Genomic DNA, 53,386 nt, shown 5'->3' with positions numbered 1-53,386 from the left:
AGCATCATCACGCCATCATCAACAAGGTGCCGGTTGGACTCGCAGGCACCCATAAGGTTCGAGGATGAACTACTTGGGTAGCCTGCGTATACTGGCGCCCATTACGTATTTGGGTTCGAATTCACGGAGCGTCCTGCATGTCCGGCAATACCTACGGCAAGCTGTTCACTGTCACCACCGCTGGCGAAAGCCATGGTCCGGCGTTGGTCGCCATTGTCGATGGCTGCCCGCCGGGGCTGGAGATTTCCCTGGAGGATCTGCAGCGCGACCTGGACCGGCGCAAGCCCGGCACCAGCCGCCACACCACGCAGCGCCAGGAGGCCGACGAAGTCGAAATCCTCTCCGGCGTGTTCGAAGGTCGCACCACCGGTTGCGCCATCGGCCTGCTGATCCGCAACACCGACCAGAAGTCCAAGGACTACTCGGCCATCAAGGACCTGTTCCGACCGGCCCACGCCGACTACACCTATCACCACAAATACGGCGAGCGCGATTACCGCGGCGGCGGTCGTAGCTCGGCCCGGGAAACCGCCATGCGTGTGGCGGCCGGCGCGATCGCCAAGAAATACCTGGCCAGCCAGGGCATCGTCATTCGCGGCTACATGAGCCAGCTTGGCCCGATCGAAATCCCGTTCAAGACCTGGGACTCGGTGGAGGAAAACGCCTTTTTCAGCCCCGATCCGGACAAAGTGCCAGAGCTGGAAGCCTACATGGACCAGTTGCGCCGCGACCAGGATTCGGTCGGCGCCAAGATCACCGTGGTTGCCGAAGGCGTGATGCCGGGCCTGGGCGAGCCGATCTTCGACCGCCTCGACGCCGAACTGGCCCATGCGCTGATGAGCATCAACGCGGTCAAGGGCGTGGAAATCGGCGCCGGTTTCGCCAGCGTCGCCCAGCGCGGCACCGAACACCGCGATGAGCTGACCCCGCAAGGTTTCCTCAGCAACAACGCCGGCGGCATTCTCGGTGGTATCTCGTCCGGCCAGCCGATCGTCGCGCACCTGGCGTTGAAGCCGACGTCCAGCATTACCACCCCGGGCCGCTCCATCGACATCCACGGCAACCCGGTCGACGTCATCACCAAGGGGCGTCACGACCCGTGCGTGGGCATCCGCGCCACGCCGATCGCCGAAGCGATGATGGCCATCGTGCTGATGGACCACCTGTTGCGTCACCGTGGGCAGAACGCCGATGTGCGCGTAAGCACGCCGGTGCTGGGTCAGCTTTAATGGCTGACTTCAAGGCCGCCGCAGTCTGATGGCTGCGGCGCTGCCGTACTGGCGGCTCTCCAGTTTCTATCTGTTCTATTTCGCCTTGCTCGGTTCGACGGCGCCGTTCCTGGCGCTGTATTTCGATCACTTGGGCTTTGCCCCCGCACGCATCGGCGAACTGGTGGCGATCCCGATGCTGATGCGCTGCGTGGCGCCGAACATCTGGGGCTGGCTCGGTGACTATACCGGGCGGCGCCTGGCCATCGTTCGCTTCGGCGCCGTGTGCACGCTGCTGACCTTCTCATTGATCTTCGTCAGCAAGACCTACGCCTGGCTGGCGATGGTCATGGCCTTGCATGCGTTCTTCTGGCACGCGGTGTTGCCGCAGTTCGAGGTCATCACCCTGGCGCATCTGCAGGGCCAGACCTCGCGCTACAGCCAGATTCGCCTGTGGGGCTCGATCGGTTTCATCATCACGGTGGTCGCCCTTGGGCGCTTGTTCGAATGGCTGAGCCTGGACATCTACCCGGCGGCGCTGGTGCTGATCATGGCCGGCATTGTCCTGAGCAGCCTGTGGGTGCCCAATGCCCAACCGGTGCAGGGCGCACGGTTGGCGGGGGAGGGTTTCCTGGCTCAATTGCGCGGCCCCGGTGTCCTGGCGTTCTACGGATGTGTGGCGCTGATGCAGATGAGCCACGGTCCGTACTACACCTTTCTGACCCTGCACCTCGAACGCCTGGGCTACAGCCGCGGGGTGATCGGCATGCTCTGGGCCGTCGGTGTGGTGGCCGAGGTGCTGATGTTCATGGCCATGAGCCGGATCCTCGCGCGGGTTTCATTGCGCCGGGTGTTGCTGGCCAGTTTTCTGCTGGCGGCGCTGCGTTGGGTGTTGCTCGGCTCGCTGGCGGAGTTTCTCTGGGTGCTGTTGTTCGCCCAGGTCCTGCATGCGGCGACCTTCGGCAGCTTTCACGCCGCTGCCATAGCCTTCGTGCAACGTAGTTTCGGTCCGCGCCAGCAAGGCCAGGGCCAGGCGCTGTACGCCGCGCTGGCCGGCACCGGTGGTGCGCTGGGCGCGCTGTATTCCGGCTACAGCTGGAATGCCCTCGGCCCGGCATGGACCTTTAGTATTGCCAGTCTCGCAGCCGTCGCGGCTGCCGTTATCATAGCCACACGCATGCAAGAGGACAGGCCATGAGCCTTACCCGTGAACACCTCGCCCAGGAAATCATCGACGCCGGGCGTTTTCTGTATGGTCGCGGCTGGTCGCCGGCCACCAGCAGCAACTATTCGACGCGACTGTCGCCCACCGAGGCCTTGCTGACCGTCTCGGGCAAGCACAAGGGCCAGTTGGGCCTGGACGATGTGCTCGCCACGGATCTGTCGGGCAACAGCCTGGATCCGGGCAAGAAACCGTCCGCCGAAACCCTGCTGCACACCCAGCTGTACAGCTGGCGTCCAGAGATCGGCGCGGTGCTGCACACCCATTCGGTGAACGCCACGGTGCTGTCGCGCCTGACCCCGGGGGACTTCATCGAGTTCGAAGACTACGAGTTGCAGAAAGCCTTCAGCGGTGTGTCGACCCACGAATCCAAGGTGCGGGTGCCGATTTTCGACAACGACCAGGACATTGCACGCCTGGCGGCCAAGGTGCAGCCTTGGCTCGAAGACCACCCCGATTGCGTCGGCTACCTGATCCGCGGCCACGGCCTCTATACCTGGGGCGCGCGCATGAGCGATGCGCTGCGGCAGATCGAGGCCTTTGAATTTTTGTTCGAGTGCGAGTTGAAAACCCGCTCGCTCTTTAACCGTTAAGGAGTTGCCCTGATGAGCAGCCTGTCCGTCTACCACGTCTCAAGCCCTGACATTCCGAACAAGGTGCTGACCCATCTCGAAGACATCCAGTCGACCCTGGCCGAGCAGGGCGTGCGCTTTGATCGCTGGCAGGCCGCCGCGAAGATCCAGCCCGGCGCCAGCCAGGAAGAAGTGATCGCCGCTTACCAAGAACAGATCGACAAGCTGATGACCGAACGCGGGTACGTCACCGTCGACGTGATCAGCCTCAACAGCGATCACCCGCAGAAAGCCGAATTGCGCGCCAAGTTCCTCGAAGAGCACCGCCATGGCGAAGACGAAGTGCGCTTTTTCGTCGCCGGTCGTGGCCTGTTCACCCTGCACATCGACGATTACGTCTACGCCGTGCTGTGCGAGAAGAACGACTTGATCTCGGTCCCGGCCGGTACCAAACACTGGTTCGACATGGGTGAGCACCCGCATTTCGTGGCGATCCGCCTGTTCAACAACCCGGAAGGCTGGGTGGCGAATTTCACCGGCGAGGACATCGCCAGCCAATTCCCGCGTCTTGAGGACTGAGTCTATGTCGATCAAAGCAATCCTCACCGACATCGAAGGCACCACCAGCGCGGTGAGTTTTGTGTTCGACGTGCTGTTTCCCTACGCCGCCAAACATCTGCCGGACTTTGTTCGCCAGCAGGCCGAGCGCGGGGACGTGGCTGAGCAATTGGCCGCCGTGCGTCGCGACAGCCACGAGCCGGACGCGGACGTCGAGCGGGTGATCGAGATCCTGCTGGGCTGGATCGCCGAAGACCGCAAGGCCACGCCACTCAAGGCATTGCAGGGAATGGTCTGGGAGCAGGGGTATCAGGCCGGGCAGCTCAAGGGCCACGTGTACCCGGATGCCGTTGAAGCGCTCAAGCGCTGGCACCAGGAAGGTTTTCAACTGTTCGTTTATTCGTCGGGTTCGATCCAGGCGCAGAAACTGATCTTCGGCTGTTCCGAGGCGGGGGATTTGACGCCGGTGTTCAGCGGCTATTTCGACACCACGTCCGGGCCCAAGCGCGAAGCGCAGTCCTACGTCAACATCGCTCAGGCGCTGAAGATCGAGGCTTCTCAGGTTTTGTTCCTGTCGGACATCGTCGAAGAGTTGGACGCGGCACGTGCGGCGGGCATGGTCACCTGCGGGCTGGCCCGTGAGGGCGGGGAATTGGCGGGGCATGTCACCGTGGACAGCTTTGCGCGGATCGATCCCTCCAGCTTCTGATAACTGCAGGGAAGGGTTCGGCGCAAAAAAAACAGGCCGCGACATCAAGGTGTCACGGCCTGTTTTTTTAAGCGTTACAGCGAATGATAAGTCGGCAATGCAAACCGCTGCTGACTCTGCAGCATGGAAATCTGCGGCAACTCGCTGGCCTGTTCGGCGAGGTCGCGGCGGATGGCGCTGATCACCCAGGACAGTTGGTCGCCATTGTGCAGTTGCTGATAGGAGATCGAGCGCTTGAAGACTTTGTCCTCACCGCCGCGCAGGGTCAGGAGAATGCCGCCGTCAGGGCGAGGCTGAGTCGCGACTTCAAAGTTGGAGAACAGGGATGCAAATTTTTCCTGGATCAGGCTCATGTCGTTCGGCTCCGTGATGGCTTAAGTGGCAAGCATGCACAGAGGGTTGCAGTGATTGTGCCAGCACCGGGAAAGAATTAATTTCCTTTAAAAACAACAACTTAATAATTTAGTTGATTTTTTCTTTCGTGCAATTTGCAAGAAGGGCCATCGTGCATCCTGCATTTTGCGGGTTTATCGCCGATCGGATTGAACCAATTGGCAGGTCGATACTCCCTCGCTTCGATCGTCAGATTGCGGATACAAAACATTTCAAAAACCGCGTGTACAGCTCAAGAACCGTTGACGTATTTTCGGGCTTCCATCAGCGCCGCCCGACAATAAAAAGATCGAACGGGAGCCACCATGAGCGACACGATTACCTGGGGCATGATGCTCCGCAAGCTGCCTTCCATTGCCATAACCCTGCCACGGGTGATCAAGGGCATGAAGGTCGCCAACGTCACGGATCCGACCCAGGCGTGCGGGCTGGCGTGGAGTTTCGAACAGGCCACCCTGCGCAATCCCAACGGCCCGGCACTGCTGCACGACGCGGTGTCGCTCAGTTATGCACAGGTCAACCAGTGGGCCAACCGCATCGCTCATCACCTGATCAGCCAGGGCATCGGCAAGGGGGATGTGATCGCGGTGTTCATCGAGAACCGCCCGGAACTGTTGGTGACGATATTGGCGGTGGCCAAGGTCGGTGCGGTCAGCGCCCTGCTCAATACCTCGCAGACCGGTGATGCACTGGTCCACAGCCTGAACCTGGTGACACCAACGGCCATCGTGGTCGGCGAAGAGCTGATACAGGCATTTCTGGCGGTTTGTGAACGGGTGAGCATCGCGATGTCGCGGCGCTGGTTCGTTGCCGATCAGGACACCTACGATCATCCAGGCCTGGCGCCCGAAGGCTTCATCAATCTGATGACCGCCAGCATCGATGCCGACAGCGACAACCCGGCCAGCAGCCAGCAGATTTTCTTCGACGACCCTTGCTTCTACATCTATACCTCCGGCACCACCGGACTGCCCAAGGCCGGGGTGTTCAAGCACGGCCGGTGGATGCGCAGTTGCGCCAGCTTCGGGATGATCGCGCTGGACATGCGCCCGACCGACATCGTCTATTGCCCCTTGCCGCTGTACCACGCCACCGGCCTCTGCGTGTGCTGGGGCTCGGCCGTCAGCGGCGCGGCGGGGTTCGCCATGCGCCGTAAATTCAGCGCGAGCCGGTTCTGGAGCGACGTACGCACCTACCGTGCAACCACACTGGGGTATGTCGGTGAACTGTGCCGTTACCTGGTCGATCAACCGCCCGCCGCCGACGACCGCCAGCACGCCGTGACCAGGATGATCGGCAACGGCCTGCGCCCCGGGGCGTGGCGAGCGTTCAAGACCCGCTTCGGCGTCCGGCACATTTGCGAGCTGTATGCCGCCAGTGACGGCAATATCGGCTTCACCAACATTCTGAATTTCGACAACACCGTCGGCTTTTCCCTGATGTCCTGGGAATTGGCGGCGTACGACCACGACAGCGGCGCACCGATCCGCGCGGCCAATGGTTTCATGCGCAAGGTCGGCAAGGGCGAGCAGGGATTGTTGCTGGCGAAGATCGACGACAAGGCGCCGCTGGATGGCTACACCGATCCGCAGAAAACCGAGAAGGTCGTGCTTCGAGATGTGTTCGTCAAAGGCGACCTTTACTTCAACACCGGCGACTTGCTGCGCAATATCGGTTTCGGTCACGCGCAGTTTGTCGATCGCCTAGGGGACACCTATCGCTGGAAGGGCGAAAACGTCTCGACCACCGAGGTCGAAAACATGCTGCTCAGACACCCGCAGGTATCTGAAGCCGTGGCGTACGGCGTGCAAATCCACAACACCAACGGCCGGGCCGGTATGGCCGCGATCACCCCGGCCGAATCCCTGGCGACCCTGGACTTCAGCGAATTACTGGCGTTCTTGCGGCAACAGTTGCCAGCCTATGCGGTACCGTTGTTTTTGCGGGTGAAGGTGAAAATGGAGACCACCGGGACCTTCAAGTACCAGAAGAATCGGCTCAAGGACGAAGCCTTCGACCCGGCAAAAACCGGTGATGATCCGATCTATGCCTGGTTGCCGGGTACTGACACCTACGTGCAGGTCACCGGGTCGTTGCTTGCCAATATTCAGGGCGGGCGATACCGCTATTGAAAGTCGCTATGGCGAGCGATCAGAAAAAAGAAGTGACAGTGCAGGGGCTGCTCGGGAAACTGTCGGCTTTTCGAATGACAGAATCAGGAGTGTCCAATGTCAGACCAAAGCCGCCAGATGACCCCCGAAGAAGCCGCCGAATTTGCCGAACAGGTATTCAACAAGGCACGGGAGGGCGATGCGGCCATGATGGCTGCGCTGCTGACCAAAGGCCTGCCGCCGAACCTGCGCAATCACAAGGGTGACACGTTGCTGATGTTGGCTGCGTACCACGGCCATGTCGAAACGGTAAAGGTGTTGCTCGAACACAAGGCCGACCCGGAAATCCGCAACGACAACGGCCAGAGCCCGATTGCCGGCGCTGCGTTCAAGGGCGACCTGGCGGTGGTCACGGCGTTGGTGGAGGGCGGCGCGCAAGTCGAAGGTTCGTCGTTCGACGGCCGCACCGCGCTGATGATGGCCGCGATGTTCAACCGCGTGGCCATCGTCGACTACCTGATCAGCAAAGGTGCCGATCCGAAAGCCAAGGATGCCAATGGCATTACGGCGCTGGATGCGGCCAAGACCATGGGTGCTACCGATACCGTTGCCCAGCTGGAAAAACTGTTGGGCTGACACCGTGATCCTGTGTGGTGACGGGATTTGTTGGCCGCCTGGCAACAGGGCAGGTCCGCAGCTGCCATGGAATGCGTTATCCTTCGCGCCCTCAAAAGTCCCCAGCTACAGGATCCGCCCCATGAAAGCCGCACTGGTCGAAATCATCAGCAAAATCAGCTCCGGGTGCATGAGCGATGACGAGATCCTCAAGGTCGCTGATGAAGCGGCCCAGGCTTACGCCGATCCAGAGGCTTTCCTGGCCGCCAACCCGGACGTCAACTACGACGACACTTTCCCGATCCCGCTGGGTGAATGGGTCGTGGTCGGCAGCCTGCCGGAGACCGTGCTGTTCCAGGCAGACACCTACCAGGACCTGTTCACCCGGATCGTCGCCTCGTTCGGCCCGGGCGTGGAGTTCAACCTCAAGCCCAAGCAACTGGCTAAAACCGAAGCCCTGACTGCGCTCAACCGCATCCAGGTGCAAATGAGCAGCCTGAACAAGGAAAACGGCGGCTACATGTTGATGAATTTCAGTCAGTTGCTCGACGACGAACTGCAGGTGGTGCTGGTCTACGGCAACGACGTGCCACGGGTGCTGGAACTGTGCGCGCAGGTCGGTATCGCCGCCGCGCCTGCCCTGGAAGCCTTGAAAGTGGCCATTCACGTCTGACAAGGCTGTCAATAAAACGGAACCCTGAGCATGCCCGGCTATCCTAAGGGGGCATATCACTCTTAGGGAGCATTACCATGGGTTCAACGTTCAACAGCCTGGTTGGCCTGATCATTCTTGCCCTGGACATCTGGGCAATCATCAATGTGCTCAAAAGTGGCGCCGAGACCGGGATGAAAATCCTCTGGGTGCTGTTGATCGTCCTGTTGCCGGTCCTGGGCCTGATCATCTGGGCAATTGCCGGGCCGCGGGGCAATGTGCGGATCTGATCCAGTCACCACTGACCCGGTGGGAGCGGGCTTGCTTGCGAACGCGGTGTGTCATTGAACACACAGTGCGCCGACACACCGCGTTCGCGAGCAAGCCCGCTCCCACAGGGAATGTCGCCAGCCGATCATCTGAGGTTCGACCTGTCATCGTCCGCGACGTAGAATGCGCGCCTTTCCCGGGCAATCGAGGCGTTCGATTGGCCTTCATGGGCGGGTAACCGTCCGTTGCCAGCGCATTCATCGGAGCACTTCCCATGAGCATCACCCCCACCAGCGACTACCTGGAAACCCTTTACGAAGGCTACGGCCAGCGTTTTCGGATGGACAAACTGCTGCACGAAGTGCGCACCGAGCACCAGCACCTGGTGATTTTCGAAAACCCGCGCATGGGCCGGGTCATGGCGCTGGACGGCGTGATCCAGACCACCGAAGCCGACGAATTCATTTACCACGAGATGCTCACCCACGTGCCGATCCTGGCCCATGGCAACGCCAGGCGCGTGCTGATCATCGGCGGCGGCGACGGCGGCATGCTGCGTGAAGTGACCAAGCATGCCAGCGTCGAGCACATCACCATGGTCGAGATCGACGGCACCGTGGTCGACATGTGCAAGCAGTTCCTGCCGAACCACTCCAACGGCGCCTATGACGACCCGCGCCTGAACCTGGTGATCGACGACGGCATGCGGTTCGTCGCCAACACCACGGAAAAATTCGATGTGATCATTTCCGACTCCACCGACCCCATCGGTCCGGGCGAAGTGCTGTTTTCGGAAAACTTCTACCAGGCCTGCCATCGCTGCCTGAACGAAGGCGGCATCCTGGTGACCCAGAACGGCACGCCGTTCATGCAGATCGAAGAAGTCAAAACCACCGCCGGTCGCCTGCGCAGCCTGTTCCCGGACTGGCACTTCTACCAGGCCGCCGTGCCGACCTACATCGGCGGCTCGATGACCTTCGCCTGGGGCGCGACCAACCCGGCCTGCCGCCAGCTCAGCCGTGAAACCCTGCAACAGCGTTTCGCCGGCAGCGGTATCGTCACGCGCTACTACAACCCCGAGATCCATATCGGGGCGTTCGCCTTGCCGCAGTACGTCTTGCAGGCTGTGAACAAGCCCAGTAACGACTGATCGTTGAGTTCACCTGTAGGAGCCGAGCTTGCTCGCGATGGCGGTGTATCAATCGATATTGCTGTCGGCTGGCACGCCGCCATCGCGAGCAAGCTCGGCTCCTACAGGTCCCGGTGCTGGTCCGGGTTTTGTGGTGTTCATCCCACCCGTGCCAATTCATTGGAACGATCAGAAACGGCACCAGTCCAGATAGGTGTAAGCCCACTTGCGGGTTTGTACGAGGAGGCACTGATGCAAAAGTGGATGATCACTTTCGTGGACGATCACGGCGAAACAGTCGACGAAGTCTTTGAGAGCGACGAATGCCCGGATAACGAGCAGGCTGCCCGACTCATCAAGGAACGGCTTCTTCCTGTTGCCGCGCAGCTGGATCTCAATGATTTCGAAGGGCGTACCGCGGACGCGAGCGTCAAAGACCTCAAAACCCAGAACAGCATTCAAATCCTCGGCATCACGCCAATCTGAACATCTCCTGTCTCATTCTCAACCAGGCCTTGGCAGCGCCTCTATCCTGAGGCTACTCTGCAATCGAGATCAGCGAATGGATCGCTAAGGTCTGGTCTTGTCAGCTCCATGCTTGTTTCCCGCCGGCACATCGGTGCCGAACCGCCCGCAACCACGGCTGCGCGCGCAGGGAGTACGGAAAGTCTATCCATCGTATTTGAGGAGGACGTTTCATGAGCACAGCCTATCAAGAAGACATCAGCAGCAGCGTGCTGCGCCGCATGAAAGAAGGCGGTTTCGATTTTTCAAGGTTCCACCCCATCGAGTTCTACGCCATTTTCCCGGACGAGGAGCGGGCACGCAGGGCGGCAGGTCATTTTCACCGCGGTGAATCGCTCAATGCGCAAGTCAGTGTGCGCGATGACGGTGCCTGGGCACTGGAGTTGAGCAAAGTCATGTACGCCACCTACGACGACATCGGCGACTTCGAGCAAGGTTTCGAAGCGGTGGTCGAGCCATTGGGCGGCATCATAGAGGGATGGGGCGTGAAACAGGAGGTACGAGGTCGACTCGCATAACATTATGAATTGCAGCAAACGACAGTGGCGGCTGACCTTCGGGTTGGCCGTTTTCGTTTTTGCGCTTGGGACCTTTTGATTTCATAACGTTTCAAAAAGCCAAAAAAAAGCCACCTGAGCGGGTGGCTAAAAGGGAAGACCGGAAAGGAGGTAAACCGGTCTGGACATCGATGACCGGGCCGCCAGGGCAGCCGAACTGCTGTGGATAAGTGGGTGCCGTCACCTTCGCTGCTTCAACGCTGGCGAAGTATTTTCAGCGGATGCGCGCATTATCCCCAGCGTTAACCGGGCAGTGAAATCAACTCTGACTATGCTGGTGATAGGCAACGACATTGCCTTGCAATGAAGCGGGGGCGATCAGGTTGGGGCATTTGCCGCACAGGAATGGTGCGGTGTCTGCGCACTGAATATCCAACCGATTGATATCAAAGCGTTTATGCCGATGGCACGGGCCTTGCGAAGGTCTGGATGTCCGGGTGACAAGGAGTACGGCATGATCCGCACCTTTTATGATGAGATGTACGATGCCGGCGGCCAGGTCCGCCCGCATTATCGGGAGTTTGCCCGTTGGCTGGCCGAGACGCCTGACGAGCTGTTGGCGCAACGGCGACGCGAGGCCGATCTGTTGTTTCATCGTGCCGGGATTACGTTCACGCTCTACGGTGACGAGCAGGGCACAGAGCGCCTGATTCCTTTCGACACCATTCCGCGCAGCATCCCTGCCAGCGAATGGCGGATTGTCGAGCGCGGTTGTATCCAGCGGGTCAAGGCGTTGAACATGTTCCTCGCCGACCTTTATCACGAGCAGCGGATCATCAAGGCCGGCATCATTCCGGCCGAGCAGGTGCTGGCCAACGAGCAGTATCAGTTGGCGATGCAAGGGCTGGATCTGCACCGCGACATCTATTCACACATCTCCGGCGTCGACCTGGTGCGTGATGGCGACGGCACCTACTACGTGCTCGAAGACAACCTGCGCACGCCCAGCGGCGTGAGCTACATGCTCGAAGACCGCAAGATGATGATGCGGCTGTTCCCCGAATTGTTCTCGGCCCAGCGCATCGCTCCCATCGACCACTACCCGAACCTGCTGCTCGACACCCTGAAAAGCTCAAGCCCCATCGACAACCCGAGCGTGGTGGTGCTGACGCCGGGGCGCTTCAACAGTGCGTTTTTCGAACACGCCTTCCTGGCGCGGGAGATGGGCGTGGAACTGGTGGAGGGCGCGGATCTGTTCGTACGCGACGACAAGGTGTTCATGCGCACCACCGACGGGCCGAAAGCCGTCGATGTGATCTACCGCCGTCTCGACGACGCGTTCCTCGATCCGCTGGCGTTCAACCCGGATTCGATGCTCGGGGTGCCGGGACTGCTGTCGTCTTATCGTTCCGGCAACGTGGTATTGGCGAACGCGATCGGCACCGGCGTGGCGGACGACAAGTCGGTCTACCCGTTCGTCACCGACATGATCCGCTTTTATCTGGATGAAGAACCGATCCTGAAGAACGTGCCGACCTGGCAATGCCGCAATCCGTCTGAACTTTCCCACGTGCTGGCCAATCTGCCAGAACTGGTGGTCAAGGAAACCCAGGGATCCGGCGGTTACGGAATGCTGGTGGGGCCGGCGGCGACCGCGGCGGAAATCGAAGCCTTCCGCGCGCGGATCATTGCCAAGCCCCATGCCTACATCGCGCAACCGACGCTGTCGCTGTCGACCTGTCCGACCTTTGTCGAAAACGGCATCGCGCCGCGGCATATCGATCTGCGTCCATTTGTATTGTCTGGCCGCGAAACCCGGGTCGTGCCCGGTGGCCTGACCCGTGTCGCCCTGCGCGAAGGCTCCCTGGTGGTGAACTCCTCCCAGGGCGGCGGAACCAAGGACACCTGGGTGGTCGAGGATTGAAGGAAGCCTGTCATGTTAAGTAGAACTGCCTCGGATCTGTATTGGATGTCGCGTTACCTGGAGCGGGCGGAAAACCTCGCACGGATGCTCGACATCAGTTATTCGCTGTCACTGATGCCACAGGATGGTCGTGGCAACGGTCTGCACGAACTGGCCATGCCGCTGTTGATCACCGGCACCCTGGACGATTACCTGGAACGCCACGGCGAACTGCACGCCGAGCGCCTGCTGCATTTTTTCGCCCTGGACGCGGCGAACCCGGCGAGCATCTACAGCTGCCTGGGCGCGGCGCGGGCCAGTGCCCACGCGGTGCGCGGGCGAATCACCGCCGACATGTGGGAAAACATCAACGCCACCTGGCTGGAAATTCGCGGGATTGCCGAGCAGGGCCTCAGCCGCTATGGCATGAGCCGATTCTGCGAGTGGATCAAGGAACGTTCCCACCTGTTTCGCGGCGCGTCCTACGGCACCATCATGCGTAACGACGCCTTCCGTTTCATTCGCCTGGGCACCTTCATCGAACGGGCCGACAACACCTTGCGTCTGCTCGATGCCCGTTACGAAATGGCGGGTGATCAGGCCGAAGCGGTCAGCGACGGCACGGCCCACGCCTATTACCAGTGGAGCGCCTTGCTGCGGGCGCTGTCGTCGTTCGAGGCCTACACCGAAATCTACCGCGACGCCCCGGGCGCCCGGCATGTGGCCGAGCTGCTGTTGCTGCGCGCGGACGTGCCGCGTTCGCTGCGCGCCTGCACTGAGGAAATCGACCAGATCCTTGCCCAGTTGCCGGGAGCCAACGGCCGACCGGCGCAACGCCTGGCGGCGGAGATGGACGCACGCCTGCGCTACACCGGCATCACCGAAATCCTCGACGAAGGCCTGCACGCCTGGCTCACCGAGTTCATCCCGCTGGTACGCCAGTTGGGCAACGCGATTCACAGTTCCTACCTGGAGGCTGCATGAGACTTTCCATTAGCCACGAGACCACCTATCACTACGAAGATCAGGTGCGGGCGAGCATCCAGTATTTGCGACTGACACCCCACGACAGCGAGCGTCAGCACGTCCTGAGCTGGCAGCTGGACCTGCCGCGCCCGGTGCGTGCGCAACTCGATCCGTTCGGCAACATCCTGCACGTGCTGACCATGGACGAGCCCCATGAGGCGATCATCATCGGCGCCCGGGGCCAGGTCGATATCGACGAATTGCGCGAAGCCGAGCACGAGAGCCAGTCGGCGCTGCCGTTTTTGCGCTTCACTCGGCTGACCGAGGCCGATGCGGCGTTGCGCGCGTTCGCCGAGAAGGAGTGCAAGAAGCGCCGCGACCGAACCGCGCTGATCGACCTGATGCATGGCCTGAACCAGCACATGACCTACACGCCGGGGGCCACGGAGGTGGACACCAGCGCGGCGAAGGCCTTTGCCGGTGGCTCAGGCGTGTGCCAGGACCACACCCATGCCTTCCTCGCCTGCGCCCGCAGCCTGGGGATTCCGGCGCGTTATGTGTCGGGTTACCTGTACAGCGAAAACAGCGAGCACCTGGCCAGTCACGCCTGGGCCGAAGCCTGGCTCGATGACGCCTGGTACAGCTTCGACGTGACCAACGAACTGGCCCGGCCGGAGCGCCACCTCAAACTGGCGGTGGGCCTGGACTACCTGGACGCCTGCCCGGTGCGCGGCATGCGCCGTGGCGGAGGTTGCGAGCAGATGCACGCCAAGGTGCTGGTGACCCCGACGCCGGCGCCGGTGATTTCCGTGCAGCAGCAATAAGCTGATGCCCCCCTGTAGGAGCGATGCTTGCTCGAGATAGCGGTAGTTCGGTCAATACTTTTGTAGCTGACCCACCGTGATCGCGAGCAAGCATCGCTCCTACAGGATGGGTGGTGTCAGGGCTGGGTTTTTCGGCCAGCCATGTGTTTCAGATAACTCACCAGCATCGCCAACTCCTCATCCGGCAATACCTCGGCAGAGAACCCGGGCATCTTCGCCTGGGGCCAGCGGCGCAAGCTCTGCGGATCACGGATATAGCGTTTGAGGAAGTCCGCACCGAAGTACTCGGTGGGGTTGTAGGGAATATTGAGGTCCGGCCCGAACTGCGAATCCCCGGCACCGTTCAGGCGGTGGCAGGCCAGGCAGTTTTTCTGGAACAGCGCGAAACCCCGGTTCACCGGGGCGTCAGCCTTCAACGCCGGATCTGGCAGCAGGGCAGGGAAGCGCTCTGCCACCGGTGCCATGCGCTTGATGCTGGCGACTTCGAACGGCCATTGTTCCGGGCTGATCTTGCCGGCCTGGGGATCGGTCCAGACCAGGTAAAACGGCCCGGCGCTGTGTTTGCCTTCGGACAGCGGCGGCCAGGGTTTCGCCGGGTCTTCAATCGCCAGCCAGGCCCGCGCGCCCTGTGTGTTGAGCAACGGCGCCGCCGACAATTCCGCAGCGAAACCATCGAGCGCCACCGCTTGCAGGTGATCTTCAGGCTTCACACCGGTCAGCAACACCGCCAGCGGCACTGCGCGGTAGCTCATGTCGCGTTTATAGGAAACATCATTGGGGATGGTGATGGTCTGGGCTTGAGGGTGCTCGAGCAATTGCTCGGTCTGCCAGGTACGACTGTTCTCGCCCAGCTCAAGGTTGAGCTGTGCGGCATACAGAGGCGTGCTGAGCAGCAGGGCCCCTAACGTAATGAGCGTTTTCAAGGGATCGCCGTCCGTGTCGTGGAAATGCCGCAAAGGTTGGCATAGCCACGCTGGCTCGGGTAGCGAGCCAGTCACATTTTTGTAGTGGCGATTTAAAAGTCTGGCACCGTGATTACCACAAACCGGCTAGCCGATGACCTTGGTCAGGTTCGGCAGAATCAACAACAGTGTCGTGGCGAAGAGAATGAGTCCTGCTTGACGAACTTTCGATTGTTTGAACATGGCTGACCGCCTTCTTTTTGTTATTTCCTGATGCCTGCCTGCATATCTCCATGACGGCAAACGGTGCACTTCCTGTAGGACGAGCGCCTCGGCAAAACCCGACGACAACTTCGTACATGTTCACCTTAGAGCCCGCGTCACTCGTGGTTTAGATCCTTTTAGTATGGAGAGCTCGTTCAACGCTATTAAAAAGGCATGAGGCCTATTGCCAGCTTCATTGGCGGCCTTTTGCTAGACACTCTCGTGTATCGAACCTGCGGATCGAGCTGAAGATGACCGTCCGTCTGAGCGTGTGCGTCAATACAGGTGAGCGTTGCGGTCATTGAATCCAGGGTGGCTGGGAATAAGGTGGAGGCTGCTTGAACGGACAAAGGATCGCCACCTTGCGCAGTTCCAATATCCAATAACAAGATCGAGGATGTCATGACCCAAGCGTTGATTTTCGATGCGTTACGCACGCCCCGTGGCAAGGGCAAGGCCGATGGCGCCTTGCACAGTGTCAAACCGGTGAACCTGGTGGCCGGGTTGCTCAGGGCGCTGCAGCAGCGCAGTGATCTGGACACCCGTCAGGTCGATGACGTTGTGCTCGGCTGCGTCACGCCCATTGGCGATCAAGGCGCCGATATTGCCAAGACCGCCGCCCAAGTGGCGGACTGGGACGTCAGCGTCGCCGGGATACAGATCAATCGTTTCTGCGCATCGGGCCTGGAAGCGGTGAACCTGGGGGCGATGAAAGTGCGCTCCGGCTTCGAAGACCTGGTGGTGGTCGGCGGCGTGGAATCCATGTCGCGGGTGCCCATGGGCAGCGATGGCGGGGCCTGGGCGCTGGACCCGCAAACCAATCTGCACAGCCATTTCACCCCACAGGGCGTGGGCGCCGACCTGATCGCCACCCTCGAAGGCTTCAGCCGGCAGGACGTCGATGCCTACGCGCTGCACTCGCAACACAAAGCCGCGCGGGCCCGGGCCGACGGCTCGTTCGCCCGGTCACTGGTGCCGGTGCAGGACCAGAACGGCATCATCCTGCTCGATCACGATGAATTCATCCGCGCCGATTCCACCCTGGAAGGCCTGGGCAAGCTCAAGCCCAGTTTCGAGCTGATGGGCCAAATGGGCTTCGACGCCACCGCGCTGCGGGTCTACAGCCAGGTCGAGCGCATCAACCATGTGCACACGCCGGGCAACAGTTCCGGCATCGTCGATGGCGCGGCGTTGATGCTGATCGGCTCCGAAGCCAAGGGACTGGCGCTGGGCTTGCGGCCGCGGGCGCGGATCGTCGCCACGGCAGTGACCAGCACCGACCCGACCATCATGCTCACCGGCCCCGCGCCGGCCACCCGCAAGGCGCTGGCCAAGGCCGGGCTGCGGGTGCAAGACATCGACTTGTTCGAGGTCAACGAGGCGTTTGCTTCGGTGGTGCTGAAGTTCATCAAGGACATGGCCGTCGACCCGGACAAGGTCAACGTCAACGGCGGTTCCATCGCCATGGGTCACCCCCTGGGCGCCACCGGCTGCGCGATTCTCGGCACCTTGCTCGACGAACTGGAGGCCCGGCACCTGCGTTATGGCCTGGCCACCCTGTGTGTCGGCGGCGGCATGGGCATCGCCACCATCATCGAACGCCTCTGACCCCGGATTTCAAGGAACCTGTTTATGAGCCAAGCCATTCGTTACGAAAAGGGCCAGGACCGGATCGTCGTCCTGACCATCGACATGCCGGGCCAGAGCGCCAACACCATGAATGCGCTGTACCGCGACGCCATGGCCGAGTGCGTTGAGCGCCTGGTGGCGGAAAAGGACAGCATTGCCGGCGTTGTCATTACCTCGGGCAAGAAAACCTTCTTCGCCGGCGGTGACCTCAACGAATTGATCAAGGTCGGCAAACCTCAAGCCAAAGCCTTTTACGACATGGTGCTGGGCCTCAAGGGGCAGCTGCGCACCCTGGAAACCCTCGGCAAACCGGTGGTCGCGGCAATCAATGGCGCGGCCCTGGGGGGCGGTTGGGAAATCTGCCTGGCCTGCCATCATCGCGTGGCGCTGGATGATTCGTCTGTGCAGCTAGGCCTGCCGGAAGTGACCCTTGGCCTGCTGCCGGGGGGCGGCGGGGTGGTACGGATGGTGCGCATGCTCGGGCTGGAAAAGGCTTTGCCGTACGTGCTCGAGGGCAAAAAAATCCGTCCGCAACAGGCGCTGCAAGCGGGGTTGATCGATGAGCTGGCCGCGGATCGCGATGAACTGCTGGCCAAGGCCCGCGCCTGGATCAATGCCAATCCCACGGCGGTTCAGCGTTGGGACGTGAAGGGCTATCAGATCCCGGGCGGCACGCCGTCGAACCCGAAAGTCGCGCAGATGCTGGCCATTGCCCCGTCGATCCTGCGCAGCAAAACCCAGGGCTGCATGCCGGCGCCGGAGAAAATCCTCTGTGCCGCCGTGGAAGGCGCTCAGGTGGATTTCGACACGGCGCACCTGATCGAAACCCGCTACTTCACCGAATTGACCACCGGCCAGGTGTCGAAAAACCTGATCGGCACCTTTTGGTTCCAGCTCAACGAAATCAATGCCGGTGGTTCGCGACCACAGGGGATGGTGCCTTACGTCACTCAAAAAGTGGGCGTACTGGGTGCCGGGATGATGGGCGCCGGGATCGCGTTTGTCAGCGCATCGGCCGGTATCCAAGTCGTACTCAAGGACATCACCCTTGCTGCTGCCGAGAAGGGCAAGTTGCACTCCGCAGCCCTGCTGGACAAGAAAGTGGCGCGCGGGCAAATGAGCGCCGAGCAGCGCGAAACCGTGCTGGCGCGCATCCACAGCACCGACAGCGATGCCGACCTGGCCGGTTGCGATCTGATCATCGAAGCGGTGTTCGAGGATCGGGAGCTCAAGGCCAGGGTTTCCCTGGCTGCGCAACAGGTTGTCGGCGCGGATGCGGTGATCGCTTCCAACACCTCGACCCTGCCGATCAGCGGCCTGGCCACCGCGGTGCCGGATCCGAGCAAGTTCATCGGCCTGCATTTCTTCAGCCCCGTGGACAAAATGCCGCTGGTGGAAATCATCAAGGGCACCCACACCAGCGACGAGACCCTGGCTCGCGGCTTCGATTTCGTCCTGCAAATCAAGAAGACGCCGATTGTGGTCAACGACAGTCGAGGGTTCTTTACCTCGCGGGTGTTCGGCACGTTCACCAACGAAGGTATTGCGATGCTGGGTGAAGGCGTCAGCGCGGCGATGATCGAGACCGAGGCGCGCAAGGCGGGCATGCCCATCGGGCCCTTGGCAATCTCGGACGAAGTGTCTCTGAGCCTGATGAGCCATATCCGTCAGCAGACCGCCAAGGACCTTCAGGCCGAAGGCAAGCCGCTGGTCGAGCACCCGGCATTTGCGGTGATCGACCTGCTGCTCAACGAATACAAGCGCCCGGGCAAGGCGGCGGGAGGCGGTTTCTACGAGTATCCGGCGGGTGGCCAGAAGCACCTGTGGCCGGAACTGAAAACCCGCTTTGAACGGGCCGACGGGCAGATTTCAGCGAAGGACGTGCGCGATCGCTTGCTGTTTGTGCAAGCCATCGAAACCGTGCGCTGCGTAGAGGAGGGGGTGCTGACGTCGACCGCCGATGCCAACGTCGGCTCGATCTTCGGCATCGGTTTCGCCGCCTGGACCGGCGGCGCCCTGCAATTCATCAATCAATACGGGGTCAAGGATTTCGTCGCCCGCGCCCAGTACCTGGCCGGGCAGTATGGTGAGCGCTTCGCGCCGCCAGCCCTGCTGCTGGAAAAAGCCGCCTCCGGCGAGACGTTTTAGGGACCGCTGACACACCGTGGGGCTTGCCTTGTCGCAGTGTTCGAGGCAGGCTCTGGGGTGTGCATTATTCCCTTCACGTGTCAGGTATTTTTTATGTCGTTACGCATCTGCATTCTGGAAACCGACAACCTGCGTCCGGAATTGGTCGACCAATATCAGGGCTACGGGCAGATGTTCAAGCGCCTGTTTTCGCAGCAACCCATTGCCGCTGAATTCACCATCTACAACGTCGTCCAGGGCGACTATCCCAGCGACGACCTGACCTTCGACGCCTACCTGGTCACCGGCAGCAAGGCCGATTCCTTCGGGACCGACCCGTGGATCCAGACCCTCAAGGCGTATTTGCTCAAGCGCTACGAGCGCGGCGACAAACTGCTGGGCGTGTGCTTCGGCCATCAGTTGCTGGCGTTGTTGCTCGGCGGCAAGAGCGAACGCGCGCCCCAGGGCTGGGGTGTCGGCACCCACAATTACAAGCTGGCCGCCAAGGCACCGTGGATGAGCCCGGTGCGCGAAGAACTGACGCTGTTGATCAGCCACCAGGACCAGGTGACATCACTGCCGGAAAACGCCACGGTCATCGCCTCCAGCGATTTCTGCCCGTTCGCCGCGTACCACATCAACGATCAGGTGCTGTGCTTCCAGGGGCATCCGGAGTTCATTCATGACTACTCCCGGGCATTGCTGGATATTCGTCAGCAGGTGTTGGGTGAGCAGATTTATTCGAAAGGGATTGCCAGCCTGGACAGTGAGCACCACGGCACTACGGTGGCGGAGTGGATGATGCGGTTTGTGGCGCACAAGCCGGACGTTCAGGCGGTTTAAAATCAGACGCTTCGCGGGCAAGCTCCTACGGGAAACACAGTCACCTGTAGGAGCGAGGCTTGCCCGCGAAGGTGTTGATCTTCGGTTACAACCAGCCCGATCGCTTGAAGCTTGCCCACAACCCCACACACCCCACCGTAATGAACCCCAGCACGGCGAAATACCCGTAATGCCAGCTCAGCTCTGGCATGTTCTGGAAATTCATCCCGTAAATCCCCGCCACCGCCGTCGGAAACGCCAGGATCGCCGCCCATGCGGCAAACTTGCGCTGCACCACACTCTGGCGCGAGGCTTCCAGCAACACCCCGACTTCGATGGTCTGGCTGGCAATGTCCGCCAGGGTCGTCAAATCTTCCAGTTGCCGTGTGACATGAATCTGTACGTCACGGAAGTACGGGCGCATGTTCTTGTCGATGAACGGAAAGCTCAGCTTCTGCAGTTCTTCGCCAATTTCTACCATTGGCGCGGCGTAACGGCGCAGACGCAACACGTCGCGACGCAGGGCGTGAAGGTTCTGGATATCGCGCTCGTTCAGCGAGCTGCACATGACATTGCGTTCGAGCTCATCAATCTCGGCATGGATCGCTTCGCCCATGGGCTGGTAGTTTTCGATCACGAAATCGAGGATGGCATAGAGGACGAAATCTTCCCCGTGCTCCAGCAGTAGCGGACGTTGCTCACAGCGCTGTCGGACATAGGCGTAGGACGCCGAATGACCGTTGCGCGCAGTAATGATGTAGCCGTTGCCGGCAAAAATATGGGTTTCGATGAACTTGAGCTTGCCGTCTTCCCGAATGGGGGAATAGGTGACGATGAACAGCGCATCGCCGAAGGTTTCAAGTTTGGGGCGGCTGTGTTTTTCCAGCGCGTCTTCAATGGCCAGCTCGTGCAGATTGAACTGGCGCTGCAGGTTGTAGAGTTCCTCGGCGTTAGGTTCTTCCAGACCGATCCAGACAAAGTGCCCGGGCTTTGCAGCCCAGGCCGCGCCTTCGTCGAGTGTGATATTGGTGATCTTCTTACCAGCGCTGTAAACCGCAGCAGCAACAACTCTACCCATGATGGTGGTTCGCTTCTTATTGGCAGGTGTTCGTTAACAAAGAGGGGGCAGGCAGTGTGTAGCTTAGCCTCGTCTGCTGTTTGAGAGTCGGCAGAATTTGCATAGTTCGCCGGAAAAAGACGTGGGCAAAAGAAAACCCGCACGGGGCGGGTTTCATGGTCAGGCGGCTTGCAGTTGCCGGTCCATCGACTCGATGCATTCGCGCATCTGCTGCTGGCACTGGGCGATCAGCAAAGGCATGTCATCCAGACTCATGCCGGCAGTCGGTATGGCAGGCAGCGAACGGATGAGAATTTTCCCACTGCGCCAGCGGTTCAATCGCATGTGCTTGACGTAACTGCTGACGCACACCGGCACGATCGGCACCCCGGCCGCGATGGCCATCTGGAACGCGCCTTTTTTGAACGGCAACAATTCTTCACCCAGGTTGCGCGTGCCCTCGGGGAAGACCCAGATCGAAGTGTCCTGGTTCTGAAGGGTATCGGTGGTGGTCAGCATCGATTGGCGCGCCTTCTGCGCATTGCCGCGATCGATCAACACATTGCCGGCCAGCCAGAACAACTGACCGAACAACGGTACCCATTTAAGGCTTTTCTTGCCGATGCACACGGTACGGCGTGGGACCACGTTACCGAATACAAACAAATCGTAGTTGGATTGGTGGTTGGCAATGATCACGCAACTGTCAGGTTTATCCATCAATGGTCCGACGTCGGCTTTGACCCGCAACCGCAGAATGCACATTGCCGGCCAGGCATACAGACGGGCGCACAGGCGACTGTTATCCGGATTGAACGGGCGGCACAGGCCGAGCAGCACGCCCAGCACACCCGCCACAATAAAGTGCAGGCCCATCAATGACATACGTAAAGCAAACAGCATTTGCAGGCCCCACCGGGACAAAAGGTGGCGCAGTGTACGGATGTGCACTGTTTTCAGCAATTGTCACTAAACAGGCGGGAGATAGCCGATGTTTAAGCATATGTTTCCGACTGAGGGGTCAGACGCGTTCTAGAGCGGTTGCGGAGTTTTCCACAGGGTGCGTATGAAAAAGCCCGACACGACGGTCGGGCTTTTCATGTTCCGGATCCGGGGCTCAGCCCATGTGCTCCTGATCCAGAATGATTGCGTGGTCCAGGGTGTCCAGCAGCGCTTTGCGGACTTTCAACTTGGTGTTCTTGTGGGCGGTCATGTTGATCTTCTTCAACTGACGCGCCGCCGCCAGTGCCGCGCCTTGCAGCTCTTGGGCCGACACCACCTGGTCGAGGAAGCCGGCCTCCACGGCACTCTTGGGGTTGAACATCTCACCGTTGATCACCGAACGGTGAAACGCCGACTTGGCCAGGCGATCGCGGGCCAGTTCGATACCGGCGTGGTGCATGGTCATGCCGATCTGCACCTCGTTCAGGCCAATGCTGAACGCGCCGTCGACACCGATGCGATAGTCCGCCGAAAGCAGCAGGAACGCGCCCTTGGCCACCGCATGGCCCGGGCAAGCGACAATCACCGGGAAAGGATGCGACAGCAGGCGACGGGCCAGCGTCGAGCCGGAGGTGACAAGGGCAACGGCCTCCTTGGGGCCGGAGGTCATCACCTTCAGGTCGTAACCACCGGAGAGAATCCCTGGTTGACCGGTGATGATCACCACCGCACGGTCGGCCACGGCCTGGTCCAGTGCGGCGTTGAAGGCGGCAATCACATCTGGAGAGATGGCGTTGACCTTGCCATTGCACAGGGTCAGGGTCGCGATACCGTCTTCGAGGTGGTAGGCAATCAACTCACTCATGACGCTATTCCTTTCAATAAAGATGGGCAGACGTTACCCACCGCCATCGGCCAGGTAAAGCGCCATGACTGACCCGACAGTCACCCTTTCCCCACCCGCAAAGCGTGGCCGGCCACGCCGACGGTGCCTTGGCCTCTGTATAGATGTGGACGTTGAACCAGAGATTGGCCGGTTTGCCATCGCCTGACCCACAGGAAACGACTAATTGCCTTAAGCGCATGAAAATTCTGAAAAAATGTTTGCCAATAGAAAAGCTTTCGACTACATTAGCGCGCCTCGACAGACAGAACATGTTTGAAGAGATACGGTGAAGTGTCCGAGTGGCTTAAGGAGCACGCCTGGAAAGTGTGTATACAGGAAACTGTATCGAGAGTTCGAATCTCTCCTTCACCGCCACATTCGATGTAAACAGAACCCCTGGTTTCGGAAGAAGCCAGGGGTTTTGTGTTTTCTGGTGGTTTATTTTTGACAGGGCAATGCACGGCGGCGTTCGAAGCGCCGGCTCACTTTCTCGGCAATAAGGAAAACCAATGATCATCACCACGACCCAAGCTGTCGAAGGGCGGCAGATCACTGCTTACCTGGACATCGTCAGCGCCGAATCGGTACAGGGCGTCAACGTCATCCGCGACCTGTTCGCCGGCATGCGGGATTTCTTCGGTGGTCGGTCGCAGACGCTTGAACGAGCCTTGAAGGAGGCGCGGGTCCAGGCCACGGATGAAATAAAGGAGCGGGCGAGGGCGTTGCAGGCCGATGCAGTGGTGGGGCTAGATTTCGAGATCAGCATGCCGGCGGGCAAGGGTGGAATGGTTGTGGTCTTTGTGACAGGAACGGCCGTAAAGTTGCGATGATGGGTGAAGGGCCATTCGTCGGCGGTACGGGAATCTGAATTACAAGTCCAGTCGTGACCGGCTAGTCTGAAAGTCCTTGGTGGTCGATATAGTTCGGGCAAATGGGCTTGCCGGTGTCGATCCCGCTTTTGATGAAGGGGTGAAGAGATGGCTGATCCGTACATCGAAGACGACGGTGCAGAGTTTCCGATCAACAATTTCGTGCAGTGTGGGCAGACTGCGTACGTGGCCGGTTTCGGTGAAGACCAGACTGAAGTTCACAAGATCAAGAGCAAGGCGGGGCGCGTGCTGAAAGGAAAGTTTCTCCCCAAAGTGGCGGCTCCGGTCAGGAAATAAACACAGTTGCATCCCTGAACCCCGTCAGTGAACGGGGTTTTTTGTGCCTGTTCAGTCGGTGCAGGTGCAATGTATGAACGAATGTTTAAGCGGGATTTTTTTCACAAAGTTTTCACGAGCAGCTACGTAGGCTCAACTCATCCGTTAGAAGCAACACCCTGCCCGTTCCCCAGCGGGCTTTTTTTTGCCTGTCATAAAACCTTTTCCATAAATGCTGTCCAACCGTCGCCAATGACGAGGTTGTGTGCGCGCATGTCTGGACTTTGTTTCCTCTAAAGCTTTCAATCTCGGCCCTTCTGATCTTCATCTTATTTTTTGAGGTTTTTGTCATGCGTTTCACACTGCCTGCTTTGGTTCTGGGTCTTCTGGTCGCTCAAGGTGCAATGGCTGGCGACGGCACTGCTGCCGTGGGTGGCGGTTTGGGTGGCGCGCTGGGTAACGTTGTGGGCCAGAGCATGGGCGGCAGCACCGGTGCAGCGATCGGTGCAGGTGTGGCCGGTGCAGCAGGCAGTGCCGTCGCCGCCAAGAAGGGCCACCGTACCAGCGCTGCAATCGGTGGTGGCGTGGGCGCCGCTGGTGGTTCGGTGATCGGTAACAGCCTGGGTGGCAAGACCGGTTCCACCATCGGTGCTGGCCTGGGCGGTGCATTGGGCGGCGGCGTAGGCAACAACCTGGCCAAAGGTCACAAGCGTCACTGATCCTGTGGGGTCTGCTGATCGGTGACAGAAAATGCCCGTATCGCAAGATACGGGCATTTTTCATTTGAGACGCAGCCATGATCAAGGCCGCTGGGGTTTGAAGCGGTCTGATTGTGCGAGTGTTTTTTGTTGTGCGTCATTCTTGACACTGTCCGGTCAGCTTCTCTAGGATGCTGCTCATGCGCCGATTTAAACAGCTACTTGCGGGGCGCCAGGTGACTCATTCAGTCGCCGACAGAAGCCAGAGTCGGGCTTCGAAATACCGCTAAAGCGCTGGTTCGGTGTTGCCTCTCACCTGCCATGCAGACTTTTGAGGCAGAGACACGACACGATGAATGCACTAAGCCCCGTTGTACGTCCCGCGCCGATCACGGCACATCTGACCCAGCGCAATCCAAAAATCCTGCTTGGCGGCAACCATCAGCCGACGCTCCTGCGTTATCTGGACGGCTGGCCACGTCGCACGGGTGGTCCGGCAGCCTTCCTGATTCAGTTTGTCGAAGACGGCGAATCCCTGGCCCGATTTGCCAGCGACAGTTTTGATCTGGCAGTGATTCAGTCCCCCAGCGCCGAAGACGCGCCTGAGGTCATCAGGCAGCTGACCCGTGTCGCTCGCCAAGGGCTGATTACCCGGCGCTGAGGAACAGGGCACAAGAGCTGCTCTGTGCCCTGACACCTGCGTCGCGGATCAACTATTTACGTTAACCACCACCCGCCCACGCACCTCTCCGGCCAACAGCCGTTGCGCAGTTTGCACGACTTCGCTCAACTCGATTTCCCGGGTGATGTCATTGAGGATGGACAGATCGAGGTCCCGGGCCAGGCGATCCCAGGCGTTCAGTCGGTCGGTGCGAGGGCGCATCACGCTGTCGATTCCCACCAGTGTCACACCGCGCAAAATGAAAGGGGCAACACTGGCAGGAAAATCCATGCCCTGAGCAAGGCCGCAGGCGGCGACCGTCCCCCCGTATTGAGTGCTTGCGCAGACATTGGCCAGGGTGTGACTGCCCACCGAGTCGATGGCACCTGCCCAGCGCTCCTTGGCCAGCGGGCGGCCGGGCTCACTGAATTGGGCGCGATCAATGATTTCTGATGCGCCGAGTTTTTTCAGGTAGTCCGTTTCTTCGATGCGCCCGGTAGAGGCCACCACGGTGTAGCCCAGGCCGGCGAGCAGGGCGATGGAAAAACTGCCAACCCCGCCATTGGCACCTGTGACCAGTATTTCACCCTTGTCCGGCGTGACGCCATTGCGCTCCAGGGCCAACACCGAGAGCATCGCGGTATAACCGGCGGTGCCGATGGCCATGGCTTGCTGCGCGGTGAAGCCTTTGGGCAAGGGAATCAGCCAGTTGCCATCCACGCGAGCCATCTGCGACAGACCGCCCCAATGGGCTTCACCCACACCCCATCCATTGAGCAACACGGCGTCGCCGACGTTGAAGTCAGGATGGCTGCTGTGCTCCACGGTGCCTGCAAAGTCGATCCCCGGCACCATTGGAAACTTGCGCACCACCGGTCCTTTGCCCGTTATGGCCAGGGCATCTTTATAGTTGAGGGTGCTGCAGGCCACGCGCACGGTGACGTCGCCGGGTGGGAGCTGTGATTCGTCGAGGCGGGTGATGTGCGTGCGGTTACCGGTGTCGTCTTTTTCAATCAGGATGGCACTGAACATCGCTGTTTCCTCTATTAGACTGATCGTCTTAAAATAAACAAAAAATTTTTATCAGGCAGGCTCTGGTTGGATCTTGATATTAGACCGAGTGTCTCAAGTGTCAAGTCGTTTGGTTGGATCACGTCAGGAGGCTGCGTTGCCACGCCAACGTTTCCTGCGTATAAACGGCGCGTTTGCATTGGCGGGCAGCGATCGTCAGCGGGCTGCGAAAGGCGTCTTCAGTGCAAACGCCATCTCGAACGTTGCTTCGATCCGGAGCAATTGATGTATCGTCAGCCGGGGTCATTGTCAGTGAGCATTCTGTCTTGAGTACGAACATCATCACAAAGGAAGGTCATGACGCTCTGAAGCAAGAGCTCGACTATCTATGGCGAGAGAAACGCCCGGACACCACGCGCAAAGTGACCTGGGCGGCATCCTTGGGTGATCGCAGTGAAAATGCCGACTATCAGTACAACAAGAAGCTGCTGCGGGAAATCGACCGGCGGGTTCGCTACCTGCGCAAACGTCTTGAGGATGTACGAGTCGTCGTCTATTCGCCCGAGCAGGAAGGCAAAGTCTTTTTTGGGGCCTGGGTCGAGATTGAGAACGAATCCGGCGAAATCAAGAAGTTCAGAATCGTGGGTTACGACGAAATCTACGGTCGCAATGACTATATCTCCATCGATTCGCCCATGGCTCGCGCGCTGTTGAAAAAGGAAGTGGGCGACGAGGCCCTCGTCCAGACCCCGAACGGGGAGGTGTTGTGGTGGATCAACGAAATACTGTACGAAAAAAAGTAGTTTTTTTGGACCGCGGCCATCCGCGCCTCACCTCCATGGGATTGGCGCGGATGATGAGCGTTCAGCCTTCTCGCAGAACGGTCAGAGGGCTCGCGTTCAGCGCTCGACGAGTGCCGAATACACCTGCCCCCCCAATCAGCACAGCACCGATCAGTGGCAGCACCAACAGCCATGGATGCGGATGCCAGGGCAGATCGAACGCGTAACGGTAGAGCACCAGGCTCACAACTTCCGAGCCCAGCGCCGCCAGCAAACCGCTGACTGCGCCCAGCAATCCAAACTCGATCCGCCGCGCCTTGACCAGCAATTGCCGCTCCGCGCCCAGCGCCCGCAACAGCGCGCCCTGGCGAATGCGCTCATCGAGTGTCGCCTGCAAACCGGAAAACAGCACCGCCATTCCCGCCGCCAGGACAAACAACAGCACATACTCCACCGCCAGGGTGACCTGGGCGAGGATGCTGCGCAGTTGTGCCAGCAAGGCTTCGACTTGCAGGATGGTCACCGCGGGGAAGCTGCGAGACAGTTCGACGATCTGTTGATCATGACCCGCCGCCAGATAGAAGCTGGTCAGGTAAGTCGCCGGAAGATCCTTCAGGGTGCCGGGCTGGAAGATCATGAAGAAGTTGGGTTGAAAATTGTCCCAGTTGATCTCGCGCAGGCTGGTGACCCTGGCTTCGCGATTGGCCCCGCCGACGGTAAACACCAGGTGATCGCCGAGTTTGAGTTTCAGGCTCTCTGCAACCTTGCCTTCCACCGACACGCCGGGAATCTCATCGGACGGCTGCGCGGACCACCATTGGCCGGCAGTGATTTTATTGCCTGCCGGCAGGTCCGCTGCCCATGTCAGGCTCAAGTCACGCTGGATCGCCCGGTCACCGGCCGAATCCTTGCTGACGATCTGCTGCACCGGTTCGCCATTGATGCTGATCAGTCGGCCCGGCACCACCGGGTATAGCGGCGCCGATTGCGCCGAGAGCGAGATCAGGCGATCGGTAAAGGCCTGTTTGTCCGCTGGCAGGATGTTCAGGGCGAAATAGTTCGGGGCGTTTTTCGGCAACTGGTTTTGCCAGGTGTCCAGCAACTCGCCGCGCAACAGCGCGATCAGCGCCATGGACAAAAGGATCAGACCGAATGCCAGGGATTGTCCGGCGGCCGCCAGTGGATGCCGCAGCAGTTGACCCAAGCCCAGGCGCCACGGCAGGGGAGCACGGGCCAGCATGCGGCGCAGGCTTTTCAGTAACAACAGAAGCAAGCCACCCAGTACCAGCGCCGCGACCACGCCACCGCCGAGCAATGCGAACGTCAGTACCAGGTCCAGGCTCAAGCGCCACATGATCAGCCCAAGGGCGGCCAGCGCTGCGCCGTAGACCATCCAGGTGCTGGAGGGAATCGGCAACATGTCCCGACGCAAGACCCGCAGAGGCGGCACCCGACCCAATGCCGCCAGGGGGGGAAGGGCAAAACCGGCCAAGGCCACCAACCCGGTGCCGATGCCGGCGATGGCCGGGAACAGGCCACCTGGCGGCACGTCGCTGGGCAGCAAATCATGCAGCAAGGCGAACAACCCCAGTTGCGCCAGCCAGCCGACTACAGCCCCGCTGATACTGGCCAGCAGGCCTAGCACCGCCAATTGCAGGGTGAACAGCACCATGGTTTCCCGGCGCGACAAGCCAAGGCAGCGCAACAGCGCGCTGGCATCGAAGCGGCGCGTGGCAAAACGCGTCGCCGACAGGGCCACGGCCACACCGGCCAGCAACACCGCCACCAGGCTCGCCATGTTCAGATAGCGCTCAGCCTTGCCCAAGGCGCCGCCAATCTGGCGGTTGCCGTCGCGGGCATCCTGGATGCGTTGGTTGGCCTCAAGGCCTGGCTTGATCAACTGGCGATAGGTTTCCAGGGCCGATGCATTGCCGCGCCAGAGCTCGCGGTAACTGACCCGGCTGCCGGGTTGCACGACACCCGTGGCGGCAAGGTCGTCGAGATTGATGAGGACCCGTGGCGTCAGGCTGTAGAAGTTGCCGGCGCGGTCGGGTTCGTAAGTCAGCACCCGCGCCAGGGTCAGCGTCTTCATGCCGACGTCGATACTGTCGCCAATCTTCAGGTCGAGGGCGGTCAGCAGGCGGGCTTCGACCCAGGCTTCGCCGGGCTTGGGTCCGCCACCGGCCGTCTCCGGTGCGAAGGGGGCGGGCGCGCTTTTCAGTTCGCCGCGCAATGGGTAGGCGCTGTCGGCGGCCTTGATGCTGGACAACTGGATGCCATTGTCGGTGGCGATGACACTGGAAAACTCCACTATCTGCGCGTGTTCGAGGCCCAGTTCGGTGCCACTTTTTATCTGCTCGGGGCGGGCCGGCGAACTGCCTTCGAGCAGCAGGTCGGCGCCCAGGAACTCGGTGGCGCGCAGCATCATGGCGCCATTCAGGCGGGCGCCGAAGTAACCGATGGCGGTACTCGCCGCCACAGCCACCAGCACGGCGAAGAACAACACGCGCAATTCACCGGCGCGGGCGTCGCGCAGCAATTGGCGGATGGCGAGACTGAACAGGCGCAACAGCGGCAGGCGTGCCATCAAGGCTCCAGAGGGGCGACCAACAGGCCGGCTTCAAGACGGATCAGGCGCCGGCAGCGATGCGCCAGGCGTTCATCGTGGGTCACCAGCACCAGGGTCGTGCCGCGCTCCTTGTTCAGTTCGAACAGCAGATCGCTGATGCGCTCGCCGGTGTGGCTGTCGAGGTTGCCGGTCGGTTCATCGGCGAACAGCACATCGGGTTCGGCGGCGAACGCCCGGGCAATGGCCACACGCTGCTGTTCACCACCGGAGAGCTGGCGCGGCGAGTGGGTCAGGCGTTGGCCGAGGCCAACCCGTTGCAACAGCTCGGTGGCGCGTTCACGGGCGTCCTTGCGACCGTCGAGCTCCAGGGGCAGCATGACGTTTTCCAGGGCATTGAGGCTGTCGAGCAGCTGAAACGATTGAAAGACGAAACCCACATGCTCGGCGCGGATGCGCGCTCGCTGGTCCTCGTCAAGCTTGCTCAGGCTCTGGCCGGCAAGGATGACTTCACCGCTGCTCGGCAGGTCGAGGCCGGCGAGCAGGCCCAGGAGGGTGGATTTGCCGGAACCCGAGGCGCCGACGATGGCCAGGCTGTCGCCCTTGTTCAGTTCCAGGCTGAGTTCGTGCAGGATGGTCAGTTCACCTTCCGTGCTGGGAACCACTTTGCTAAGGTTCTTCGCGGTGAGAATGCTTGCGCCCATGGAGAATCCGATGCGTGTGTGGTTTTTGAGTGCTGGCCTGGCCTTGATGTGCATGGCCCAGAACGCAGCGGCGGGTACCGTCCTGATCGTTGGCGATAGTATCAGCGCCGGTTTCGGACTGGATACCCGGCTGGGGTGGGTGTCGTTGCTCGAGCAACGGCTCAAGCGCGAAGGTTTTGACGATAAAGTGGTCAACGCTTCCATCAGTGGCGACACCAGTGCCGGAGGCCAGGCGCGGCTGCCGGCGCTGCTTGCAGAGCATAAGCCGGAGCTGGTCATCCTTGAGCTGGGTGGCAACGACGGGCTGCGCGGCTTGCTGCCGACGCAATTGCAACAGAATCTTTCTTCAATGATCGACAGTTCCCGTGCCAGTGGCGCCAAGGTGCTGTTGCTCGGCATGCAACTGCCACCCAATTATGGTGTGCGTTACACCAAGGCGTTCGCCGAGGTGTTCAGCCATGTGGCCAGCGAGAAAAACATCCCGCTGGTGCCGTTTTTCCTCGACGGCGTGGGTGGTCATCCCGACCTGATGCAGGCCGATGGCATACACCCGGCGGCCGGGGCCCAGAACAAGTTGCTGGAAAATGTCTGGCCAACCTTGAAACCGCTGTTATGACACTTTTCCAGACGCGTGCTTTCGGCTAATGTGGCGCCCCCGATTTGGAGCCCCCGATGCCGCGTCCCGCCTGGTCACTCTTTTCCTACCAACTGATCGAGCCTGACGAACAGCTGGATCTGTTCGCCTGCCAGGAAGTGCGGGTTCATCTGGTGACCCGCCAGCTGGAGCTGGGTGGTTCTGCGGACCGGACTTTGTGTGGCAGCCTGTTGCCGGCGCAGCCGCGCTGGTCGAGCGTGGACCGGCGAGTGTTCCAGGACCATCGCCTGTGTTCGCTGTGCCGAGCCATTCTGGAATCGCAAAAGCGGGGTACTTCGCCGATCTGGCCGGAGCTGCGGTTCGAGCTCTGACGCCTCGATAGCAAGCTATCGGCGCGCTCCCCGAAATAACGGGCGGCGGTGTACAATCGCGTTCTTATACTCTGTTGATCATGCGAAGGACTTTCCGGATGTTGCCGCGCTTTCCTGCCGTCACCCGCTGCCTGACACTTGCCGCCCTCTGTGTAGCAGGTCCCGTTGCAGCATTGGAGCTGCCCCTGCCACCGCCTGGTGAAGACATCGTCGGCCAGGTGCAAGTGATCAAGGCCAAGTACGAAGATACCTTCGCTGACCTTGGCACCACCTACGATCTGGGCTACTCCGAAATGGTCGCGGCCAACCCGGGCGTCGATGCCTGGTTGCCCGGCGCCGGTACCGAGATCGTGCTGCCGACGCGTTTCATCCTGCCGCCGGGCCCGCGTGAAGGCATCGTCATCAACCTGGCCGAGTACCGCCTCTACTACTACCCCAAAGGCAAGAACGTGGTGTACACCTTCCCGCTGGGTATCGGTCGCGAAGGCTGGGGCTCGCCAATTGCCCACACCACCATCACCGGTAAAGTGCCGAACCCGACCTGGACACCGCCCGCCTCGATCAAGGCCGAGCACGCCGCTGATGGCGATCCATTGCCCAACGTAGTGCCGGCAGGTCCGGATAACCCGCTGGGGCCGTTCAAGTTCACCCTGGGCACACCGGGCTACCTGATTCACGGTTCGAACAAGAAGTTCGGCATCGGCATGCGCACCAGCCACGGTTGCTTCCGCATGTTCAACAACAACGTGCTGGAAATGGCCAGCATGGTGCCGGTCGGCACTTCGGTGCGTATCATCAACGACCCTTACAAGTTCGGCGTGAGTGGCGGCAAGGTCTACCTGGAGGCGCACACGCCACTGGACGACAACGGCAACCCATCGGTGGTCGACAAGCACACGGCGGTGATCAACGCGATGCTCAAGCGTGAAGACATCACCAACAACCTGCGCATGAACTGGGATGTGGTGCGTGACGTGGTCGCTGCAGAAGACGGCCTGCCAGTGGAAATCGCGGTACCCAATTCCACCGCTCCGATGGTGTCGAGTGCGCCGATCGACCCAATGCAGTAACCCGTTGAAAAAAAACACAGGGCAATAAAAAAGCCGACCCAAGAATGGGTCGGCTTGATAACAATCCCGAGGGATTATTACTTGCGGCTAGCTTTGTCCAGCATACGCAGAGCGCGCTCGTTAGCTTCGTCAGCAGTCTGTTGTGCTTTTTGAGCAGCAGCCAGAGCTTCATCAGCTTTACGGTATGCTTCGTCTGCACGAGCCTGGGAGCGAGCAGCTGCGTCTTCAGTAGCAGTCAGACGTGCTTCGGTTTCTTTCGATGCGCTGCTGCAACCGGTAGCCAGAACTGCGGCCAGAGCCAGAGCAGAGAATTTCAGAACGTTGTTCATCGTGTTCCCCTTCAAGGACTTTCTATTAAGTGGCTTTCTCCTCCGATTGAGGAAATAGCCGGCGTACATACTACCCATTACTTGTCGTAAGTAAACTGACGTAAAGCAAGAAGCAAAAAAAATTGTAGGCGTTGATTCTTTTTCGAGCAACTTTTAACTGAGGTGATTAAAAAATATCCAGCTGCGAGGCCCGAGATGAGCGAGTTGGCACGGAAAAGTTCCCCACGCAAACAGCTGTTTTTCAGGTGTTGGCTAAAGTGTGTCTAGATGGTTTCGTCTACACTTTTGTTCGGATTTTGCGCGTCGCCTCTCATATCTTTCTCCATGTTCTGGTGACTTTAAACACGGGCGCTCGTCTTAAATCCCAACATCCGGCAATGTTCGGGCGATCGACCTCAGGGGGACCTCTGGTCGAGCCATTCCTGCGTAACCCGGAGCTGCACTGGCCAACCGGCATGATGACGAGCGCATCTTGAGCATTTCTGCCAATGATGCCTACTATTTGTACGTGCTCGGTTGCGCGAGATCGGTGCAGTTCTTCTCGGTGTCCATTCAGGCACGGGGTGGCGTAGATGTTCCTTCGCCGGAAAAACATCGGTAAGGTAGGGGTCGGAATTCAAGACCCGCGAGGAGTAGTGATGAGCGAGGCGTTGTCCATCCACCATGACCAGGCTGGTCATCAGTTCGAGACCAATGTGGACGGTCATCGTGCCTACCTGACTTATATGGATCTGGGGAAACAGACCCTGGATATCTACCGCACGTTCGTGCCTAACGCATTGCGCGGTCGAGGCATTGCTGCCGCACTGACCGAGCAGGCGCTGCAATACGCCGAGGAAATGGGCTACACGGTCATTCCATCGTGCTCCTATGTCGAGCGCTACATGGAGCGTCACCAGCGGCATGCGGCCAAGCTGAGCCAGTGACCTTCAGTAAAACGGACACATAAAAAAACGCCGGGATCAACCCGGCGTTTTTTTGCCTGCGTTTTTTGCGTCAGGCGACGATCAGGTGCGCTCGCGCTTGGGCAGAACGTCCTTGAGCTTGGCATGCATGCTGCGCAAGGTGGTCTCGGTGGCGGTCCAGTCGATGCAGGCATCGGTGATCGACACGCCGTATTGCAGGTCGGCGAGGTCTTTCGGGATCGCCTGGCAGCCCCAGTTCAGGTGGCTTTCGACCATCAGGCCGATGATCGACTGGTTGCCTTCCAGGATCTGGTTGGCGACGTTTTCCATCACCAGCGGCTGCAGGGCCGGGTCCTTGTTGGAGTTGGCGTGGCTGCAATCGACCATGATGTTCGGTTTGATCTTCGCTTTGTTCAGGGCCTGCTCGCACAGCGCGACGCTGACCGAATCGTAGTTCGGCTTGCCGTTGCCGCCGCGCAGTACCACGTGGCCGTAGGCGTTGCCCTTGGTGGTCACGATCGATACGCCACCTTCCTGGTTGATCCCCAGGAAGCGGTGCGGGCTGGAAACCGATTGCAGGGCGTTGATGGCCACGGTCAGGCCGCCGTCGGTGCCGTTCTTGAAACCCACGGCCGAGGACAGGCCCGAAGCCATTTCCCGGTGGGTCTGGGATTCGGTGGTGCGCGCGCCGATGGCCGACCAGCTGATCAGGTCCTGCAGATACTGCGGGGAGATCGGGTCGAGGGCTTCAGTGGCGGTGGGCAGGCCCATTTCGGCCAGGTCCAGCAGCAACTGACGACCGATGTGCAGGCCATCCTGGATCTTGAACGAGTCGTCCAGGTACGGATCGTTGATCAGGCCTTTCCAGCCGACCGTGGTGCGTGGCTTCTCGAAATACACGCGCATCACCAGATACAAGGTATCGGACACTTCTGCGGCGAGCACCTTCAGGCGTTCGGCGTATTCGTGGGCGGCCTTGATGTCGTGGATCGAGCAAGGCCCGATGACCACGAACAGACGGTGGTCGGTGCCATCAAGAATGTTGCGAATGACTTCGCGACCCTTGGTGACGGTGCGCAGGGCGGCATCGCTCAGCGGGATGTCACGCTTGAGCTGATCGGGGGTGATCAGCGTCTCGTTGGAAGCGACGTTTAGGTCGTTGATCGGTAAATCAGCCATCGTTTACTCGTCAGGTCACGGGTGCCGGCCGCCAGCGAACCCGCGCGGCGGAGCACAGCAAATTAAGCGCGTCGGGGAGCCGAACCTTAGCGCGTTACACCGTGGCTCGACAATGGGCAGACAGCGGTTTAAGGGGCATTGGCCATGAGTTTTGCACCCCGGGAGGCTGCCGGACGCCCATTGCTACTCCAGCACGGGCTGGGCAAATGCCTTGCGTACCGATTCGTGGGAAAACTCGTCGGCATGTTGCCGGACCCATTCCAGCGCCATTGCCTGGATTTCCTGAAGGTCATCATGCACATCGTGCTGGCGGCAATAACGCTCGATCTGGCACACCTGTTCGCCCATGCGGGCACTGAACAGCGTTTGCTCATCGACGAAGGCGATGCCCACCAGGTAGCCATGTTTGCGCCGCAGGCACCAGGCAACGTAGCCCAGAAAGCGCATGTCGGGATTGAGCGACGGCATGCGCACTTCCAGTGCCGTGCCATGACGCCAGGCGCGGTGATAATTGCAAGCCATGCCCCCGAGGCTGATAGTGTGCAGCTGTTGCCGGGAAATACACTCCGGTTTGAGCAGGGTCAATTCCACGGGTACATCGTCAGGATGAGGAATGAATCGTCCCATGAACACGGACTCCATGTGTCGGCCATCTGACATTGTTTCCCCCAGTATAGTGGTCGAATCGCAGCTGACCGATTTCGACGCCGACCAACGGCTGCTGACCATGAGCGGCGTGTCGCTGGTGATCTTCACCAGCGTCGGCTGCTCCAGTTGCCGTTTCGCCCGTGAGCAGCTGCCGACGATGAATCTGGCGGTCGATCGGCTGTGCTGGATCGACGCCGGGAACAACGGCGGGGTGGTCGAGCGTTATCAGGTCTTTCATTTGCCGGCGCTGTTTGTGGTGCGCGACGGTGAGTTCTTTGGGGCATTGCATTCGCGCCTGACCGCGCCCGAGCTCAATCGGGCGATCCGTCAGGCGCTGAGTCGAACAGCAGAGGAGTTGCCATGATGGGCGCAGTTGCCAAGCCGACAATCGGCATTATCGGGACCGGTGCAATCGGCGGTTTCTACGGAGCGATGCTGGCGCGTGCCGGTTTCGACGTGCATTTTCTGCTGCGCAGTGAATTTTCCGCGGTGGCCGAACGTGGGCTGCAGGTTCGCAGCGCACCCCATGGTGCACTGTCGTTGCACCCGGTACAGGCCTATTCGGCGGCCGAAGACATGCCGCCCTGCGACTGGCTGCTGGTCGGGGCGAAAACCTCCAGTAACGCCGACCTGGCACCGGTCATCCTTCAGGCCGCGGCGCCCGATGCCAAGGTGCTGCTGTTGCAGAACGGCCTGGACGTCGAGGACAGCTTGCGCCAGTTGCTGCCTGATTCACTGCATGTACTCGGCGGACTCTGCTACATCTGCGTCCATCGCGAGGCGCCAGGGGTCATCACTCACCAGGCCTTGGGCGCGGTGCACGTCGGCTACCACAGCGGGCCGGCACTTGATGAAAACATGCGCACGGCGATTGTCGAAGAAGGCGTTGGCCTGTTCCGTAGCGCCGGTATCGACTCCCAGGCCATGGCCAACCTGCATCAGGCACGCTGGCAAAAACTGGTCTGGAATGTCCCTTACAACGGTCTGTCGGTCCTGTTGGGGGCGAGCACTACGCCGTTGATGGCCGATACCGACAGCCGCGAGCTGATCAAGGCCCTGATGGCCGAAGTGGTCCAGGGCGCCATCGCCTGTGGTCACGAGGTGCCGGCGGGTTACGCCGAACAGTTGTTCATGATGACCGAGAGAATGCCCGACTACTGGCCGAGCATGTACCACGATCATCTGCACAAGCGGCCGCTGGAACTGGAGGCCATCTACGCCCGACCGCTGGCAGCGGCGAAGGCCGCCGGTTGCGAACTGCCGCGGATCGACGCCTTGTATCGCAGTCTGGCTTTTATCGATCGACGCAATCGCTGAGTCGATCTACCTGAGGGGGAAGGGCATGGCAAAGACCATCGACGACAAATTGGTGCTGGCGATTTCGTCGCGGGCGCTGTTCGACTTGAGCGCGAGCCACAAGGTCTACCTGTCGAGTGGCGTGGAGGCCTATCGGCAATATCAGATCGAACACGAAGACGAAATCCTCGAACCCGGCGATGCTTTTCCCCTGGTGCAAAAACTGCTCAACCTCAACACCCACCTGGGTCGCGCCCGGGTCGAGGTGATCCTGGTGTCGCGCAACAGCGCCGACACCGGTCTGCGGGTGTTCAATTCGATTCATCATTATGGGCTGGCGATTTCCCGGGCGGCGTTCGTCGGCGGGCGCAGCCCTTACCCCTATCTCAAGGCCTTTGGCTGCGACCTGTTCCTGTCGACTCACGCTGAAGACGTGCGCAGTGCGCTGGATGCCGGTTTTGCCGCAGCAACCATTCTGTCCGGGGGCGCCAGCCGCGCCGCCAGCGATGAACTGCGCATCGCGTTCGACGGCGATGCGGTGCTGTTTTCCGACGAGTCCGAACGCGTGTATCAGGCCGGCGGCCTGGAGGCATTCCAGGCAAGCGAGCGCGAAGCGGCCCGTGAGCCCTTGCGCGGCGGCCCGTTCAAGGGCTTCCTCGCGGCACTCAACCTGTTGCAGCGCGAATTCCCCGATGACGCGTGCCCGATTCGCACCGCCCTGGTGACCGCCCGTTCGGCACCGGCCCACGAGCGAGTGATCCGCACCTTGCGCGAGTGGGACATCCGCCTGGACGAGTCGCTGTTTCTCGGTGGCCTGACCAAGTCGGCGTTCCTCGAAGCCTTCGCCGCCGATGTGTTTTTCGACGACCAGGCCGGCCATTGCGAGTTGGCCCGGGAAGTGGTCGCCACCGGGCATGTTCCCCATGGCATAAGCAACGAGCAAAAGGTTTAAGCCCGCCGATCAACGGGTTGCGCCGGACGTCGCACTCCCCAACGCACTGCTAAGCTGAATCAATCTCCGCCATGTTGGCATTCAAGGAGGTCATATGATTCGCTCGATGCTGTATGCCACTGACCTCGGCCTGTACGCCCCCGTGGTGATGCAACACGCCCTGGAACTGGCCCGCACCTTCAATGCCAATTTGTACGTGGTGCACGCGGTCGAACCCATGGGGTTGTTTGCCGAATCGGTGTTGCAGAGTTATCTGGATGAGCAGGCGCTGAACGAATTCCACAGTCAGGGCCTGAGTACGGTGATCGCCAATATCGAGCAACGGGTGCTGGACAGCTTTCGGGAGGAATTGGGTGAGGAGGGCGAGCATGACCTGGCGCGAATTCAGGCGGTGCGGGTGCTGCAGGGCGACCCGTCGCAGGTGATTCTCGACCAGGCGCAGAAACTCTCCGTGGATTTGCTGATCGTAGGTAGTCACAGCCATGGTGCTGGTGCGGAAACGCCGTTGGGCCGGACCGCAGCGCGTGTGTTGCAACTGTCGAAGGTGCCGGTTTATCTGGTGCCGCTGGTGCAACGTCGTCGCCAGGGGGATCGCTAGAGCGCGAATAGTGGCAATCTGATAAAAAAGTTCTAGATTTATTCTTCAAGCCATTAATATAGTTATATACCGTCGCTGATGCCCGTGGCGTCTATCTGCTTTGAGGGATTCATATGAAGCTTCAACAATTGCGCTACATCTGGGAAGTGGCGCACCACGACCTCAACGTCTCCGCTACAGCCCAAAGCCTCTACACCTCGCAACCGGGCATCAGTAAACAGATCCGCCTGCTGGAAGACGAACTGGGCGTCGAGGTGTTCGCCCGCAGCGGCAAGCACCTGACCCGCGTCACCCCGGCCGGCGAGCGCATCATCACCACCGCCGGCGAGATCCTGCGCAAGGTCGAAAGCATCAAGCAGATCGCCCAGGAATTCTCCAACGAAAAGAAAGGCACCCTGTCGATCGCCACCACCCACACCCAGGCGCGTTACGCGTTGCCGCCGGTGATCAGCAATTTCATCAAGCAGTACCCCGACGTTGCTTTGCACATGCATCAGGGCTCGCCGATGCAGATCGCCGAGATGGCTGCCGACGGCACCGTGGATTTCGCCATTGCCACTGAAGCGCTGGAATTGTTCGGCGACCTGGTGATGATGCCGTGCTACCGCTGGAACCGCTGTGTGGTCGTGCCCCAGGGCCATCCGCTGACCAAACTGTCGAAGCTGACCCTCGAGGCCCTGGCCGAGTACCCGATCGTCACCTACGTGTTCGGTTTCACCGGCCGCTCCAAACTCGACGAAGCCTTCAGCCATCGTGGCCTGACACCCAAAGTGGTGTTCACCGCCGCCGACGCCGACGTGATCAAGACTTACGTTCGCCTGGGCCTGGGCGTGGGCATCGTGGCGAAAATGGCGGTCGACGCCAAACTCGACAGCGACCTGGTGATGCTCGATGCCAGCGACCTGTTCGAGTCCAGCATCACCAAGATCGGTTTTCGTCGTGGGACCTTCCTGCGTGGCTTCATGTGCGACTTCATCGAAAAGTTCGCCCCGCACCTGACCCGGGAAGTCATGGCCAAGGCCATCCAGTGCCACAACAAGCAGGAACTGGAAGAGCTGTTCGACGGCGTCGAGCTGCCGGTTCACTGATCCTTCTAGACCACCTCGGTGACAGCGAACTGTTGCCGAGCGCCCGCCACCAGAATCTCCACCTCGTCGCCCTCGAACTTGCCCAACAGGCTTTTGCCCAGCGGTGAGCGCGGGGTGATGACGGTAATGATCTGCCCCACCAGATCCACTTTCAGGCCCGCCGCATCGGGAGCCAGAAACAGCCATTGCTCGCGACCCTTTTCATCTTCCAGGCCCAGCAGGGCGCCCACTTCAATACCCCGTTTATCGTCATACGGCCGCAATGCCAGATTCTGGCAAAGCGCCAGGGACTGACGAATCTCCTCGACCCGTCTGGCCTGCCCGGCCGCGAGATAGGAGGCCTCCAGCCCCAGGGTGTCGTACTTGTTTTCGGCGATGTTTTCTTCGTGGGTCGCGGTTTCGTAAGCGGTTTGCGCCGCGCGCTCGGCGATGTCGAGGTCGATGCGCAGCTTGTCGAGAATCAGTTGGTGGACGGTTTGCTTGTTCATGATCAATCGCAGAATTGCAGGACGTTGGCGCGGCTTTTTTCGCTGGGTGCAGTCTGGTCCTGTTGCAGCCAGAACTGGCATTTGGCATTCGATAGATTACGGTTGCTGCTGCGCGCCTGATCGAGTCGTTGAGCCTGCTCGTTCTTGCGCAGGTTCTCTTCGTACTGCTCGAAGATCGGGCTCTGCGGCGGGATATCCGGTACGGGTTGCGCCACCACCGGCGGCTTCGCCAGTTGCTCCACCGCCTGTGCGACGGGCGCCAGTTGCTCGCTGAAAAACAGCCTGGCGGCGAGCCAGCAGGTCAGCGCGATGGCAATGAACCCCAGCCACAGACCCAGGGCGATGCTGGCGGTCAGGTGCAAGGCATTGAGCTGGATCGGCAATGGACGGCGCGGGTTGGGGCGATAGGGCATGGCTGCCTCCTGGCGGTGGGTCGCGGGCGAAAGCGATTGTCGCATGAAGATTAATCGTCGTCGGCTCTTCTGCGCGGGGTAATTTATGCGGACAATCGCAGCCTTTGCCAACGGGAGCCTGCAATGCCTGAACTGAACACCCGCTGGGACATTTTCTGCACCGTGGTCGACAACTTTGGCGACATTGGCGTGACCTGGCGCCTGGCCCGGCAACTGGTGGCCGAGCATGGCGCGGCGGTGCGGCTGTGGGTCGATGACCTGCGCGCTTTCGAGCGCCTGTGCCCGCAGATCGACACCCATGCTGCGCAGCAAGTGCAACAGGGCGTGGAGGTGCGCCACTGGGCCACGCAATGGCAACCGGTTGAAGCCGCGGATGTGGTGATCGCAGCCTTTGCCTGCCAATTGCCGAGCGCCTACATGGACGCCATGGCCGAGCGCGCGAAGCCGCCGCTGTGGATGAACCTCGATTACCTGAGCGCCGAGGAATGGGTGGTCGGCTGCCACGGCTTGCCTTCCGTCAAGTACAAACATGTGCAGAAGTTTTTCTTCTTTCCGGGTTTTCGCACAGGCACGGGTGGCTTGTTGCGCGAGCAGGGTTTGCTGCAACGGCGTCAGGCATTTCAGCAGGATCCCGCGGCGCAACGGACATTCCTGCAAGGCCTGGGGGTCGATCGCGCGTCGGGTGCCCAGCTCATTTCACTGTTTGCCTATGAAAATGCCGGGCTGGCCAGTTGGCTGGACGCCTTGGCCAGCGACTCGACGGCCACGCATCTGTTGGTCCCGGAAGGGCGGATTCTCGGCGATGTCGAGCAATGGCTCGGGGTGGACGGACTGGCGGCGGGGGCCGTGCATATTCGCGATGCTCTGACCGTGCAAGTGCTGCCGTTCGTCCGACAGGATCAATATGACCTGTTGCTGTGGAGTTGCGATTTCAATGCCGTGCGCGGCGAGGATTCGTTTGTGCGTGCCCAGTGGGCGGCCAGGCCGATGCTCTGGCACATTTATCAACAGGAAGAAGACGTCCACCTGGACAAGCTCGAGGCCTTCCTCGAGTTGTATCTGGAAGGTCTCTCAGCGCCTGCGCGGGAGGCGCTCGGGGGGCTTTGGCGGGCGTGGAACGCCGGCGAAGATATGACCGACCACTGGCAATCGACCCGCAAACACTGGCCGCAGCTGCAAAAACACGCCCAAGCATGGTGTCTGGAGCAGGCCTCCCAGGCCGATCTCGCCGCGGCGCTGGTAAGGTTTTATGTAAATTGGATATGATACGCGGCCTAGATTTTTGTAAATCCCATCCAAATTCGGATATTCGCAATGAAAACTGGTAAAGAACTCAAACCCGGTACCGTGATCCGTATCGACAACGATCCTTGGCTGGTTCAGAAAGCTGAATTCACCAAGTCGGGCCGTAACAGCGCGATCATGAAGACCAAGCTGAAGAACCTGCTGACCGGTTACAAGACCGAAACCGTATACAGCGCCGACGACAAGTTGGACGACGTGATCCTCGACCGCAAAGAAGCGACCCTGTCCTTCATCAGCGGCGACTCCTACACGTTCATGGACACCACTGACTACACCATGTACGAGCTGAACGCCGAAGACATCGAAAGCGTTCTGCCGTTCATCGAAGAAGGCATGACCGACGTCTGCGAAGCCGTGTTCTTCGAAGGCCGCCTGGTTTCCGTAGAGCTGCCGACCACCATCGTGCGTCAGGTTGACTACACCGAAGGTTCCGCTCGCGGCGACACTTCCGGCAAGGTCATGAAGCCTGCCAAACTGAAGAACGGTACCGAGCTGTCGGTTGCTGACTTCATCGAAATCGGCGACATGATCGAGATCGATACCCGCGAAGGCGGTTCCTACAAAGGCCGTGCCAAATAAGCACTGCTTGAGGAATGAAAAAGCCCGACCATTGAGTCGGGCTTTTTTGTGCCTGTTCTGTAGGAACATGCCTTGCCGGCGATGGTGTGCTCGATGCCACTGTCGCAGGCAAGCCGTGCTCCTACAGTTGGGTGGTGTTATTTCTTCAGGTGCTGTTTCAGCTCTTCGGACGCCTGCAACATTGCAGAGCGAACTTCAGGCACCTGACTTACCACGTTGAGCAAACCGTAGTCGTGGATCATGCCGTTGTAGCGAACTGCAGTCACCGGTACGCCGGCCTCGTCCAGTTTGCGGGCGTAGGCTTCACCTTCATCGCGCAATACGTCGGCGCCTGCCGTCTGCACCAGCGCCGGCGGCAGACCCTTGAGTTGCGCAGGGGTTGCCCGCAACGGCGAGGCATAGATCTCGTTGCGTTGCTTGGCGTCGGTGGTGTAGTTGTCCCAGAACCACTTCATCATGTTGCGGGTCAGGAAGTGTCCCTCGGCAAACTGGTTGTAGGAACCGGTATCGAAGTTGGCATCGGTCACCGGCCACAGCAGGACCTGGAACTTGATCGCCGGGGTGCCCTTGTCTTTGGCCATCAGTGCGACCACGGCCGCCATGTTGCCGCCGACGCTGTTGCCGGCCACGGCCAGGCGCTTGCTGTCGACATTGATCTCTTTGCCGTGTTCGGCCACCCACTTCGTCGCGGCGTACGCCTGGTTGATGGCAACCGGGTAGTGCGCTTCCGGTGAAGGGGTGTAGTTGACGAACACCGCCGCCGCACCTGAACCCGCCACCAGATCACGCACCAGTCGTTCGTGGGTCGGGAAATCCCCCAGCACCCAGCCGCCGCCGTGGAAGTACATGAACACTGGCAGCTCGCCCTTGACCCCGGCTGGCCGGACGATGGTCAGCGTCAGCGGCTGGCCGTCGACCTGGATGGTCTTCTCGCTGACATCCGCTTTAGGCAGCGTCAGCTTGACCCCCGATTGCGCACCCGACAGCACGGCGCGGGCATCTTTGGGTGTCAGCTGCTCAATCGGCTTGCCGGTGCCGGCGTTCAACACATCAAGGAATGCCTGAGTGTTGTGTTCAACGTCGCCTGCAAATGCGCTGTGGACAGACAGAGCGAGAAGGGTACCGGTCAAGATTTTGCTGAAAGTGTTCATGTTCATTTTCCTGTTCGAGCCTGGATGGGCAGCGGCGGTTACACGGTTACGTGCAGACGTACGTCGACGTTGCCACGGGTGGCGTTGGAGTACGGGCATACCTGGTGGGCGGCGTCGACCAGCGATTGGGCGTCGGCTTGTTCAAGGCCTGGCAGGCTGATGTGCAGGTCGATGTCCAGACCGAAGCCGCCAGGGATCTGGCCGATGCCGACATGGGCGGTGATCGAAGCATCGTTCGGGATGGTGCGCTTGGTCTGGCTGGCGACGAATTTCAGAGCGCCGATGAAGCAGGCGGAGTAGCCGGCTGCGAACAGTTGCTCAGGGTTGGTCGCCGCACCGCCAGCGCCGCCGAGTTCTTTCGGGGTGGCGAGTTTGACGTCGAGAATGTTGTCACTGGAAATCGCACGACCGTCACGGCCACCGGTGGAAGTTGCGATTGCGGTGTAGAGAGTTTGCATGGTGAAAGCCTCGTTCGGGTTTGATTGATCTGCGCTAAATGTTTGCGCGCTAAGTAAGTGCGAGATGAATGTATCGCGCTAATGTTTAGTGCGCAAGATAAATTTTCAAAAAAGTTTGAGATTAACTCATGCCCGGTTAACCGAGTTTGGCTGAAAGCATTGAGATAGAGCGGCTGTGCACCGATTTTCAGAACGCCGCAAAGCAAAATGTGGGAGCGGGCTTGCTCGCGAAAGCGGTGGTTCAGTCACCAGCCATGCTGAATGACACACCGTTTTCGCGAGCAAGCCCGCTCCCACATTGGATGTGAGGTGTTCTCTAGATCAAAGGCTGTCTTGCAGGTGCCGACGCAGCGCTTGCAGTTCAGCCTGCAGTTTGTTCAGCCGCTCCAGGGTCATGCCACTGGCGCCGAGGATGCACTGGGGGATAGTGCGTGCCTTGTCCCGCAGGCTTCGGCCCTGTTCGGTGAGTTCGACGATCACCACCCGCTCGTCTTCGCGGCTGCGGGTGCGGCTGAGCAAGCCCTCGGCCTCCAGGCGCTTGAGCAGCGGCGTGAGTGAGCCGGGATCGGTCAGCAGTCGAGCGCTGATTTCCCCTACGGTCAAACCGTCCTGTTCCCACAGCACCATCATTGCCAGGTACTGTGGATAAGTCAGGCCCAACTCCTGCAGCAAAGGCTTGTAGACCTTCGTCATCATCAGCGAAGTGGAATGCAGGGCGAAGCAGGCCTGGTTGTCCAGCAGCAGGTCGTCGCAGGTGTCCTGGGTGTCGCGCTCGGTAGCCATTTTGAAACCTTGATCAGTGATCGTCATGAATCTAGCGGGCAAATCTTTAATGCACCAGACAATTCTAGACTAGTGGCGAACCAGATGAGATTGCAGCACCAGGTCCCAGGGTGGAATCGGGCTGAAACGGGTTTTCAGGTATTCGAGCAGTAAACGACTGCGTGAATTGGGTTGTTGTTCCAGGCGCAGGGCATAAATGCCGGCACTTTCCGGCTTGGGCAGGCCGTCTTCGCAAAACAGCGGCAACAGCTCACCGCGCAGCAGGTATTCGCTGGTCAGCCAGGTCGGCAAGTGCGCGATGCCCAGACCGGCCAGTGCGCCGCAGACCAAGGCTTCGGCATTGTTGGCGCTCATGCGCACGCGGGATGGACGATGCAATTGCATCTGGCCTTCACGCTCGAAACGCCAGGCGAAGGGCGGGGCCAGGCCATCCCAATCGAGGCCGTCGTGTTCAATGAGTTGCGCCGGATCGTTCGGTACTCCGCGGCGTTGCAAATACTCGGGGCTGGCGCAGGCGATGCGCATCATGCTCGCCAGCGGTGTTGCCACCAGTCGGGTATCGGCCAGTTGCCCGGCGCGCAGCACCAGATCGACCTTGCCCAGGTTCAAGCCTTGCATGTCGACGAAACTGTCGATCAGGTGCAACTGCACATCGAGGCCGGGATAGAGCACCAGAAAATCGGCGATCACCGGTGCCAGGTGCCGTCGCCCGAATGCTGCCGGCGCATCGACCCGAATCAAGCCTTCGGGCGCGCTGCTCAGGGACACCGCCTCGGCCCGTGCCAGGCGCAGCTCTTCGACGATCCGCCGTGCCCGTTCGGCAAACGCCAGTCCCGCCGGCGTTGCGCGCACTGCATGGGTGCTGCGGATGAACAACTGGCTGCCGACGGCGTTTTCCAGGCTGTCGATTCGCCGTGCTACGGCTGAGGGGGTCAGGAGATGGCGGCGCGAGGCAGCGGAAAAACTGCCGGTCTCGAGTACGTCTAGAAATAGACCGAGTTGATCGGTCAGTTGATTGGGGTTCATGGAAGCGCTCTGCTTGTGCGTGTTTGGCATAGCCATTGTGCGTTGCTGTGCGTTTCCCCGCCAGCTCCAACTGCGTAGGATGAATCGCCTGATCTGTGAGGAAAAATCCTGTGATTGAGTTTTTGATGTACCTGGTTTTCGGCGCTGCCCTTGGCACGCTCGGCGGGATTTTCGGCATTGGTGGTGGCCTGATCGCCATTCCCCTGTTGGGCGTGTTGTTCGGTCTGGACCAACAGATTGCTCAGGGCACCGCGCTGGTGATGGTGGTGCCGAACGTCATGCTGGCGCTGTGGCGATACCACCAGCGCAACCGCATCGAATTGCGCCATGCCGTCCCGTTGGCCTTTATGGGCTTTTGCTTTGCCTGGATCGGTTCGATCTGGGCGGTGGGCATCGACGCGCAAGTCATGCGCCTGGGGTTCGTCGCCTTTCTGGTCGCACTGTCGGTCTACAACCTGACGCGCATGTTCTCTGCGCGCAAACCGCCATCGGCGCAGATGAACTATTCATGGCCGTGGCTGGGCGTTCTTGGTGCCGCCTCCGGCACCATGGGCGGCCTGTTCGGCGTGGGCGGAGCCGTGGTGGCGACGCCGGTGCTGACCAGTCTGTTCGGCACTACGCAAGTCGTTGCCCAGGGCTTGTCCCTGGCCTTGGCGCTGCCAAGTACCGGCGTGACGCTGGTCACCTACGCCGTGCACCATCAGGTGCACTGGATGATCGGCGTGCCCCTGGCAATCGGTGGCCTGCTGAGCATCAGTTGGGGTGTGAAGATCGCCCACGCCATGCCTGAACGCCTGCTGCGCGCGTTGTTCTGTGGCTTTCTGGTGCTGTGTGCGGTGATGCTCGCCTTTAAAGTTTGAAGCCATCGACGATGTGCTCGGCCAGGCACTCGGTGATCGGCGATGGATTGTGCAGGTTGCGCACCAGCATGATGCTCGCCTCGGGCAACAATGGCAGGTCTTCGGCTTCCCCGAGAATGCGCATGTCCGGGGTGATCAGGCTTTCCAGTTGCGCGGTCACCGCCAGACCGGCGCTGACCACCGCCATGATCGCCGACAGACTGTCGCTGTTGTAGGCCACACGGTAATCACGGCCCATCGCATCCAGCGCGTTGCACGCCCACAGGCGGCAGAAGCAGTCGCTGTTGAACATCGCCAGCGGCAGGGGCGTTTGTTCGTGGGCGCTGTAGCACTGCGCCTCGGCCCAGACAAAACGCTCCTTGCGCAGCAACTGACCGATTTCGCTGCCCGGCTCGCGGGTGACGATCGACAGATCGAGGTCCTGGCGCATCAGCAATTGTTTCGATGACTCGCAGTGCACCTCGATCTGGATCAGCGGATAGGACTGGGCAAAACGCCGCAGAATCCCCGGCAGGAAGCGCATTACATAATCGTCCGGGGTGCCGATGCGCACCGTGCCGACCATGTCCGGTTCGCGCAGTGTATTGAACACTTCACTGTGCAGTTTGAGGATGCGCCGCGCATAACCCAGCAGCACCTGACCTTCCGCCGTGAGCCGCACCTGGCGGCCGTCGCGCTGGAACAACTGGCGCTGCAGCACATCTTCCTCCAGCCGCTTCATCTGCATGCTCACGGCCGACTGAGTGCGATGCACCAACTCACCGGCGCGGGTAAAGCCGCCCTGGTCGGCAATCGCGACAAAGGTACGCAGCACTTCGGTATCGATCGTCTGGTAGGTAGACATGCATCAATCTCCGAGATGGTTGCCATCAGGAACATTTGTTGGATTGATCTTAGCCCTGGGGCGAGACTGGAACCATCTAAACGGAGGGCAACAAGATGAAAGGTCAACATGAGTTTCAAGGCGCGGAAAAACATTCGGTGCACCTGATTTCCGATCTGCTGCACAAGTTCAGCCGCTGGTACGAACTGCATCGTGAACGCGAGCTGCTGGCCAGCCTTAGCGATGAAGCGTTGAAGGACATCGGCATGAGCCGCGCCGACGTGGAGTTCGAGTCGGTCAAGCCGTTCTGGAACGATCCGATGCATAAATGAGCCACTTCCAACTACACAAACCAACTTGTGGTGAGGTAGGTTGCGAGCAGACAAGGAGATGCTCATGCCCGCGACACAGTCCTTATCCCTCAAACAGGCTCGGCGTCTGGCGCTGGCTGCCCAAGGGTTCAACGGGCGCCAGCCGCCGGCGACGATCAAGGCGGTGCAACTCAACCGTTTGATCCAGAGGCTGGGCGTTCTGCAAATCGATTCCGTCAATGCGCTGGTGCGTTCGCACTATCTGCCGCTGTTTTCCCGTCTGGGTCCCTATTCTTCCGACTTGCTCGACCAGGCTGCCTGGAGTCCGGGCCGGCGTCGTACCTTATTCGAATATTGGGGTCATGAGGCCTCGTTGCTGCCGCTGTCGATGTACCCGCTGATGCGTTGGCGCATGCAGCGTGCGAGCCGTGGCGAAGACATTTATCAACAACTGGCGCGTTTCGGTCGTGAGCAACAGGACACCATCCGCCGGGTGTTGGCCAGCGTTCAGGAACAGGGGGCGCTGGGCGCGGGCAGTTTGTCGACGCGCCAGGAAAAGGCCGGCCCGTGGTGGGACTGGAGCGCGGAAAAGCATGCACTGGAATGGTTGTTCGCCGCCGGCGAAGTGACCGTCGCCGGCCGCCGTGGGTTCGAGCGCCTGTACGACCTGCCGGAACGGGTGATTCCCTCCACGATCCTCGCACAACCCTTGCTCAGTGAAGCCGAGGCACAGCGTGGTCTGTTGCTGCATGCGGCGACGGCGCTGGGCGTGGGCACCGAGAAGGATTTGCGCGACTACTTCCGATTGAATCCCGCTGACAGCCGGCCGCGCCTGCAGGAGTTGGTCGAGGCGGGTCAGTTACTCGCCTGTGAGGTTCAGGGCTGGCGGCAGCCGGCCTACTGCCTGCCCGACGCCAGGCCGCCGCGCAAGGTCGAGGCCAGCGCGCTGCTTTCACCCTTCGACTCGCTGATCTGGGAGCGCAGCCGCACCGAGCGGCTGTTCGATTTCCGCTATCGGCTGGAGATTTACACGCCCGAGCACAAGCGGGTGTATGGCTATTACGTCTTGCCGTTTCTGCACAACGAGCGGATCGCCGCGCGGGTGGATTTGCGCGCGGAACGGGCGGCGGGGCGGTTGGCGGTGCATGCGGTGCATGAGGAAGAAGCAGGGCTGGATGACGAGGGGATGCTGGTGTTGGCGGTGAATCTGCGGCGCATGGCGCATTGGTTGGGGCTGGAGCGGGTGCAGCTGAATTGCACAAGGGCGAGTGGGGTGCGGTTGCGGGTGGCGATGGCCCAGTTGGGAGGTGACTGAACTGGCCTCTTCGCGAGCAAGCCCGCTCCCACAGGGGGGTGCATTGCAATGTGGGAGCGGGCTTGCTCGCGAAGGCGGCCTGTCAGGCACAGAGTTTTTACTGACTCACCGCCGAACCTGCTTCAACGTCTCGGCAATCAGAAACGCCAACTCCAGCGACTGGTCGGCATTCATCCGCGGGTCGCAATGGGTGTGATAGCGGTCCGACAATCCATCCTCGGTAATCGGCCGCGCACCGCCGATGCACTCGGTCACGTTCTGCCCGGTCATCTCGATGTGGATACCGCCGGCATAACTGCCTTCCGCCTGATGCACCTGGAAGAACTGCTTCACCTCGCCAAGAATCTGCGCGAAATCCCGGGTCTTGTAGCCGCTGCTGGCCTTGATGGTGTTGCCATGCATCGGGTCCGAGCTCCACAGCACCTGCTTGCCTTCGCGCTGCACGGCGCGGATCAGTTGCGGCAAGTGATCGCCCACCTTGTTGGCGCCCATCCGCGCAATCAGGTTCAGGCGGCCCGGATCGTTGGTCGGGTTGAGAATGTCGATCAGGCGAATCAGGTCGTCGGTGTTCATGCTCGGGCCGACCTTGACCCCGATCGGGTTGTTCACCCCGCGCAGGAATTCGACGTGGGCGCCGTCGAGCTGACGGGTGCGGTCGCCGATCCACAGCATATGGGCCGAGCAGTCGTAGTAATCGTTGGTCAGGCTGTCGCGGCGCACGAAGGCTTCTTCATAGTTGAGCAAGAGCGCTTCGTGAGCGGTGAAGAAACTGGTTTCGCGCAGTTGCGGCGAGCTGTCCATGCCGCAGGCCCGCATGAACGCCAGGGTTTCATCAATGCGGTCGGCCAGGTGGCTGTATTTTTCGGCCAGGGCCGAGTTGGCGATGAAGTCGAGGTTCCACTTATGCACCTGATGCAGGTCGGCGAAGCCACCCTGGGCGAAGGCGCGCAACAGGTTCAGGGTGGCGGTGGACTGGTGGTAGGACTGCAGCAGACGCTCCGGGTCCGGCACGCGGCTTTTTTCGTCGAAACCGATGCCGTTTACGATGTCGCCTCGGTAGGCCGGCAGGGTGACCCCGTCGATGGTCTCGTCATTGGCCGAACGCGGCTTGGCGAACTGCCCGGCCATGCGCCCGACCTTGACCACCGGGCAGCCGGCGGCAAACGTCATGACGATCGCCATTTGCAGCAAGACTTTGAAGGTGTCGCGGATTTTCGCCGCGGAGAACTCGGCGAAGCTTTCGGCGCAATCGCCGCCCTGCAACAGAAACGCGCGACCCTGGGTCACTTCGGCGAACTGACGGCGCAATTCCCGGGCTTCACCGGCAAATACCAGCGGCGGGTAACTGGCCAGGGTCTGCTCGACCTGTCGCAGATGCGCCGCATCAGGATATTGGGGTTGTTGCTGGATCGGCAAGGCGCGCCAGCTGTCAGGACTCCAGGGTTGTCTCATCACGGTCTCTAATGTTTTACGCTCGGACGGCCATGTTATCAGCAATTAGTGCGTGACCTGTTCCCGTCGCTTCGCGGACAATCGCGCCTTTGCCGCTTCATGCTGCGGCAGGCACGGTAATGATCTGGAGACGAAATGACTGAGGAGCGCGTCGAGCTGTTGCTCGCCGAGGTGCAGGACGAATTTGGCGTGATCCGCGTGCTGGAAGTGGCCGATTACCGTTTTCTCGAGTTCGGCGATGCCATTGAGCAAAGCTGCGTGTTCACCGCCGACCCCAGCTGGCTCGAATACGATTACACCCGGGCGATGCTGATCGGCGCGCTGTGCCACGAACAGCCGGAAACCGCGCTGTTCCTCGGACTCGGCGCCGGCACCCTGACCCAGGCCTGCCTCAAGTTCCTGCCGCTGGAAGACGTCGAAGCCATCGAACTGCGCCCCGATGTGCCGCGCCTGGCCATTGAATACCTGGGGCTGGACGATGATCCGCGTCTTTATATTCGCGTCGGCGATGCCCTGGAACTGCTCGACACCGCAGAGCCGGCTGACCTGATTTTCGTCGACCTTTACACCGATGTCGGCCCCGGCGTCGGGCACCTGGCCTGGACTTTCCTGGAAAACTGCCAGAAACGCCTGAATCCCGGCGGCTGGCTGGTGATCAATCAATGGGCCACCGACGACGGCAAGCCGTTGGGCGCCGCGTTGTTGCGCGGGCTTTATCACCGGCATTACTGGGAATTGCCGGTCAAGGAGGGCAACGTGATCCTGATCGTGCCGTCGGAGCTGGATCAGGAACTGGACATGGGTGGGCTTATTGCCCGCGCCGAAGCGCTGGCGCCGCGGCTGGGGTATTCGTTGCAGGCATTGATCAAGGCGATTCGTCCGGCGACATGATTGGGTGCCAGTGAGGGCCTTTTCGCGAGCAAGCCCGCTCCCACAGTTGAACGCGATCCCATGTGGGAGCGGGCTTGCTCGCGAAGGCTGACTGCCGGTCAACACATTCCTCACGCTCCTTTGAAGATACCGGGCCGCCGCTCCACCAGCGATCGCACCCCCTCCTGAGCATCCTCGCTGCCCAACAACTTCTTCACCAGCACCGGCAGCCCTTGCGCCGCCGCCGTTTCCCCTTCGTATCGCGCCTGCCGTGCCGACATCAACGTCGCCTGCACCCCCAGCGGTGCCTGCCGGGCGATACGTTCGGCCAGTTCGATGGCCCGGGGCAGCAAATCCTCGCTGGCCATGACTTCCTGCACCAGCCCCAGGCGCAGGGCATCATGGGCATCGAATTCGTCACCGGTGAGCATCCAGCGCATGGCATTGCCCCAACCGGCCACCTGGTGCAGGCGCAACGTGGCGCCGCCGAAAGGGAAAATGCCCCGCTGCACTTCCATCTGCGCAAACCGGGTGTTGCTGGCGCACAGATTGATATCGGCCGCCAGCATCAACTCGATGCCGATGGTCAGGCAGTAGCCCTGGGCGGCGACGATCACCGGTTTGCTGACCCGCGGCCCGGCGAACACCCCCCACGGGTCGCAGCCGCCGGGCGGTGCCTGCCAGCCTTCGCTCAGGGCGGCACTGGCGCTGGCCAGATCCAGCCCGGCAGTGAAATGCTCACCATGCGCGAAGATCACTGCCACTCGTGCATCGCTGTCGGCTTCGAACTCGCCGTAGGCCAGGCTCAGTTCGTTGAGCAGTTCGATATCGAAGGCGTTGCGCTTGGCGACCCGATCCAGGCCGATCAACAGGACATGACCGCGCTTTTCACGACTCACATGGCGGGTGTCGGGCTCTTTCATGGGGGCGTTTCCTCGGGCGGGAAGGGGCGTCGGACCGGCGGTCCGGGTGTTCAGGGTGAACCGTTTTAGCGCCATCGCCCACTGGGCCGGGCCTTTGAAAAATAGTCGCTTGGGGGATTATCCGCAAAGCCTGTGACAGAACGCCGTACGCGGCAGTTTTGCGATAAAAAAAGCTCCCTTTTTCGGCAAATTCCGGTATAGTGCGCGCCGGCCTTTAACCGGGCCGCGTTTAGGTAGCGCAATTCCCCGAAGCCAGCTTCGGCTGCACGTTCGCCCCGCGAACTCTTCCTTGACGATTCTTTTCATTCATTCGTTTTCGCAAATCCCCGCCGACAAAGCTGCCAGGGCGACTCTTGAGTCTCAACACGGCATGCGCAGCTTTGGAGCATGGGTCTTTGCGGATGCACTTAGAGGCAGACCCATGACCCAGGAAATCGGCGGCTTCGCCGCTCTTGAACTTCATCCCAATATTGTCGCTGCAGTAGTCGCTACCGGCTATGAAGAGCCTTCGGCCATTCAGCAGCAGTCGATCCCGATCATCCTCGCCGGTCACGATATGATTGGTCAGGCGCAAACCGGTACCGGTAAAACCGCTGCCTTTGCCCTGCCTATCCTGCACCGCATTGATCCGTCCAAGCGCGAGCCGCAAGCTCTGATCCTGGCCCCAACTCGTGAGTTGGCGCTGCAAGTTGCAACCGCTTTCGAAACCTACGCCAAGCAAATGCCGGGCGTAACTGTTGTGGCTGTCTACGGCGGCGCGCCGATGGGCCCACAATTGAAAGCAATCCGTAATGGCGCACAGATCGTTGTCGCCACTCCGGGCCGTCTGTGCGACCACCTGCGTCGCGACGAAAAAGTACTGGCGACCGTGAACCACCTGGTTCTCGACGAAGCCGACGAAATGCTCAAGCTGGGCTTCATGGACGACCTGGAAGTCATCTTCAAGGCCATGCCGGAAACCCGTCAGACCGTATTGTTCTCGGCCACCTTGCCGCAATCGATCCGTGCCATCGCCGAACGCCATCTGCGTGACCCGAAGCACGTGAAGATCCAGAGCAAGACCCAGACCGTTACCGCGATCGAACAGGCTCACCTGTTGGTTCATGCTGACCAGAAGACGTCTGCCGTTCTCAGCTTGCTGGAAGTGGAAGATTTCGACGCGCTGATCATGTTCGTGCGTACCAAGCAAGCCACCCTGGACCTGGCCAGCGCACTGGAAGCCAAAGGCTACAAAGCCGCTGCGCTGAA

Annotated in this window: 60 protein-coding genes and 1 tRNA gene (2 of these 61 only partly in view); 40 read left to right on the top strand and 21 right to left on the bottom strand. The window is 60.5% G+C overall.

What is annotated here, in order from left to right; genetic code table 11:
• On the bottom strand, window positions 1–53 hold the start of the coding sequence (locus B0W55_RS03610; protein ID WP_077044655.1) for an alpha/beta hydrolase. 946 nt of this gene lie to the left of the window's left edge; only the first 53 of its 999 coding nucleotides appear in the window; the start codon lies at window positions 51–53; the stop codon falls past the left edge of the window.
• A gap of 84 nt (window positions 54–137) precedes the next feature.
• Here B0W55_RS03610 and aroC point away from each other — a divergent pair, with 84 nt between their 5' ends.
• From aroC to mtnC, 5 genes are read left to right on the top strand one after another with little or no spacing between them, the layout of a single operon-like run.
• Window positions 138–1,229, top strand: coding sequence for a chorismate synthase (gene aroC / locus B0W55_RS03605; RefSeq protein WP_077044654.1), 1,092 nt, complete (start codon window positions 138–140; stop codon window positions 1,227–1,229).
• A 28-nt stretch (window positions 1,230–1,257) separates the two neighbouring features.
• A complete protein-coding gene (locus B0W55_RS03600) occupies window positions 1,258–2,406 on the top strand; it encodes an MFS transporter (protein ID WP_077044653.1) in 1,149 nt (382 codons plus the stop codon).
• A complete protein-coding gene (locus B0W55_RS03595; RefSeq protein WP_077044652.1) occupies window positions 2,403–3,023 on the top strand; it encodes a methylthioribulose 1-phosphate dehydratase in 621 nt (206 codons plus the stop codon). The genes B0W55_RS03600 and B0W55_RS03595 overlap by 4 nt, the downstream gene beginning before the upstream one ends.
• Window positions 3,024–3,035: 12 nt before the next feature.
• Window positions 3,036–3,581, top strand: a complete 546-nt coding sequence (locus tag B0W55_RS03590) for an acireductone dioxygenase (protein ID WP_077044651.1) — start codon at window positions 3,036–3,038, stop codon at window positions 3,579–3,581.
• A 4-nt stretch (window positions 3,582–3,585) separates the two neighbouring features.
• A complete protein-coding gene (gene mtnC / locus B0W55_RS03585; RefSeq protein ID WP_077044650.1) occupies window positions 3,586–4,269 on the top strand; it encodes an acireductone synthase in 684 nt (227 codons plus the stop codon).
• A 74-nt stretch (window positions 4,270–4,343) separates the two neighbouring features.
• Here mtnC and B0W55_RS03580 read toward each other — a convergent pair whose 3' ends face one another.
• The gene (locus B0W55_RS03580; RefSeq protein ID WP_077044649.1) at window positions 4,344–4,622 is read right to left on the bottom strand and encodes a DUF3509 domain-containing protein; all 279 of its coding nucleotides are present in this window, start codon (window positions 4,620–4,622) and stop codon (window positions 4,344–4,346) included.
• 345 nt (window positions 4,623–4,967) lie between these two features.
• Between B0W55_RS03580 and B0W55_RS03575 the strand changes: the two genes are divergently transcribed.
• The 10 genes from B0W55_RS03575 to B0W55_RS03530 all read left to right on the top strand — a co-directional run bounded on the left by B0W55_RS03575 (window position 4,968) and on the right by B0W55_RS03530 (window position 14,154).
• Window positions 4,968–6,794: a long-chain-acyl-CoA synthetase gene (locus B0W55_RS03575; protein WP_077044648.1), complete on the top strand. Its 1,827-nt coding sequence runs from the start codon at window positions 4,968–4,970 to the stop codon at window positions 6,792–6,794.
• 96 nt (window positions 6,795–6,890) lie between these two features.
• The gene (locus B0W55_RS03570) at window positions 6,891–7,409 is read left to right on the top strand and encodes an ankyrin repeat domain-containing protein (RefSeq protein WP_077044647.1); all 519 of its coding nucleotides are present in this window, start codon (window positions 6,891–6,893) and stop codon (window positions 7,407–7,409) included.
• Window positions 7,410–7,530: 121 nt separating this feature from the next.
• Complete coding sequence (locus B0W55_RS03565; protein ID WP_077044646.1) at window positions 7,531–8,061, top strand: hypothetical protein; 531 nt, start codon at window positions 7,531–7,533, stop codon at window positions 8,059–8,061.
• Window positions 8,062–8,138: 77 nt separating this feature from the next.
• The gene (locus B0W55_RS03560; protein ID WP_077044645.1) at window positions 8,139–8,330 is read left to right on the top strand and encodes a PLDc N-terminal domain-containing protein; all 192 of its coding nucleotides are present in this window, start codon (window positions 8,139–8,141) and stop codon (window positions 8,328–8,330) included.
• A gap of 254 nt (window positions 8,331–8,584) precedes the next feature.
• A complete protein-coding gene (gene speE / locus B0W55_RS03555) occupies window positions 8,585–9,460 on the top strand; it encodes a polyamine aminopropyltransferase (RefSeq protein WP_077044644.1) in 876 nt (291 codons plus the stop codon).
• 231 nt (window positions 9,461–9,691) lie between these two features.
• The gene (locus B0W55_RS03550; RefSeq protein ID WP_077044643.1) at window positions 9,692–9,925 is read left to right on the top strand and encodes a hypothetical protein; all 234 of its coding nucleotides are present in this window, start codon (window positions 9,692–9,694) and stop codon (window positions 9,923–9,925) included.
• Between the two features lie 212 nt (window positions 9,926–10,137).
• The gene (locus tag B0W55_RS03545) at window positions 10,138–10,482 is read left to right on the top strand and encodes a ribonuclease E inhibitor RraB (protein WP_007988090.1); all 345 of its coding nucleotides are present in this window, start codon (window positions 10,138–10,140) and stop codon (window positions 10,480–10,482) included.
• A 493-nt stretch (window positions 10,483–10,975) separates the two neighbouring features.
• Complete coding sequence (locus B0W55_RS03540; RefSeq protein WP_077044642.1) at window positions 10,976–12,385, top strand: circularly permuted type 2 ATP-grasp protein; 1,410 nt, start codon at window positions 10,976–10,978, stop codon at window positions 12,383–12,385.
• Between the two features lie 12 nt (window positions 12,386–12,397).
• The gene (locus tag B0W55_RS03535) at window positions 12,398–13,348 is read left to right on the top strand and encodes an alpha-E domain-containing protein (RefSeq protein ID WP_077044641.1); all 951 of its coding nucleotides are present in this window, start codon (window positions 12,398–12,400) and stop codon (window positions 13,346–13,348) included.
• Window positions 13,345–14,154 (top strand): transglutaminase family protein, encoded by an 810-nt coding sequence (locus B0W55_RS03530; protein ID WP_077044640.1) that lies wholly within the window; start codon window positions 13,345–13,347, stop codon window positions 14,152–14,154. The genes B0W55_RS03535 and B0W55_RS03530 overlap by 4 nt, the downstream gene beginning before the upstream one ends.
• Window positions 14,155–14,270: 116 nt before the next feature.
• Here the strand turns inward: B0W55_RS03530 and B0W55_RS03525 are convergent, their stop codons facing one another.
• Entirely contained in the window at window positions 14,271–15,077 is an 807-nt protein-coding gene (locus tag B0W55_RS03525) for a cytochrome c (protein WP_083743154.1), read from the bottom strand.
• 645 nt (window positions 15,078–15,722) lie between these two features.
• On the opposite strand from B0W55_RS03525, the gene B0W55_RS03520 reads away from it, so the two are divergent.
• From B0W55_RS03520 to B0W55_RS03510, 3 genes are all read left to right on the top strand, one after another.
• Entirely contained in the window at window positions 15,723–16,928 is a 1,206-nt protein-coding gene (locus tag B0W55_RS03520; RefSeq protein ID WP_077044638.1) for an acetyl-CoA C-acetyltransferase, read from the top strand.
• A gap of 24 nt (window positions 16,929–16,952) precedes the next feature.
• On the top strand, window positions 16,953–19,097 hold the full coding sequence (locus B0W55_RS03515) for a 3-hydroxyacyl-CoA dehydrogenase NAD-binding domain-containing protein (RefSeq protein WP_077044637.1): 2,145 nt from the start codon (window positions 16,953–16,955) through the stop codon (window positions 19,095–19,097).
• 93 nt (window positions 19,098–19,190) lie between these two features.
• A complete protein-coding gene (locus tag B0W55_RS03510; protein ID WP_077044636.1) occupies window positions 19,191–19,919 on the top strand; it encodes an amidotransferase in 729 nt (242 codons plus the stop codon).
• Between the two features lie 85 nt (window positions 19,920–20,004).
• Here B0W55_RS03510 and B0W55_RS03505 read toward each other — a convergent pair whose 3' ends face one another.
• The 3 genes from B0W55_RS03505 to B0W55_RS03495 all read right to left on the bottom strand — a co-directional run bounded on the left by B0W55_RS03505 (window position 20,005) and on the right by B0W55_RS03495 (window position 22,762).
• A complete protein-coding gene (locus tag B0W55_RS03505) occupies window positions 20,005–20,976 on the bottom strand; it encodes a magnesium and cobalt transport protein CorA (protein WP_077044635.1) in 972 nt (323 codons plus the stop codon).
• 159 nt (window positions 20,977–21,135) lie between these two features.
• A complete protein-coding gene (locus B0W55_RS03500) occupies window positions 21,136–21,858 on the bottom strand; it encodes a 1-acyl-sn-glycerol-3-phosphate acyltransferase (RefSeq protein ID WP_077044634.1) in 723 nt (240 codons plus the stop codon).
• A gap of 214 nt (window positions 21,859–22,072) precedes the next feature.
• A complete protein-coding gene (locus B0W55_RS03495) occupies window positions 22,073–22,762 on the bottom strand; it encodes a crotonase/enoyl-CoA hydratase family protein (protein WP_077044633.1) in 690 nt (229 codons plus the stop codon).
• Window positions 22,763–23,068: 306 nt separating this feature from the next.
• Here B0W55_RS03495 and B0W55_RS03490 point away from each other — a divergent pair.
• The 5 genes from B0W55_RS03490 (at window position 23,069) to B0W55_RS03470 (ending at window position 25,287) form a co-directional block, all read left to right on the top strand.
• Window positions 23,069–23,158: transfer RNA gene (locus B0W55_RS03490), tRNA-Ser, on the top strand.
• 134 nt (window positions 23,159–23,292) lie between these two features.
• Window positions 23,293–23,613, top strand: coding sequence for a YbjQ family protein (locus tag B0W55_RS03485; protein WP_077044632.1), 321 nt, complete (start codon window positions 23,293–23,295; stop codon window positions 23,611–23,613).
• Window positions 23,614–23,760: 147 nt separating this feature from the next.
• Window positions 23,761–23,949 (top strand): hypothetical protein, encoded by a 189-nt coding sequence (locus B0W55_RS03480; RefSeq protein WP_077044631.1) that lies wholly within the window; start codon window positions 23,761–23,763, stop codon window positions 23,947–23,949.
• A 329-nt stretch (window positions 23,950–24,278) separates the two neighbouring features.
• The gene (locus B0W55_RS03475; protein ID WP_077044630.1) at window positions 24,279–24,647 is read left to right on the top strand and encodes a bacteriocin; all 369 of its coding nucleotides are present in this window, start codon (window positions 24,279–24,281) and stop codon (window positions 24,645–24,647) included.
• Between the two features lie 331 nt (window positions 24,648–24,978).
• Window positions 24,979–25,287, top strand: coding sequence for a hypothetical protein (locus B0W55_RS03470; RefSeq protein ID WP_077044629.1), 309 nt, complete (start codon window positions 24,979–24,981; stop codon window positions 25,285–25,287).
• A 48-nt stretch (window positions 25,288–25,335) separates the two neighbouring features.
• Here B0W55_RS03470 and B0W55_RS03465 read toward each other — a convergent pair whose 3' ends face one another.
• The gene (locus tag B0W55_RS03465; protein ID WP_077044628.1) at window positions 25,336–26,319 is read right to left on the bottom strand and encodes an MDR family oxidoreductase; all 984 of its coding nucleotides are present in this window, start codon (window positions 26,317–26,319) and stop codon (window positions 25,336–25,338) included.
• A 305-nt stretch (window positions 26,320–26,624) separates the two neighbouring features.
• Here B0W55_RS03465 and greB point away from each other — a divergent pair, with 305 nt between their 5' ends.
• The gene (gene greB, locus B0W55_RS03460) at window positions 26,625–27,101 is read left to right on the top strand and encodes a transcription elongation factor GreB (protein WP_077044627.1); all 477 of its coding nucleotides are present in this window, start codon (window positions 26,625–26,627) and stop codon (window positions 27,099–27,101) included.
• 61 nt (window positions 27,102–27,162) lie between these two features.
• Here the strand turns inward: greB and B0W55_RS03455 are convergent, their stop codons facing one another.
• Window positions 27,163–29,667, bottom strand: a complete 2,505-nt coding sequence (locus tag B0W55_RS03455; protein WP_077044626.1) for an ABC transporter permease — start codon at window positions 29,665–29,667, stop codon at window positions 27,163–27,165.
• Window positions 29,667–30,350 (bottom strand): ABC transporter ATP-binding protein, encoded by a 684-nt coding sequence (locus tag B0W55_RS03450; RefSeq protein WP_077044625.1) that lies wholly within the window; start codon window positions 30,348–30,350, stop codon window positions 29,667–29,669. The genes B0W55_RS03455 and B0W55_RS03450 overlap by 1 nt, the downstream gene beginning before the upstream one ends.
• A gap of 10 nt (window positions 30,351–30,360) precedes the next feature.
• Here B0W55_RS03450 and B0W55_RS03445 point away from each other — a divergent pair, with 10 nt between their 5' ends.
• From B0W55_RS03445 to B0W55_RS03435, 3 genes are all read left to right on the top strand, one after another.
• Window positions 30,361–30,966, top strand: coding sequence for an arylesterase (locus B0W55_RS03445; protein WP_077044624.1), 606 nt, complete (start codon window positions 30,361–30,363; stop codon window positions 30,964–30,966).
• Window positions 30,967–31,022: 56 nt separating this feature from the next.
• On the top strand, window positions 31,023–31,316 hold the full coding sequence (locus B0W55_RS03440; protein ID WP_077044623.1) for a hypothetical protein: 294 nt from the start codon (window positions 31,023–31,025) through the stop codon (window positions 31,314–31,316).
• A 98-nt stretch (window positions 31,317–31,414) separates the two neighbouring features.
• Entirely contained in the window at window positions 31,415–32,386 is a 972-nt protein-coding gene (locus tag B0W55_RS03435; RefSeq protein WP_077044622.1) for a L,D-transpeptidase family protein, read from the top strand.
• Between the two features lie 77 nt (window positions 32,387–32,463).
• Here B0W55_RS03435 and oprI read toward each other — a convergent pair whose 3' ends face one another.
• Window positions 32,464–32,715, bottom strand: a complete 252-nt coding sequence (gene oprI, locus B0W55_RS03430; RefSeq protein ID WP_003199355.1) for an outer membrane lipoprotei OprI — start codon at window positions 32,713–32,715, stop codon at window positions 32,464–32,466.
• A gap of 638 nt (window positions 32,716–33,353) precedes the next feature.
• Here oprI and B0W55_RS03425 point away from each other — a divergent pair.
• Window positions 33,354–33,641, top strand: coding sequence for a GNAT family N-acetyltransferase (locus B0W55_RS03425; protein WP_020800382.1), 288 nt, complete (start codon window positions 33,354–33,356; stop codon window positions 33,639–33,641).
• 81 nt (window positions 33,642–33,722) lie between these two features.
• On the opposite strand, the gene B0W55_RS03420 is transcribed toward B0W55_RS03425, so the two are convergent.
• On the bottom strand, window positions 33,723–34,799 hold the full coding sequence (locus B0W55_RS03420) for a 3-deoxy-7-phosphoheptulonate synthase (RefSeq protein WP_077044621.1): 1,077 nt from the start codon (window positions 34,797–34,799) through the stop codon (window positions 33,723–33,725).
• 183 nt (window positions 34,800–34,982) lie between these two features.
• Complete coding sequence (locus B0W55_RS03415; protein ID WP_077044620.1) at window positions 34,983–35,426, bottom strand: PilZ domain-containing protein; 444 nt, start codon at window positions 35,424–35,426, stop codon at window positions 34,983–34,985.
• Here B0W55_RS03415 and B0W55_RS03410 point away from each other — a divergent pair.
• The 5 genes from B0W55_RS03410 (at window position 35,425) to cysB (ending at window position 39,381) form a co-directional block, all read left to right on the top strand.
• Window positions 35,425–35,811: a co-chaperone YbbN gene (locus B0W55_RS03410; RefSeq protein WP_077044619.1), complete on the top strand. Its 387-nt coding sequence runs from the start codon at window positions 35,425–35,427 to the stop codon at window positions 35,809–35,811. The two genes, B0W55_RS03415 and B0W55_RS03410, sit on opposite strands and share 2 nt — an antisense overlap.
• The gene (locus tag B0W55_RS03405) at window positions 35,808–36,764 is read left to right on the top strand and encodes a putative 2-dehydropantoate 2-reductase (protein WP_077044618.1); all 957 of its coding nucleotides are present in this window, start codon (window positions 35,808–35,810) and stop codon (window positions 36,762–36,764) included. Before B0W55_RS03410 ends, B0W55_RS03405 begins: the two co-directional genes overlap by 4 nt.
• A gap of 25 nt (window positions 36,765–36,789) precedes the next feature.
• Window positions 36,790–37,695 (top strand): 5'-nucleotidase, encoded by a 906-nt coding sequence (locus tag B0W55_RS03400; RefSeq protein WP_077044617.1) that lies wholly within the window; start codon window positions 36,790–36,792, stop codon window positions 37,693–37,695.
• 94 nt (window positions 37,696–37,789) lie between these two features.
• Window positions 37,790–38,293, top strand: a complete 504-nt coding sequence (locus B0W55_RS03395; protein WP_077044616.1) for a universal stress protein — start codon at window positions 37,790–37,792, stop codon at window positions 38,291–38,293.
• A 113-nt stretch (window positions 38,294–38,406) separates the two neighbouring features.
• Window positions 38,407–39,381 carry an HTH-type transcriptional regulator CysB gene (gene cysB / locus B0W55_RS03390; protein ID WP_008148549.1) on the top strand — a complete coding sequence of 325 codons (975 nt, stop codon included), beginning with the start codon at window positions 38,407–38,409 and terminating at the stop codon, window positions 39,379–39,381.
• A 5-nt stretch (window positions 39,382–39,386) separates the two neighbouring features.
• On the opposite strand, the gene B0W55_RS03385 is transcribed toward cysB, so the two are convergent.
• Both B0W55_RS03385 and B0W55_RS03380 read right to left on the bottom strand, forming a co-directional pair.
• A complete protein-coding gene (locus B0W55_RS03385) occupies window positions 39,387–39,869 on the bottom strand; it encodes a GreA/GreB family elongation factor (protein WP_077044615.1) in 483 nt (160 codons plus the stop codon).
• Between the two features lie 2 nt (window positions 39,870–39,871).
• Window positions 39,872–40,282 (bottom strand): hypothetical protein, encoded by a 411-nt coding sequence (locus B0W55_RS03380; protein ID WP_077044614.1) that lies wholly within the window; start codon window positions 40,280–40,282, stop codon window positions 39,872–39,874.
• Between the two features lie 123 nt (window positions 40,283–40,405).
• Between B0W55_RS03380 and earP the strand changes: the two genes are divergently transcribed.
• Both earP and efp read left to right on the top strand, forming a co-directional pair.
• Window positions 40,406–41,548 carry an elongation factor P maturation arginine rhamnosyltransferase EarP gene (gene earP, locus B0W55_RS03375; protein WP_077044613.1) on the top strand — a complete coding sequence of 381 codons (1,143 nt, stop codon included), beginning with the start codon at window positions 40,406–40,408 and terminating at the stop codon, window positions 41,546–41,548.
• A gap of 48 nt (window positions 41,549–41,596) precedes the next feature.
• A complete protein-coding gene (efp, locus tag B0W55_RS03370; RefSeq protein WP_008057003.1) occupies window positions 41,597–42,166 on the top strand; it encodes an elongation factor P in 570 nt (189 codons plus the stop codon).
• Between the two features lie 137 nt (window positions 42,167–42,303).
• Here the strand turns inward: efp and B0W55_RS03365 are convergent, their stop codons facing one another.
• From B0W55_RS03365 to B0W55_RS03350, 4 genes are all read right to left on the bottom strand, one after another.
• Window positions 42,304–43,317 carry an alpha/beta hydrolase gene (locus tag B0W55_RS03365; protein ID WP_077044612.1) on the bottom strand — a complete coding sequence of 338 codons (1,014 nt, stop codon included), beginning with the start codon at window positions 43,315–43,317 and terminating at the stop codon, window positions 42,304–42,306.
• A gap of 38 nt (window positions 43,318–43,355) precedes the next feature.
• Complete coding sequence (locus B0W55_RS03360) at window positions 43,356–43,775, bottom strand: organic hydroperoxide resistance protein (protein WP_077044611.1); 420 nt, start codon at window positions 43,773–43,775, stop codon at window positions 43,356–43,358.
• A 321-nt stretch (window positions 43,776–44,096) separates the two neighbouring features.
• On the bottom strand, window positions 44,097–44,558 hold the full coding sequence (locus B0W55_RS03355; RefSeq protein WP_077044683.1) for a MarR family winged helix-turn-helix transcriptional regulator: 462 nt from the start codon (window positions 44,556–44,558) through the stop codon (window positions 44,097–44,099).
• 69 nt (window positions 44,559–44,627) lie between these two features.
• Window positions 44,628–45,584: a LysR family transcriptional regulator gene (locus B0W55_RS03350; RefSeq protein ID WP_077044682.1), complete on the bottom strand. Its 957-nt coding sequence runs from the start codon at window positions 45,582–45,584 to the stop codon at window positions 44,628–44,630.
• A gap of 125 nt (window positions 45,585–45,709) precedes the next feature.
• On the opposite strand from B0W55_RS03350, the gene B0W55_RS03345 reads away from it, so the two are divergent.
• On the top strand, window positions 45,710–46,444 hold the full coding sequence (locus B0W55_RS03345) for a sulfite exporter TauE/SafE family protein (protein WP_077044610.1): 735 nt from the start codon (window positions 45,710–45,712) through the stop codon (window positions 46,442–46,444).
• Here the strand turns inward: B0W55_RS03345 and B0W55_RS03340 are convergent.
• Window positions 46,434–47,288 (bottom strand): LysR substrate-binding domain-containing protein, encoded by an 855-nt coding sequence (locus B0W55_RS03340; protein ID WP_077044609.1) that lies wholly within the window; start codon window positions 47,286–47,288, stop codon window positions 46,434–46,436. The two genes, B0W55_RS03345 and B0W55_RS03340, sit on opposite strands and share 11 nt — an antisense overlap.
• 95 nt (window positions 47,289–47,383) lie before the next feature.
• Here B0W55_RS03340 and B0W55_RS03335 point away from each other — a divergent pair, with 95 nt between their 5' ends.
• Together B0W55_RS03335 and B0W55_RS03330 are read left to right on the top strand one after the other, a co-directional pair.
• Complete coding sequence (locus B0W55_RS03335) at window positions 47,384–47,599, top strand: DUF1127 domain-containing protein (RefSeq protein ID WP_077044608.1); 216 nt, start codon at window positions 47,384–47,386, stop codon at window positions 47,597–47,599.
• Window positions 47,600–47,663: 64 nt separating this feature from the next.
• Window positions 47,664–48,893, top strand: a complete 1,230-nt coding sequence (locus B0W55_RS03330) for a winged helix-turn-helix domain-containing protein (RefSeq protein ID WP_077044607.1) — start codon at window positions 47,664–47,666, stop codon at window positions 48,891–48,893.
• Between the two features lie 105 nt (window positions 48,894–48,998).
• Here the strand turns inward: B0W55_RS03330 and B0W55_RS03325 are convergent, their stop codons facing one another.
• Window positions 48,999–50,345: a class II 3-deoxy-7-phosphoheptulonate synthase gene (locus B0W55_RS03325; protein WP_077044606.1), complete on the bottom strand. Its 1,347-nt coding sequence runs from the start codon at window positions 50,343–50,345 to the stop codon at window positions 48,999–49,001.
• Window positions 50,346–50,480: 135 nt separating this feature from the next.
• Between B0W55_RS03325 and B0W55_RS03320 the strand changes: the two genes are divergently transcribed.
• Window positions 50,481–51,236, top strand: a complete 756-nt coding sequence (locus B0W55_RS03320) for a spermidine synthase (RefSeq protein WP_077044605.1) — start codon at window positions 50,481–50,483, stop codon at window positions 51,234–51,236.
• 110 nt (window positions 51,237–51,346) lie between these two features.
• On the opposite strand, the gene B0W55_RS03315 is transcribed toward B0W55_RS03320, so the two are convergent.
• The gene (locus B0W55_RS03315) at window positions 51,347–52,138 is read right to left on the bottom strand and encodes a crotonase/enoyl-CoA hydratase family protein (protein WP_077044604.1); all 792 of its coding nucleotides are present in this window, start codon (window positions 52,136–52,138) and stop codon (window positions 51,347–51,349) included.
• A 421-nt stretch (window positions 52,139–52,559) separates the two neighbouring features.
• On the opposite strand from B0W55_RS03315, the gene B0W55_RS03310 reads away from it, so the two are divergent.
• Window positions 52,560–53,386, top strand: the beginning of a protein-coding gene (locus tag B0W55_RS03310; RefSeq protein WP_077044603.1) for a DEAD/DEAH box helicase. The gene runs 847 nt beyond the window's last position; 827 of the gene's 1,674 nt are visible here — the first part of the coding sequence; the start codon lies at window positions 52,560–52,562; its stop codon lies off the right edge, out of view.

It is taken from the genome of Pseudomonas sp. KK4, from assembly GCF_001984065.1.
GTDB lineage: Bacteria > Pseudomonadota > Gammaproteobacteria > Pseudomonadales > Pseudomonadaceae > Aquipseudomonas.
Note: the sequence above shows the minus strand (reverse complement) of the source record. Positions and strands in the feature narration are given on the sequence as shown.

What these genes read in the sequence shown, in the direction of transcription:
- B0W55_RS03400 (WP_077044617.1), top strand. Translation starts at nt 36,790, where the DNA reads ATGGCAAAGACCATCGACGACAAATTGGTGCTGGCGATTTCGTCGCGG.
- B0W55_RS03580 (WP_077044649.1), bottom strand. Translation starts at nt 4,622, where the DNA reads ATGAGCCTGATCCAGGAAAAATTTGCATCCCTGTTCTCCAACTTTGAA.
- B0W55_RS03530 (WP_077044640.1), top strand. Translation starts at nt 13,345, where the DNA reads ATGAGACTTTCCATTAGCCACGAGACCACCTATCACTACGAAGATCAG.
- mtnC (WP_077044650.1), top strand. Translation starts at nt 3,586, where the DNA reads ATGTCGATCAAAGCAATCCTCACCGACATCGAAGGCACCACCAGCGCG.
- B0W55_RS03440 (WP_077044623.1), top strand. Translation starts at nt 31,023, where the DNA reads ATGCCGCGTCCCGCCTGGTCACTCTTTTCCTACCAACTGATCGAGCCT.
- B0W55_RS03385 (WP_077044615.1), bottom strand. Translation starts at nt 39,869, where the DNA reads ATGAACAAGCAAACCGTCCACCAACTGATTCTCGACAAGCTGCGCATC.
- B0W55_RS03450 (WP_077044625.1), bottom strand. Translation starts at nt 30,350, where the DNA reads ATGGGCGCAAGCATTCTCACCGCGAAGAACCTTAGCAAAGTGGTTCCC.
- B0W55_RS03355 (WP_077044683.1), bottom strand. Translation starts at nt 44,558, where the DNA reads ATGGCTACCGAGCGCGACACCCAGGACACCTGCGACGACCTGCTGCTG.
- B0W55_RS03410 (WP_077044619.1), top strand. Translation starts at nt 35,425, where the DNA reads ATGAACACGGACTCCATGTGTCGGCCATCTGACATTGTTTCCCCCAGT.
- B0W55_RS03425 (WP_020800382.1), top strand. Translation starts at nt 33,354, where the DNA reads ATGAGCGAGGCGTTGTCCATCCACCATGACCAGGCTGGTCATCAGTTC.
- B0W55_RS03345 (WP_077044610.1), top strand. Translation starts at nt 45,710, where the DNA reads ATGTACCTGGTTTTCGGCGCTGCCCTTGGCACGCTCGGCGGGATTTTC.
- B0W55_RS03325 (WP_077044606.1), bottom strand. Translation starts at nt 50,345, where the DNA reads ATGAGACAACCCTGGAGTCCTGACAGCTGGCGCGCCTTGCCGATCCAG.
- B0W55_RS03475 (WP_077044630.1), top strand. Translation starts at nt 24,279, where the DNA reads ATGCGTTTCACACTGCCTGCTTTGGTTCTGGGTCTTCTGGTCGCTCAA.
- B0W55_RS03415 (WP_077044620.1), bottom strand. Translation starts at nt 35,426, where the DNA reads ATGGGACGATTCATTCCTCATCCTGACGATGTACCCGTGGAATTGACC.
- B0W55_RS03350 (WP_077044682.1), bottom strand. Translation starts at nt 45,584, where the DNA reads ATGAACCCCAATCAACTGACCGATCAACTCGGTCTATTTCTAGACGTA.
- B0W55_RS03435 (WP_077044622.1), top strand. Translation starts at nt 31,415, where the DNA reads ATGTTGCCGCGCTTTCCTGCCGTCACCCGCTGCCTGACACTTGCCGCC.
- B0W55_RS03565 (WP_077044646.1), top strand. Translation starts at nt 7,531, where the DNA reads ATGAAAGCCGCACTGGTCGAAATCATCAGCAAAATCAGCTCCGGGTGC.
- B0W55_RS03380 (WP_077044614.1), bottom strand. Translation starts at nt 40,282, where the DNA reads ATGCCCTATCGCCCCAACCCGCGCCGTCCATTGCCGATCCAGCTCAAT.
- B0W55_RS03505 (WP_077044635.1), bottom strand. Translation starts at nt 20,976, where the DNA reads ATGGGTAGAGTTGTTGCTGCTGCGGTTTACAGCGCTGGTAAGAAGATC.
- B0W55_RS03405 (WP_077044618.1), top strand. Translation starts at nt 35,808, where the DNA reads ATGATGGGCGCAGTTGCCAAGCCGACAATCGGCATTATCGGGACCGGT.
- B0W55_RS03320 (WP_077044605.1), top strand. Translation starts at nt 50,481, where the DNA reads ATGACTGAGGAGCGCGTCGAGCTGTTGCTCGCCGAGGTGCAGGACGAA.
- speE (WP_077044644.1), top strand. Translation starts at nt 8,585, where the DNA reads ATGAGCATCACCCCCACCAGCGACTACCTGGAAACCCTTTACGAAGGC.
- B0W55_RS03575 (WP_077044648.1), top strand. Translation starts at nt 4,968, where the DNA reads ATGAGCGACACGATTACCTGGGGCATGATGCTCCGCAAGCTGCCTTCC.
- B0W55_RS03560 (WP_077044645.1), top strand. Translation starts at nt 8,139, where the DNA reads ATGGGTTCAACGTTCAACAGCCTGGTTGGCCTGATCATTCTTGCCCTG.
- B0W55_RS03455 (WP_077044626.1), bottom strand. Translation starts at nt 29,667, where the DNA reads ATGGCACGCCTGCCGCTGTTGCGCCTGTTCAGTCTCGCCATCCGCCAA.
- B0W55_RS03500 (WP_077044634.1), bottom strand. Translation starts at nt 21,858, where the DNA reads ATGCTGTTTGCTTTACGTATGTCATTGATGGGCCTGCACTTTATTGTG.
- B0W55_RS03495 (WP_077044633.1), bottom strand. Translation starts at nt 22,762, where the DNA reads ATGAGTGAGTTGATTGCCTACCACCTCGAAGACGGTATCGCGACCCTG.
- B0W55_RS03510 (WP_077044636.1), top strand. Translation starts at nt 19,191, where the DNA reads ATGTCGTTACGCATCTGCATTCTGGAAACCGACAACCTGCGTCCGGAA.
- B0W55_RS03600 (WP_077044653.1), top strand. Translation starts at nt 1,258, where the DNA reads ATGGCTGCGGCGCTGCCGTACTGGCGGCTCTCCAGTTTCTATCTGTTC.
- B0W55_RS03470 (WP_077044629.1), top strand. Translation starts at nt 24,979, where the DNA reads ATGAATGCACTAAGCCCCGTTGTACGTCCCGCGCCGATCACGGCACAT.
- B0W55_RS03485 (WP_077044632.1), top strand. Translation starts at nt 23,293, where the DNA reads ATGATCATCACCACGACCCAAGCTGTCGAAGGGCGGCAGATCACTGCT.
- earP (WP_077044613.1), top strand. Translation starts at nt 40,406, where the DNA reads ATGCCTGAACTGAACACCCGCTGGGACATTTTCTGCACCGTGGTCGAC.
- B0W55_RS03595 (WP_077044652.1), top strand. Translation starts at nt 2,403, where the DNA reads ATGAGCCTTACCCGTGAACACCTCGCCCAGGAAATCATCGACGCCGGG.
- B0W55_RS03335 (WP_077044608.1), top strand. Translation starts at nt 47,384, where the DNA reads ATGAAAGGTCAACATGAGTTTCAAGGCGCGGAAAAACATTCGGTGCAC.
- B0W55_RS03550 (WP_077044643.1), top strand. Translation starts at nt 9,692, where the DNA reads ATGCAAAAGTGGATGATCACTTTCGTGGACGATCACGGCGAAACAGTC.
- B0W55_RS03535 (WP_077044641.1), top strand. Translation starts at nt 12,398, where the DNA reads ATGTTAAGTAGAACTGCCTCGGATCTGTATTGGATGTCGCGTTACCTG.
- B0W55_RS03360 (WP_077044611.1), bottom strand. Translation starts at nt 43,775, where the DNA reads ATGCAAACTCTCTACACCGCAATCGCAACTTCCACCGGTGGCCGTGAC.
- oprI (WP_003199355.1), bottom strand. Translation starts at nt 32,715, where the DNA reads ATGAACAACGTTCTGAAATTCTCTGCTCTGGCTCTGGCCGCAGTTCTG.
- B0W55_RS03520 (WP_077044638.1), top strand. Translation starts at nt 15,723, where the DNA reads ATGACCCAAGCGTTGATTTTCGATGCGTTACGCACGCCCCGTGGCAAG.
- B0W55_RS03480 (WP_077044631.1), top strand. Translation starts at nt 23,761, where the DNA reads ATGGCTGATCCGTACATCGAAGACGACGGTGCAGAGTTTCCGATCAAC.
- aroC (WP_077044654.1), top strand. Translation starts at nt 138, where the DNA reads ATGTCCGGCAATACCTACGGCAAGCTGTTCACTGTCACCACCGCTGGC.
- B0W55_RS03465 (WP_077044628.1), bottom strand. Translation starts at nt 26,319, where the DNA reads ATGTTCAGTGCCATCCTGATTGAAAAAGACGACACCGGTAACCGCACG.
- B0W55_RS03315 (WP_077044604.1), bottom strand. Translation starts at nt 52,138, where the DNA reads ATGAAAGAGCCCGACACCCGCCATGTGAGTCGTGAAAAGCGCGGTCAT.
- B0W55_RS03540 (WP_077044642.1), top strand. Translation starts at nt 10,976, where the DNA reads ATGATCCGCACCTTTTATGATGAGATGTACGATGCCGGCGGCCAGGTC.
- B0W55_RS03365 (WP_077044612.1), bottom strand. Translation starts at nt 43,317, where the DNA reads ATGAACACTTTCAGCAAAATCTTGACCGGTACCCTTCTCGCTCTGTCT.
- B0W55_RS03445 (WP_077044624.1), top strand. Translation starts at nt 30,361, where the DNA reads ATGCGTGTGTGGTTTTTGAGTGCTGGCCTGGCCTTGATGTGCATGGCC.
- B0W55_RS03590 (WP_077044651.1), top strand. Translation starts at nt 3,036, where the DNA reads ATGAGCAGCCTGTCCGTCTACCACGTCTCAAGCCCTGACATTCCGAAC.
- B0W55_RS03545 (WP_007988090.1), top strand. Translation starts at nt 10,138, where the DNA reads ATGAGCACAGCCTATCAAGAAGACATCAGCAGCAGCGTGCTGCGCCGC.
- efp (WP_008057003.1), top strand. Translation starts at nt 41,597, where the DNA reads ATGAAAACTGGTAAAGAACTCAAACCCGGTACCGTGATCCGTATCGAC.
- B0W55_RS03330 (WP_077044607.1), top strand. Translation starts at nt 47,664, where the DNA reads ATGCCCGCGACACAGTCCTTATCCCTCAAACAGGCTCGGCGTCTGGCG.
- cysB (WP_008148549.1), top strand. Translation starts at nt 38,407, where the DNA reads ATGAAGCTTCAACAATTGCGCTACATCTGGGAAGTGGCGCACCACGAC.
- B0W55_RS03570 (WP_077044647.1), top strand. Translation starts at nt 6,891, where the DNA reads ATGTCAGACCAAAGCCGCCAGATGACCCCCGAAGAAGCCGCCGAATTT.
- B0W55_RS03515 (WP_077044637.1), top strand. Translation starts at nt 16,953, where the DNA reads ATGAGCCAAGCCATTCGTTACGAAAAGGGCCAGGACCGGATCGTCGTC.
- B0W55_RS03395 (WP_077044616.1), top strand. Translation starts at nt 37,790, where the DNA reads ATGATTCGCTCGATGCTGTATGCCACTGACCTCGGCCTGTACGCCCCC.
- B0W55_RS03420 (WP_077044621.1), bottom strand. Translation starts at nt 34,799, where the DNA reads ATGGCTGATTTACCGATCAACGACCTAAACGTCGCTTCCAACGAGACG.
- B0W55_RS03340 (WP_077044609.1), bottom strand. Translation starts at nt 47,288, where the DNA reads ATGTCTACCTACCAGACGATCGATACCGAAGTGCTGCGTACCTTTGTC.